Raw genomic sequence first — 41,129 nt, 5'->3', positions numbered from 1 at the left:
GCCTGCTAATCTAACGACTAACAGACTTTTTTTGGCGGTCCGGACGGGACTCGAACCCGCGACCCCATGCGTGACAGGCATGTATTCTAACCAACTGAACTACCGAACCAAATAAAATAAAAAGACAAAACATTATTCAAAAGAGGCGGTCCGGACGGGACTCGAACCCGCGACCCCATGCGTGACAGGCATGTATTCTAACCAACTGAACTACCGAACCTCTTCTTGGATAATCAATCTCTCTCGATTGCGGTGCAAAGGTAGATATTATTTTTAATTCTGCAATACTTTAAGCAAAAAAAATACACCAATATTTCAACCATACCTGATAGACAACAAATTAGAAAGCATATATTTTTAAGAAAATATCCACTAAACACATGCTTGCCACGCTTAGATACTTACTCGCGTATCTCTCCTTTATGCACAATCATTTTTACCAATGTCTGCATCGATTTATGTGTATCCGAAACCCATAACACCGAATCGTTCTGCGCATAAATACGAACAGGCAGTAAAAAAGAGTATCCTTTGATGGTCTTTATTTTTTTCACCCATTCACCTTGTTGGCTATCATATATATTGATAGCATCGTTATCACCGGTTGCATACCAACGTTCGTTACACAAAGCAAACGTCTTAGGTTTAAATTCGAGAGAAAGAGACAGTTCGTCCATATCGATGGAAGTTCCGTTTACCAAATCATCATTTACCAATGTCGGATCGAGTACACGTATTTTCTTTCCCTCATAATCTGTAAGCAGAATATTCCCTTCTGCATTGAACTGCATATAGTGAGGAGCAAAACCATTGTTACCCGGACTGTTATTTCCGGAAACTTGCCAATGACGGTTTATCTTCTGATAATTTTCTTGAGTAACATCCGACTCTTTATAAATACTGACCTTTCCGTTCTTGTCGCGTGCAAAGATAAGGCCATCTTTCACCGCAAGCGCTTGTGCCTGAAATACCGGACCACTCCATTGTCCATTTCCAATGCAAGTGACATAAGTCAGATCCGGTAGTTCGAACACATGAATGCGCGACTGCCGCTCAGCAACATATAATCGATTTCCTGCCGGAACAATAGCTTCGATCGAACTCCCGAAATTCTTTTCCTCATTGTCGAATTGCCATGATTTCACCACATCCAGCAATCGCCCCTCCTTTGTATTGAATACCAACAAACTGTTTCCTTCCTTTCCTATGTTAGCAATAAAAAGAGTATCTCCCAGATGTGCTACAGTATAAGGCGAGAAGTCCTCCAAGGCTTCCATTCCTAAAGTTTCCGCATTAACTAACTGTGCAGCCTCATAAGAATAATACCAATAACTATCATAATCGGGTGAATCCTCCTCCGGGTTCCCTATATCATCACTGCTACACCGAATGGTCAATATACCCAACAATACCAACCAGATATAAACATACATTTTCATATTCACTTTCATTTTTATGGGATCAACTTAGTTTAATTCATTCATAGGGATTGCATAGATACACGCTCCGCTCTTTGTACGGTCTATCATAAACAAGGTATTACGGCGAATACAGAATTTTTCCGGAACCTGCAAGGTGACATCTCCAACAACCGTGTAATCTTTCAAGATTTCGCCTGTCACCGGATCGACTTCGCAAAACTTCTCCTTGCCGTTTGAACTAACAAACAACCGACCTTCATAAAAATCCAAGGCATAAGGAATATTTGCATACGTCAACTGATCGACACGTTTAAATGTTACTCCTTCACGGATAGCATCAGGGGTAAAGATATCTATACGTTTGGAGGGATGAGTAGAATACAATAGTCCGCTCTGTTCATCTACTGCCATACCATAAGTACCGGCGGTTTCACCCAAATGTTCGGAACGGATATAGATACGTGGAGCCTTTTTCCCCGGTTCCAAAATTCGTTCTTCCACAATATCGATATAACGTTTATCATGAATCATAATCAGTCCCTTATAACATAGCACATCAAAAGCATGAACAGTCTGCGAAGGCCCTGTTCCCCAACTACCGGTACCGATACAAGTGATAAACTGATGGTCTGCCGCATCAAAAATCTCCGTTCGGCTCCCCTCATGAGTAACGTAAATCTTTCCGTTAGCACGTGTAACCCCATTCGGTCGACCTGCAAATTTTTCCTGGGTATCCTCCCAGGTCCATTCCTTGATACTTTCCAAATGCTTCTTACCACCGTTCGCTATACTGAATACTTCCAGGCTGTAGTTATTATCGGCATCATTCACGACATACAACGTATCACCATATGCAAACACATCTTTCGGACGGAAAGTAGCTGCCGTTGCTCCCGGTACATCTGAATAATCCAACTTGAAAGTAACAGGTTCTCCATCGTTTCCCTCAGAAGTATTCTCTTCGCGTAGCGGTGACAACCCACCATCGAGGGCATCCAGTTCCGGATCTTCAATAATATACTTAGAAGCTACATAGATATCGTCAAAATACCTGTTTTTACTCCGGCGGGTATGTAAGAAACGGCGAGAATAAACCGGTAGTTCTTTCTCCAGCGACAAATCTACATATACATTATTACACAAAGTAGGCCAGCCTGGTCCGGTTTGTTCGTATGTCATGTTTCCGGCATGGCCATATCCGACACAGTGTGCAAATTCGTGAAAGATAGTCTCCGTAATACTTTTATCGTCGGCATAATGCTCCAAATAACACACCTCATGCATACCGAAGGTAGTTCCTCCCCCCAGCCCCATGACTCCTGTCGTATATCCGAAAACCAGTCCTGCATGATTAAGCACTTTCGTCAACAAGGCGCTTTTGTCGATCTCCACCCTGTCATTGTTACTATGCAACGGTCCAAACTCATACAATGCTTTCTCGAACTTTTGCGAAGAGAACATATAACTCATGTTCAGCGCAATAGCTACAGCTTCACGTGTATGCGAAGCCTTCATTTTATATTTCCAACTAGCCTGAGTGTCGCTATATCTGCCAAAAGCGATACGCCATTTGCAACGAATAGATTGCAACCTGTCCCAATAAGGATCGTCAGACTCTACCGTGAAAGAAATGTTTTCTCCCGTCAGATACGGGTTTGCCATAATACGGATCTTTTTTCCGCTACGGGTATAAGCCGTCAAGTCTTGAGTGGCAAACGGAATACATACCCGAAGTTGCTGAAACGGCAACACCTTTTCGAGCGACATAAACATGAACTCTTCATCATATCCATCAATAGTCGCCCAGATGGTTACGTTTTTCAACGCTCTGGGGCTATAAAAGCGGAGTTGGAAATTGTGATCGTCGTCCAATTGAATCTGCAACGGCTGAGTGACATAGAAACTGCGCTGACTCGAATCGAAATAAATATCCGGCGATTCTTCATCGTTCAGCAAATAATACGTATTATCCTCATTATAGGCAGCTTCCGTCATCCTGACGGGCAATTCTTCAATTACAAGACCACCTTCATCGGGTAGGGATACTTCATCATCTTTACAGCCAACCAGCTGCAAAAGCATACCAGCCAACACAAACAGGCTAGCGGGAAATAATCTTTTCATCGTCTGTCTTTGTTTAGAATTAAATATAATACTCTTCCGAAAAAGGGTGCAAAATTAATTATTTTCGATGTGTTTTACCAGTATTCTTATTGCAAGGTAGTCAAAATTATACTTTCATTTCTTAAGTATTCTCTTCAGGTGGGTAACGTCTTGTATTAAATTCACCGTTTCAAATTTTCCTTTATAAAACACAGCCCAGTTATTGAAAACACAAGGCAAATCCTTCGCTTTTTGTAATGTATCCACCTGAATCAATGATAGTGGGACATCATTCATTTCACAATATTGTTTAACAATCCCAATTTTTTGATCGATATAAGGACACTGCATATCATAATAAATTGTCAGCTCTTTGCTTTCTATTTCCAGCTTTTTCGCATTTTGTGCAAACTTCGGCATTGTTCCGTCAAAAGAAAGTGCGAGCAATTCATATCCGTTATCGGTTGTATCGACTACCTCAAAGCCGAACTTCTTCGCAAATGACTGGTCGGAAAGCCAGGATTTTTGTTTTTCTGCCCCGAGCATACAGATACCGGATTTACCTTTTTCTTTGGCATCGGCTATACAATATTCCATCAATGATTTTCCATACCCCTTCCCTTTGCAACTACCCAAAGTCCATAAACAATAGAGGTAATAATAGTTATCCCCGATTATGGGAACCCAGGCTGTTTCCAAAGGAGCATATTCGATAAAAACCGTTGCCTTCGCATTTAACTTTCTAAAGACATGACCTTCATTCAGCCGGTCAGAAAGCCATTGACGCTTTGCCTCAACACCCAGATGTAGCTTTTTAGTGCGGATAATGCAGCATAAATGCTCATCGGCAAGATTTGCTGTTGTTATGTTTATAAAATCAGTATCCATGTGTATCTTCGTTTCAATAGTGTAAATGTAGTGAACTTATATGAATTCTGCAATTCACCTCAAAAAACAAGCAATTCGTCAATCTTATTTGAAACCCGCTTCCCCACCCCATAGCTTTGCTGATAAATTATTAAACGACAAAAATATAAAGACGAAAAAGATCATTCAGATACTGCTTTTAGGGTTACTAGCTTATCCTTTATATGCACAGCAAACAGAAATCAAAGTTTCCAGTAAAGTAACAGATGTCAATAATGAAACCTTGGAGGGAGTAACCAGCTTACCCTGCTTAAAAAGCAGGGAAGACAGTTTGCTATTTTCAGTAAATATATAACTAATTTTCAACAAGATAGTAAAAACTATTGCTTGACACCCGGGTCTTGATATCATCGACACCCGGGTGTAAGCATCGTCAAGATGGGGGTGTAAAATCAGGTGAGACGGGCATCCTGGCAACAAAAAGTCTGTATCCGAGTGAAGTTAAATCATAGTTTTGGTATAAAAAGCTAGTAGGCCGACTAATGATAAGGCACCGTATACAGCAGTAATGAACAGCTTTTATAGTCAAAAAAAAGACTAACCGTTAGTTAAAAATCTGTTAAAATAACAGTTAAATGATAGATAAGTGATAGTTAAAAGCATCTACTATCATACATTAATCAACTGGAAAACAATATCATACACTAGAAAATGATAGTATGATAGTACATTTAATGAATTAAACCTAATGTATAAACTTTCACCCGACATTTGCCTATAACGCAGTTTATTCATACAAAGTTAATAAAACTCACCTATTAAACACTCTCTACCTACCGATGTCTTTCGTCATAGCTCTACCACACTGACTAATGAACAACCACTACAAGGTAACTGTTATAAATGAAGACAAATAATTGTTTGTTGCAATCATAAATACTAGCAATATGGAAACTTTCAAAGATATCATACATGGAGATAAACCGGTTTTGGTTGACTTCTTTGCCACTTGGTGTGGTCCCTGTAAAGTAATGAGTCCGACTGTGGAAGCGTTAGGCAAGGAACTGGTCGGCCAGGCACGTATTCTGAAAATCGATGTCGATAAAAACGAGGCTGTCGCCAACCTGTACCGGATCCAGTCCGTTCCGACTTTAATCATTTTCAAAAAGGGTGAAATAGTCTGGCGTACTTCCGGAGTAATGGAAAAAGGGGTCCTTCTGGAACAAATCAAGAAGTTTATTGACTAAAATCTTTATTCCCGGAAACTCTTTCTATCTTTGTTCATAACAAACACATACGGTTATGAACAAAGAAGAATATAAAAAATATGCAGAGGAACATGAAGACTGGGCTCCCGGATGGGATGCTATCGACGAATGTTTCGAAAAACTTTATCCCGGACAAGAGCCGGAACATTTCGGCACCAACATCATTTCCAGAGCGATGATGGGTGGTGACGAGTATCTCGACGGATACAGTATCTACACCTCCCCCAACGGCTACAAACATCTTGTCACCTATGGCATGAGCGAATTATATTCCAACGAAGAAGCACTGGAAAACGAATTCAGTAAATGGGGATACGAGATGACCATAAAACTACCGGTCGAAACGAGTGAAGAATGTCAATGGGCCATCAGCATGATGAGTAACCTGGCTCGCTATACTTTTACCCAGGAACGTTGGTTCGAACCATTGCAATTCATAGCAGGTAACGGACAATCCATTAATTGGGATGTCGAATCAGCCATTACAGCCTTACTGATTGTAAATGACACAGAAGTCCCCGGTGTAAATACAATCCACGGAAAACTGGACTTTATGCAGCTGGTTGGTATCACAGAACAGGAATTACAAGCAATAAAAGCCGATCCGTCAAAAGCATCGGTATTAATAGAGTTAATGAGAAAGGATAATCCAATGCTCATTACAGATCTTACTCGTACTATAAATTACCTCTAAATATATGTACTAGCCAAAAAAAGGAATTCAATACTGAATCCCCTTTTTCATATAATAATATTATCTTATTATTTATTTTCCTTGTAAATGGCTGTTTGGAAAATCTGAGATTTGCCCCATGTTGCAGCTGTTGAATCTTTATTAAACTCTTTGATATAGTTAAATCTAATATTTAAGGTTTCATTTCCAGCTGCAGTTTCTCTTGACTGTAAAGTTTTGAAATAACTACTTGTGTTAAATACATAATTAAAAGCATTAGTGCCAGCAACTCCCTTTCCATCACCATTCTTCACAACACGTAAAAAGAAATCATAAACACGTTTTCCATCTACAGTTTGAGGTTCCTGATTATAATCCCACTGCAAAATATATCTATTGGGTTGATCTAAAGCCACTTTTTCATGACTCGAACCCATAAACAAATAATTATGATTGGTAAATGAATACTGAGTATAAGAATAATCCAATACCCCTACATTCAGAGCTGCAATTTCACCAGGTATAATATTAGCTGTATCAATGTAAGTCACAAATTCTCCCTTGTCTAATGGATTTGACGCTACTGCATTGGTTACCGTCAAATATTTTTTCGTCCCATTATTCGCTGGGTCATCAGTACTATAAGTGCTAGTAAAAAAAATACAATCACCATCTTTGTAATCTTTGAATGCAGGAGAATATACAGGGGTATAATCATCTATATAGGCAACATTCCCCATAGCATCCATAGATAATTCTATAACTCCAAAACCGTTTAAACTTCTCTCATTATTACCATCCAAACAAGAGGTCAACAAAATAGTTGCTGCGGCAACCACGCCTAAAGATTTTAGCTTCTTCATTTTCTGTCTTTTAATTTTTATGTTATTAGTATTTGTTTCTTATTAAAAGCCAAACCGGAAACCGGCCTGCAGATTTACATTAAATGGTTTTTCGGAACGGACAGTTTCGATCGAACTGCCATTATCGAAATAATAATCAGCCCCTACTTCCGCATAAAGACTTACAAAACGAAGCAAAGGATAGCTTACACCGGCACGGGCATTCACCGACCAGAACCATTCTTTCATACGAATATGATCAGCTTCCTTTTCATATAATTCATTATGCATGTATTTTTTCGTAACCAATTTACCCGCCACATTCACTTCTGTCATGACTCCCGCTGCCGCATAAACCTGGAAACGTTTCCATTCAGCTATTCTATATGTCAAAGACAACGGAATACCTATAAAATGAAGTTTCTGACTCGTTTTATTATGGTATGCATCGGATGTTTCCCACGAAGAAGACAATAACGAATAATTTAAACCGGTTACTAAAGCAAACCGGTTATTTAAAGAATAACTCACTGACATCCCCAAAGAAACCGGTGTCTTATGTTTTACATTTGTCTTTCGCGCTGAATTCTCAAAATTAGCAGAATTCAAAAACAATAACTCCTGATCCGTAAGCGATGTATTCTTCAAAGCATATGTATTCAGTGAATTACTTGTTCCGGCAGTTACACTTCCGCCTCCCATGCCAAATCCCCATCTGCGTGGAGATACTTCTTTATCTTTCTTACCGACAGGAGCCGCATCCGCTATCAACGAACGGGTATCATCAGCAGAACCCACTTCCGGATAATCCTGCGCAACTTCTTCTGTTTCAACAACAGCAGTATTATCCGGTAGTGTTATAACTTCTGCATTCTCCTCCATATCATCATCTGAAGAAATAACGGCAGGTTCATTTTCAGCAACCTTTACAGTCGCCTTATATGTTGCCTGCATCACCGGCTGTTGCACTGCTGCAACCGGTGATGCAGTAATTCTTTCCTCGACAGGCTGTACCTGAGTAACAGACGCTTCCGTCTCTTTTGCCAGTTCCGTCTCTATTTTCTTTGTTTCCTGTTCGATCTTTTCAGCCAAAGGAGTCGCTTCCTTCTCTGACTTGAATAAATAAACGCCACTTGTTATCATCAACAGCGAAACTACGGCTGCCGCAGCCCAGTAGCGTAATGTCCGGCGGAAAGGTACCGGCGCTTTTACCGGCAAACGATCGGCTATGGCCTCCCAGTCCCCCGGCATTGTATCCACCTCAAAATCCTGCAATTTCGAGCGGAACAAATCATCAAATGTATCTCTTTCCTTTTCCATTCTTTCCTCTTAATACAATGCGTTAATCCTCTTTTGTAACATCTGTTTGGCGCGCGTAAACTGTGAACGTGACGTACTCTCCGTTATATTCAACATGTCGCTGATCTCCTTATGCGAATACCCTTCAATTGCGAACAGGTTGAATACCGTACGGAAACCGGCAGGTAACTCCTGTACCAGCTGCATCAGTTCAGCCGCCGACATATTGGAGATAGCCGAAGCATCCGGTTGGATCAGCTCCGCCGTATTATCCAGATCAGTCGATTCGCGCAGCACATCTGATTTACGCAAATATTCCAATGCACAATTTACAAAGATCTTTCGCATCCACCCCTCGAATGAGCCAATTCCCGAATAGGAGTCCATACTGGTAAAAACTTTAACGAATCCATCCTGCAGCAAATCACGAGCAGTCTCCCTGTCGTTCACATAACGCAGACAAACTCCCATCATTTTGCGGGAATACCTCTCGTAAAGCTCTTTCTGAGCCAGCCTGTCTCCCTTCCTACAACCATTTATCAGTTGTGTCTCATCCATTCAGTGTGTGCCTTCTCACCTCTTACGAGGCCGTACAAATATTATGATGTTATTCTCGTGCAAAACGCTGCATGTTTTACGAACTTTTTTTCATAAAAGAGGCGGACACATAGATCCGCCCCCTACAGGTATGCTTTGCAAAGATAAGATGTTCTAACGAATTTCCGTGTTAACGGATATAGACTGCTTACTTTTTTTTCGCAGGATCGACAGGGCATCCGGCTCCATCGTCTACAGGCACAGCCTCCATCCCGATCTTTTTAAAGGCTGATGCCAGTTTGGTTTTCGAGGTTTTATCCGGTTTGTAAGTGACAACTACCGTACGGGTAGTCAGGTCACATTTCATATCGGTCACTCCTTTTTCGAATGAGATATTCTTTTCTACTTTTTTCTGGCAATTGGCACATTCCATCCCTTCAACGAAGAAAGTAACGGTGTCTTTTTTCTTTTTTGCATCCTGTGCATAAACCGTAGAAAGAGTAAAAACGGCACAAATCAATGCTACTACTAACTGTTTCATAATGTATCTGTATTAATTGGTAAATATTATCTGTTATTTAATCACGGCTGATGTTGAAACGCAGGCCGGCATATATCTTCCGTCCGTGAACCGGTCCCCAGACCATCGAACCGTCAAAATTGTCTCCCCGCGGATTTTCCGCATCTATGATCGGATGAGATTGCTTATAGTCAAACAAGTTCTCCGCGCCGACATAGACGGACCATCTGCGAAAATACTTTGTAATTTGCGCATTCACAACTGTATAAGCATTAAAATTAGGCTTCCACAGCGGATTTGTCGCATCCGGTGTCGGCATCCGGCCTCCTCCGTTGAACTGTCCGGTCAAATCGAACTGCCATTTCTTCAGCGGGGTTTGATAAGATGCGGTTGCCAATGCTTTATAATCACTTACCAACGGTTTCTTCAAGCGCTGTGTCACACCCTCTGCATTCCGGTAATCGGTTTTAGCATCCGTATAACGGTAGGCGGCAGTCAGTGTAAACCCACGGAAGAAAGGATAGGTCGCTTCCACCTGGAAACTGTTTGAATAGGATTTACCGTCCAGATTATAAAAACTGACGGCATGGGCATCGCTATCCATATCGACAACTACCTGCTTCAGGAAGTTGGTATAATACCATTCGCCGGTCAGCGTCAGTTCTTTTCCAAACAGAGGAATGTAGAATGACAAATTAACGCCAGTGTTCCAGGCTTCTTCCTGATCCAGATTATCCGCAATATTCATTTTACGGCTACTGGATAACAGGAAATTGTTTTCTGCAAGAATATTAGCCGTACGGAACCCCTTACCGGCAGAAGCACGGACATGAAACCAGTCGAACGGATTATATTTAATATGTACGCGAGGCGTAACAAAGAAATCGTACAAAGAACTGTAATCTGCCCTGATGCCGCCTAATAGTATAAGCTTATCATTCAGGTTGTAAGTATATTGTACATAGGCACCCGGAACAACTTCCGTACGGTCGAACACTTTACGCACATCATTCTGCAACAGGTTCTCGTTAAAACCATCGTAGTTCATGCTCAAACCGGTACTCAGGCTATGGGCCGGAGAAAATTCCTTTTCATAGAGCAGGCTCGCATAGACATTGTTCTGATATACATTATAAGGAGTACGGTCATACATGGACTTTTGTTCATGATAAGAACCGGACAGGATCAAGGCTACGCTCTCCACCTTTTCCTTATCAATGATATAAGCCTGTTTGGTATATAACTCCGCCCGGTTCGTATTCAACTGCACACGATACGGATCCGTAAAATCATGATGTTTGGTGGCCTGCCCTCCCGTACGGCTTTCGTGCAGATAACGAACTCCATACTGGGCTACATAGTTATCCAGTTTGTGATACCAGCGGTTCATCAGGTTGACCTGTTCTCTTAAAGGTGTATCCAGAAAACCGTCATCATTACCGTCATGCTGTTTCTTATCATTCGAATAATGCACTAATAAACCGGTCGAAACCTTATCATTGATATGCCAGGAAGCATCCGCATTTCCTTCGTACCGTCCGGCATCACTACCGAACAGGTTTACAGAAAAAATATCAGCCGTAGGCGGTTTCTTAAATTCAACATTGATCTGCCCGGCTAATGCCTCATATCCGTTCTTTACGGAAGAGGTTCCTTTGGAGACCTGGATACTTTCCATCCAGGCACCCGGAACATAATCCAAGCCGTATAAGGAAGCTGCTCCACGGAAATTCGGATAGTTTTCCGTCAGCATCTGCACATATGTTCCGGCCAATCCCAACAGCTTAATCTGGCGAGCTCCGGTTGCTGCATCGGCATAAGACACATCCACAGAAGGATTTGTCTCAAAACTTTCCGCCAGATTACAACAGGCAGCACGGCAAAGTTCATCATAGGTGATCTTCTGAGTTTGCAACACACTGGTACGCGAAGCGATTGTTCCTATTTTACGCTCGCTGATCACGACTTCCTCTAAGGCTACTTCGCCTTTCAGCTTTATAACCAGAGGTTCATCTGTATTCGTTACCGGCATGACAAACGTTTCATAACCGATATAACTTACAACCAGTTTGTTTGTACTTTTTCTTGTTTTCAGTTCAAATGCACCGTCTACATCGGTAGTCGTGCCTTGTTGGGTCCCTTCCCAATAAACATTCGCCCCGATGATCGGCTGGTTGTTATCATCAAACACATGCCCTTTTACTTCCTCCGCCTGGGCAAAAACTGCGCAGAAAGTCAATATTATAATAAGATAGAGTTGTTTCAACATGTCTTACATTTGAGTTATAATCATTAATTCAGAGGAAGCAGAGCTTCCTTTTGGGATCGCCAAAACCACCTGTTATATAGGTATCAGTCTCTTACACAACTATCTGTATCGGCCATCCTAAGAGAACGCGTTGCGTTCTTGTCAAGGCCTCAGCGGATGAACGTCCGCGAAGGGGAAAGATGGAGCGGTAGGAGCATCTGCTGTTTGAGCGAAGCGAGTTCAGATGCGACAGCGGAATCTTTCACCGAAGCAGTGAAGCCGGTGCAGCCTTGATCTTTTGACTACTTTTCCATCAAGGGAAAAGTAGATAAAGACCTGCTAAATCAAAAGTGCAGTCAATAAATTCAAATAAATACGGGGACAGACAATGGGTGGTCCATCCTGATTCTGTGCTATAAATTCTTTTATGGAAGGAACCGGCACGAGTGAGGCTAAGGAAGAGCCAAACGACAAGAGGTCGACCACTACCGGCTGTAATTCTACAATGGGGTTATTAAAACTGCTCCAGTCAAAACTGATGCGTTCCAGGTCACAACAGTCATCTTCACAGCAGCCGGAAGAACATACAGGTGCTTCTGCCGCCTCATCACAACAGCCATGACCATGCACTTCACAGCAATTATCATTCAATAAAACTGCAACACCTTCCGTACGGCAATCGCCACAACAGTAGGTAATAAAGTTCACTCCGGCCCCTCCATAAAAAATAAGAGACGCCAGAAAAACGATAAACAAATATGTTACAGCTTTTTTCATTCAGCACAAAGATAGTGCTTTCGTAAATCCGCTCCTAATCGTTAATATTATTTAGGAAATCTGGAAAGGTAATAATACGTTTCCGGAGACGGCTGGCTCTCTATATGATAGCGGGTAGAGGCCGAGACACTGAAACTATATCCTCTTTCTTCATTCGGGCCGACAGGCAGGTACAGAACCGTATCCCTTATCCCTGTCGCCAGCATACATTTGGCTGCTGCCGTATCGATCGAATCCGTCAATGAATAATAAACCGTATAGGTTAAATCCTCTTTTTCTTCCGACGGCTTCTGCCAGGACAATTTCAATTCATCCCCTTCCCGGTCCACACGAATTTCACCCGGAGCAACAGGGACACGGTCATTCAGCCAGGTCAGCGGAAATAGCTGAGCAGGATATTTATAATAATTATCTTTCAGTTCATTATACAGTCCTTTTGTATTATCCAGAACATTCTCACAACGGAAAAAAGTAGCACCGGCACCACCATAATAACGACTATAATCTATCTGGTCTGTGATATCATTTACCGTCCAGTCCGCCTCCGACTTATCCATCCGGTAAGCACCCAAACCAGGAACAACCAAACGTCCGTTACAATTTTCCACCCAGTTATCCACAAAGGGGAAAAAGTTATCATGCAGGTAATACATCATCGGAACAATCATATCCTGTTTTCCTTTCTCCATCCACATTTTAGGGTCCTGGAAAACACTTTCGTACGCCGTCCATCCGGCATTAGGAACCCGTTCGATACGGTTATATTTACCCAACGGCGAACTGCTGACCTGAACCCAGGGTTTTGCCAGTTTCACCCAGTCATAAATACGGTATACCATTTTATTGATATTCTCACGCCGCCAATCCGCCAGACGGGTAGACTTGCCATACTTCTGATGAACCGCTTTATCCGGAAACGTCTTTGCCTGCTCCGGATAACGGATATAATCGAACTGGATACCATCGATATCATATCCGTTTACCAATTCTTTCACCAGCGACAAAATATAATCGGCAGTCTCCGGCACCCCCGGATCAAGATACCATTCGCCATTATGACGCTTGCACAGTTTGGGTTTGCGCTTCACAACGGACAGTTTTCCCTGTTCCTTCACAGCCTTATCCATACCAACAGGAAATGTCACAAACCAGGCATGGCATTCCATCCCCCGTTTGTGACATTCTTCTATTGCAAATGCCAGCGGATCATATCCGGGCATCGTTCCGTATTTTCCTGAGAAAGTTTTGGAAGCAGGCTCAATAGACGAACGATAAATAACGTCACCCCTCAGACGAACCTGCAAAAACACTGTATTGAAATTAGCATCAGCCAACTTATCCAGCATAGAACATAATTCCTGTTGCTGTGCTTTTCTCCCCGCTTCCGTTGTAGCCGGCTTCTTCGGCCAATCGAGACCATAGATGGTAGTCAGCCAAACCGCACGGATTTCGTGCTTAGGAGATTCAACCGCTCCAATCGCTTGAAGCAGGAAAAAGACCAGAAATAACAGGCAATACTTTCTCATTTCCACTTATTTATTGAGTGGCGCAAAGGTACTACTTTTTCGTTATTTTCCAATTTCGGACAAGTAGCGCTCTGCTTCTATAGCGGCCTGGCAACCAGTTCCGGCAGCCGTAATCGCCTGGCGGTAATGCGGATCAGCCACATCGCCCGCAGCAAAAACTCCCGGAACTTTCGTACGTGGCGTACCGGGTACGGTTTTGATATATCCTACTTCATCCGTATCGATCCACGGTTTGAAAATATCGGAATTCGGCTTATGTCCGATAGCCAGGAAGAAACCGTCAATAGCGATATCCACCTTTTCTTCATCCGATTCGCCCATGCGTTTTACCAGATGGGCACCTTCCACCCCGTTCTCACCAAACAGACCAATTGTATTATGTTCAAATAATACCATAATATTCGGCATGTTAAATACACGTTCCTGCATAACCTTCGAAGCACGCAGAAAAGGCTTACGGACAATCAGATAAACCTGTTTGGCCAGTCCGGCCAGATAGATAGCCTCTTCACAAGCCGTATCACCGCCACCGACAACAGCTACCACTTTCTTGCGATAGAAGAAACCATCACAGGTAGCACAAGCAGATACACCCATTCCAGCATATTTATTCTCATCCGGAATACCCAGGTATTTAGCAGTTGCTCCGGTTGCAATAATTACCGTTTCCGCTTCAATAACCTTTTCCCCGTCAATTGTAATTTTGTATGGAGCAGCCGAAAGATCCGTTTCCGTCGCGATACCAAAACGAATATCTGCACCAAAACGAAGCGCCTGCTGTTTCAAGTCTTCCATCAGTTCCGGACCAGTGATTCCTTCGGGATATCCCGGAAAATTTTCAACTTCTGTTGTTGTAGTAAGCTGGCCGCCCGGTTGAATACCTTCATACAATACCGGAGACAAGTTAGCACGGGAAGCATAGATTGCTGCTGTATATCCTGCAGGACCGGAACCTATTATAAGGCAACGAACCTTTTCATTTATTGAATCGCTCATACTTTTTATGTTAATTGAATATTGATAATTGGCTGTTATTTCATCGCTTCTATTTTACCTGAGGTCTATCACCTCTGCATCCGGATATTCGCTTTCTTTAAAAACAAAAAAGTCATCCGGTTGGTTTATCCCTGTCTTCAATTGGCTAATATGAATCGTGTTGCTGACTCCGTTCTTCGCTTCGATCCTGATCGATGCAGGGAAATTGGAAAACTTCTCGATTTGCAACACGACTTTGATAATATCGCCTTTTTTCTTCGGTGTCAGTTCGATATCATAAGCCGTTTTTCCATTCAACGCAGTGCTTTCCCCGATATACTTAGGAGTAAACTCTTTCTTATATACACGTAACAACAAAGCCGGATTGGTAAATTGCAATTCCTCTCCGCTCGGCGTACTCACATTCACTTCGTCATTCCGTTCCACATAAGTCCACTGGGTAGTCCCGTCGAACCAGGTTATCATATCAGGAGTGACCAACGTAAATTTATCGCCTTTCATATTGATCGTCCCTTCAAAACTTTCCGATACTTTCTGTACATCCGAACGGGTATTCAGTTCAAAAGAGGCTGTTATACCATTCGAGTTTTCGTAGGCAGAAGCCGCTTTATCGAGGATAGATACCGGATTCTGAGCCTGGCTTATCACTCTTGTTCCAAAAAGAAGGCACAACAGAAATCCCACAAACGCGATTCCCCGCCATATTCTTATTTTTCTCTCTCTTTCCATAAACTACATTTACTAAAGGACATATTATTTCAGAGAATTCAGTAACTGTTCCAGATTATACTCATCCTGGATCAGGACCTGACGGGCCTTACTACCCTCAAACGGTCCGACGATTCCGGCAGCCTCCAACTGGTCCATCAAACGACCGGCACGGTTATAACCGATGGCAAACTTACGCTGGATCAGAGATGTTGAACCTTGCTGCTGAATCACAATCAGACGGGCAGCTTCATCAAACAACGGATCACGGTCTGACAGATCCACTGATCCCGGAGCCTTGTCTTCACCACCTTCACCTACATATTCAGGCAACAGGAAAGCAGTCGGATAACCGGCCTGACCGGAGATAAAATTGACGATCTGTTCCACTTCCGGAGTATCGACAAACGCACATTGCACACGATTTGTATCGCCTCCCTGTGAGAACAGCAAGTCACCACGACCAATCAACTGATTGGCACCCGGTGCATCCAGAATCGTACGCGAATCGACCATCTGCATCACACGGAATGCCATACGGGCCGGGAAGTTTGCCTTGATAATACCGGTAATGATATTGGTAGACGGACGCTGCGTTGCAATGATCATATGGATACCGACGGCACGTGCTTTCTGGGCAATACGGGCGATCGGTGTTTCAATCTCCTTACCGGCCTGCATGATCAAATCACCGAACTCGTCGATGATCACCACGATAAACGGCATAAATTTATGCCCCTTCTCCGGATTCAGATGACGTGAAATAAATTTGGCATTATATTCCTTGATATTACGCACATGCGCTTTCATAAGCAATTCATAACGGTCATCCATTTCCTTACAAACGGAGTTCAGCGTCATAATAACTTTTGTACAGTCCGTAATTACCGCTTTGTCCGCATCCGGCAATTTCGCCAGATAATGACGTTCCAGATCGGAATAGATACCGAACTCTACCATCTTCGGGTCGACCATGACAAACTTCAGTTCCGACGGATGCTTCCTGTACAATAAAGAAGTGATCACGGCATTCAACCCGACGGACTTACCTTGTCCGGTAGCACCGGCCACCAGCAAGTGAGGCATCTTACAAAGGTCGAACATAAAGATTTCATTCGTAATCGTCTTACCCAGCACAACCGGCAGGTCATATTTCGATTCCTGGAATTTACGTGAAGCAACGACCGACTGCATAGATACAATCTGCGGATCCTTATTCGGCACCTCGATACCGATCGTACCTTTACCCGGCATCGGGGCTATGATACGGATACCCAAAGCCGACAGGTTCAGGGCAATATCGTCTTCCAGATTCTTAATTTTTGAAATACGAACTCCGGTATCGGGTATCACTTCATATAAAGTAATAGTCGGACCGACGGTTGCTTTGATAGAGGCAATGCTGATACCGAAACTTTCCAGCGTCTGCTTGATACGTTTCTGGTTAGCCATCTGCTCATCCATATCGACCTGATGGTCGCTCACATCATATTTTTTCAACAATTCGATTGGTGGATTACGGAAGCCGGACAAGTCCAGTTTCGGATCGTACTCACCTAATGAAGAAGCATCATACACTTCATCGTCTCCTGCCGGGACTTCCACCGTAAAGCGAGGATCTCCGGGAAGATCTTCCGGCTCATCAGGCTGATTTTCCGCATTCGGAGCATCATACACTTCTTCTTCCTGCGGCACTGTCACTTCAAAAGCATCATCATGGGAGATCGTTGAATAAACCTCTGTCTTCTTCCGGCTCTCTTCCTTGCGGGCTGTTTCTATTTCTTTTTCAGTATCGAAAACAAATTCTTCTGTTTCCGGCCGTTCGTCCGGCTGTTCTGTCACTACCGGGTCTGTTACCTCATCCTCATCATCTTCATGGATATCCTCTTCTTCCAATACTTCTTTTTTCTCCCTCTTCAAACGGTTCTTCAACCATCCGAAAGAAAGGACACTTTGCAGAAACGGTATCGTCCGTTTGCTGGAGAATATGGCGATGATCAGAAACACCCCCGCCAATAACAGTATCGTTCCGGGAATACCAACATTCGTGATCATCACCTCCGACAGGTAATACCCATGCTGTCCTCCCAGATAAATAAATGTATCTTCATATCCGCTGATAAAGACAAAGGCAAAAAACATAGATCCCCAAATCAGCATGGCTGCACAAAACAAAAACCGTTTCAACAGCGATACCCGGCGCAGGTTCATCAATTTAGCTCCTACCGACCCCAGGAAAAACAGGATCATAAAAGAAGATATCCCAAACCACCGGTTCATCAGCAGATCTGCCAGGACAGCTCCCCGCACTCCCGTCCAGTTCTCAACGGACCCTCTGTTGGTCAGCAAGTCTGCCAACGGAACGTTTTCTATCTTACTCTGATCGGCCCCTCCCGTAAAGAAGAAAGAGATAAGAGCTAATCCTATATAAATGGTGATAATTGCTATTACCAATCCTGTAATGAAACGGGTACGCTCATTAGTGAAAAACATTTTCATCATTGCGAACTTACCCGGTTCATTATTATTATTTTGTTTTGTTGTAGTTGCTTTCTTTGCCATATAAATCCTCGTTAAATGATATCTGAAAAAACAGTCCAGATATTTTTATAACTTGCAAATATACATGATTATCTCCAAACTACCACGCAAAAATTCTAATATTCCCTATCAGTTCCTGGAAATCAATCAGCATTACGTTTCCCAAACAAAGTAACTTCTCCCATACCAGCACGTCCTTCCGATACACTATGAATTGTAACCCGAAAACACTTCACTTTTCTACAATTCAATTCTATCGGTTTAAACTCCCAACCGGTACACTCCTGCTCATAGACCAAACTCCAATTATTTCCATCAGATGACACTTCAACTGTATGTCCGTACAAAGAACTATCCTTTTGAAAAAGAATACGACTTGCCTTTATATCGACAGGTTCATCAAACGAAAAAGTCACAACCTGAGGTAGACTATCCGTATCCGCAATCCACCAACTACGATCATCTCCATCTACGAGATTTACTACAGGATAAGAAACATGAGAGCTGGTCGCTGTAACCTCTCGAGGAATTATCACAGGAAGATTTAGCAACATCCTTTCTTTTATATTCATCTTTTCCACTACGCCATCTTCTTCTTTCCCTTTAAAAGAAGCGTGAATACCGTCCGGCACGAATAGACCGTCATAAGGGATACTTTTTATGCCTGCTATCCCTTCCTGCAGATCTTTCGCTTCAGCCTTAACTATTATCTCTCCGGGATATTTGCCAGTCCGGACAAAAACAAAACCAATACCACCTTCTACCCGTTGACGACTAATACCTACCCGTTCAATACCATCACCTATGATCTCTCCCTGTCCACGTATTGACAAAGTAATCAAATCTGCAGCGTTATTCACTAATGTCCCGTTTTCATCACAAACCTTTATATAAACTGGTATCATATCACTTCCATCCGCCACCGGCATCACATTTTTATGATTAAAAAAGACTTCCAGATGGTGTGGTTTCCCAGGGGTACGTACCACATGTGTGGCTACAATTTTGCCAGCAGATAAACCTTCAGCCATTAATTCTCCTTGTTCATATCTATCCGGATAAAAAACAAAATCCGGACTTCCTCCTTTTTTTACTATATTAGGACGGAATGAGGTTCGCTCCAACCGAGTTTGTGTTCCTATAAGCCGTTTATTCTGATAGAGTTTTACTTCATCACAATTAGAAAATACAGTGATTGGGGATAAAGCCCCTCCTGTCTCCGAAGGCATATTATAGGAAGCGATAAACACCATCGGCCCTTCATATAAACCAGCTTGACTTATATTTTTATCACGCATGCTCTGCATCATATAATAACTGAACTTTGGGGCACGATTTATATCCACAACGCCACAATACATTGTCGTTTCCTGGCTTCCGCGATTATAATCATTATAACTCCATAGGAAATGTCCTCCTAAACGTTCATTAGCATCCAACATACACCAATCAAAATAACCTCTTCCTTCCAGCTGTTCATAACGAGTATTACATTGTTCAAGCAATTCTCTCCCATTCTCTGTTATGCTCACACGAGGTTTCTCTCCGGCTCCGTCTCCCCATTCTCGAGTTAGTAACGGCTTAATTACAACTTGATCCTCCGTATAATTGCTCATTACATTACCGTCTTTCGGGAAACGGGCTACTTGTTTATAGAACACATCATAACAATCCACCAGATCCGTATGACCGAAATAATCTCCAGCCGTATACATTTGATCACCGGGATATTCTTCATGTGCTATCCCATAAAGTATCTTAGCAATTTCCTTCGGATAACGCGTTTCATTTAAAGCTGTCTCCCATAAAACAACCGAAGTGTGATTCCTGTCACGCCTGATCATTCTACGACAAACCTCATAAACCCGGTTTATGAAAGTTGTATCATTATTAAAATACTGCCAACCCGGTATACATTCTACAACCAACAGTCCATATTTATCACAAGCGTCAAGAAAAGCCGGATCATGTGGATAGTGGGCTGCACGTACCGCATTATAACCACCCTGTTTCATATTAATTACTTCTCTTTCCTGTATTGAATTCGAAGCGGCATCCCCTACATAGGGATAAGCCTGATGCCGGTTTGCACCACGCATATACAATTTTTCTCCATTTATAAGAAAGCCATCTTCTGTCGTATATTGTATAGAACGTATCCCAATTTGCCGGGTGACCTTATCCACCGTTTTATCGTCAACTATCACTTCTGTTCTCAATTCATACAAACAAGGACAATAAGGATACCAAAGAGAAGGATTATCAACTGACAAATCTTGCTCCAAGTGAATACTTGCACCAGCTTTTAATGAAAAGAGATGCCGTTGACAAACAATTTCCTTATTATCCGAATCGATCAAACGAGTGAGAAGATATCCTTTTCTGGGAATATTGTACCGATTCCTGACATGAGTCTTTATATGTATCTTTGCCTTTTCTCTACTCACCTCGGGATACGTGACAAAAACTCCTCCTCCGGCTATTTCATTCTCTTCCAGAGGATCCGTAACATAAAGCTTATCTGAAATTATCATTTCCACATCCCGGTATATGCCGCTGTAATAATAAAAGTCCAGATCGCTCTGTGGTTTTCCCGGCGGAGTCAACGGATCATATTCTGCGGAGACCCGTACTGCCAAGACATTATTTCCATCAAAGTTGACCTTTCCCGTGATATCTGCAATAAAGCCAATATATCCACCATGATTTTCAGTTATTTCATACCCGTTCAGATAGACTTTGCATGAAGTCATCACACCTTCGAATGCTATACGAATATTTTTATCTCTATATTCAGGATCGAGAGTAAAATAACGACGATACCAACCTATCCCATCATAAATCACATCTCCACCACAATGTTTCCTCTCCAGTTGCATAATATGCGGAATTGAAACCGGCATCCAACAGGAATCATCAGCCGTAATAGATTCACCGTTTTCAATATCACCCCGAAAAAAAGCCCAGTCAGTATTCATTGAAAGGTTTATCCGTGAAACATTCCCTGCATACACTTCCGCAAAAAACATACAAAAGAAAATGATCCCACTTAAAAACTTATTTATATACTTTTTCACGCTCTTCATAAAATATTATTGTTTAGGCATCAAGGCTATTTCACCAACCAACAAAGATCTACCGTCAAGGCCTGTAAGCGTAATACCGATATTACCTAACAAGGTTTCTCCCGGATTCAACTTAAATGTAACCCATTTCCCTTCACGCGGAATATGATCGACAATTGTTTCTCTTCCATTGAAAAAAACAGTTCCTTTTCTAACCTTATTATCAGGATTACAGAGGAATAATTTAATTACACCATCAAAATCAAATGGCAATTTCAAGTCCAATTCAATCTTCTTTCCCTGCCATGCCGAAAATGATTTATCTACTATTATATTATCGCAATGAACACGATAACCATATTTATCTGTTTCATAAAATGTAGAAGCATCCTTTTCAAGTGCCCATTCCGTTACTCCGTTTTGCTCCCAACGGCCTCCGGCCTTTACATAGAGATACGCCTTTTCAAATTCACCAGAGGCTAAATAAGATGTGTTTATATCATACAATTCACGTTTCATCCAATCATAATCAATAATGTCACTTGGTTGAAAACCAGAGGAAGCGACATATCGTAGCAAGCTGTTCTTCAAAGTCCGCGCTGCCGGTCTCTTCTCCAACGAATCCACCAAATTATACCCACATATTAAAATACGTCCTCCTTCTTTACTTACAAATTCCATGATGGAACCTAATTTACGATTAAAATGAAAATCATGAATCGGTTGTACAATAGGACGTATAGTGGACGGAAATCCTTCTAAATCAAAACCACGTCCACCCTGACAAATCTCAAACCACTGAAAATCCAAATAGTTGTCGGTCGGAAAATTATTGAATGCCGGATGTGTGTTTCGAATAACCGCTCCGTTCGTGAACCCTTCATTTCCCTGATCTCCCGCCTGCCAGAAAGTAGGTTTCCAATGAGCATATCCGGCATTTTTATTACCTCCCAACCGATGTGCCCACAAAACAACATTCTTTCCAGCTTTAAGATAATCAATAGCTTCTGTAACAGAAGTTGTTTCTTTCACTGAATTATCTTTTAAATCCTTCTGTTCGGTGAATACCCATAAATTCCAGTTATTCTTATACTCCGTATCACGTATTGAGACCTCCAGAACCAGTTTCTGTGAACGATCTATTTTATTCAATGGTACTGATAAAAATCCTATTTTATTCAATACCGCATTTTTAATATCATAATGATCGAAAGTCCCTTTATCCCATACATAACCATTATCATTCCTTAATTGCCAATCGATCCTTGCATCTTCTATATCTTTATTGGCAAAATGAAAAACTTCTATTCCAACTTTCAATGTATCGACTGACATATATATATAAGATGGTACTCGCATAAGCGGAACTGTCGTATTACACCAATTTCTAACCTTTTTAGGTGTAACAATCCCTTTGTTATCATAAAATGAATCCAACCAGCCGACCAAAGCCACTCCTTGTCCCGGAAAATCCTGAATACTTAACAATTGAAAACCTCCACAATAAGGAGTTCTCAATAAAGATTCCACATTCTCCTTATACAAAGTAAGAGATTGGAGTCCGGAAGATTGTGTAAATTCTTTATTTTGCTCATATACACCATGCTTCAAGGCTAGTTTTTTATATGATTCCATCGATCGCGCTCTCAAATTTCCTGTATATTTATTTACTTCATTCCAGTCAGGATAAAACACCCATTGCCCGACTTCATGTTGAATAGATGGTAACGGAGAGGCATCTCCATACCACCTGGAATAATCCCAATCCGTGGATAATCGTCCTTCATTAATAAAAAGTAACGGATAAGGAGATGAAAGATCCCCTTGAAAATTGATATCCGAATTCGCTGTAACAGGTCGTCTGACCGATGCTGTATAAAAATGCCGCGGATCATGTTCTTTAACGTCCTTTATCCAGGGGTCCAACTTATTACGATCAAATCCCCCCAGTTCATTCCCCATTGCCAGCATGACCAAAGAGGGATGATTTCCATAAGAATCAGCTATCCTCCTTAACTCCGCATGTAAAAAAGGTTCCACCTTTTCGATATCCAATTCTTTACCCATCCATCCATCCCGCCAAAATATTTCACTCAATATATATAAGCCGAGTTCATCTGCTGCTTCAAAAGCAGCTTTAGGGGGAGTCCATGAATGAAAACGGACATGGTTTAAACCAAAATCTTTATAGGACCGAAGAATATGAAGCCAACTCTTTTTGTCTGTGGCCGGGTATCCTGTCAATGGAAAAACGGCACAATCCAGATTTCCTCTCAAGTAACGTTCCAAACCATTAACCGTTATATAATCCTCTGTTTTTCCAATCGAACGAAATCCGAATATAACAGGTTCATAAACATCATTTCCCAATTTACTCATCAAAGAACAGTTCAGTTCGTATAAAGAAGGAGAAAACTCATCCCAAAGTTTTACATCAGAGACTTTAAGAGATTCAACGATCCTGTTTCTTCCGGAAGTTATCCGACAATTCGACTCCATTGTATTAACCACCTTGCCAGTTTTCCTGTCCCTTAATTCAAAACACAGTTTTGCTTTCTGTTCCTTTTGGGATCGATTCAAAACTGAAATTTCAATATCTAATTGTCCCGTATCATCCGGAAAAGTACGTATCTGGCTGATTTGTACATCCGGATGTGACGACATGATCATTTCTCCGATTATTCCGTTCCAGATAATTTGTGTCTGTTCGCCATAACTATGTCCCCATTCATTTCCTATCGGATAGATTTCCCGATTATCAATACATAGAGTTAACCTATAAGTACCAGGAGATAACTTACCTAAAAAATAATAGTGAGGTGTCAATAACGATTCCTGCGCATCAATATATTGATCATTTAACCACAACTTACTTTTCCACATTATCCGCTCGAAACAAAGGGATACATTTTTATTTTTCCAGTTTTCAGGTATGCTTATATCCATCTGGTACCATGCTTTCCCTATATATTTATGCAACCGGGACAGTTTTCCTGTCTCAATAACTTCTGGACCATAACCACCTTCATCCGTAATACCCGGCAGTTTTATACTATTGATTAATGTTTTTGTATACCATAATTCTTCTTCGCCAATGTCAGCCGAATCCAGTTCAAACCGCCAATCTCCGGCTAACGATATCCGTCCGGTAGTTTGGGGCATTAAAAACTGATGTAAAGAAAAAAGTAGAAAAATACAACAGATTATTTTTTTCATTATAGTGATCTTTTATAAAAGTCAAGGCAAAACAGACAATCAGTTTTGCCTTGATTAGTTATACCGGATATTTTATCAGTACCCCGGATTTTGTTTTATCTCAGAAGCTGCATCAATCGTTGTTTGCGGAATTGGCCACAGGTAATGCTTGGCTGGATCAAAAATCCGAACTTCCGTCTTGATCCGTTCCTTTGTTAAAGCCAATTTACCAGTTACAGGATCCACTGTTCCTAAACGACATCCGTAAACCTGCCCAGGCATCACCTCCTCACCGATTTTCCAGCGACAAACATCAAACCAGCGTAATCCTTCCAAAGCCAATTCTACCCGACGTTCACGTCTCACGAGTTCTCTCATTTTGGCTTGAGTTATATAAACAGTTTTATCTACTTCACACATACCGGCACGACTGCGAAGTTCATTAAGTACATCATAAACAGAAGCATCAATTTCCCCTAACTCTACTTTACATTCTGCATACATTAATAAGACTTCCGCATAACGCATTACAATAGCATTCATTGCCGTATTCCACATATCTGCATAATCACTCAAATCATCCACATATTTACGAACCAGATAACCTGTTTTTGAACGTCCGTAAGGAGCATAATAATCCCCATTGGGATCGTTCTGATCTATCGGATCATAGTATTTTCCCTCGTACAGGTCACCCGGACATAAAATACTGGCACTAAGTCGAGGATCACGATTCTGATAAGGTTGGTCAGGATCATAAAGAGGAGATTCTTCTATTGTTTTTCCGTCTATACATTCATATATATCCACCAAACTTTGTGTCGGATTGATAGAGCACCACCCCCCGCAACTGGCAGGAGGCAATATTCCCAATGTCCCATTAGAATATAAATTTTCAACATACTGAACATCCATGATTATCTCCTGATTATTCTTGTTCGAAATTCGAAACAAGCCTCTGTAATTAGGAAACAAGGAATATCCCAGTTTCATAATTTCTTCACATGCTTTCAGGCAATCTGCATATTGATTATTGTACAACAACATCCTCGCTTTCAATGTCAATGCTGCTCCACGAGTAACACGCCCCACATCATTTCCTGTATATTTAATTTCCAGTTGAGGTGTTATCTCGGTAAGTTCGTCCAAAATAAACTGAATAACTTCTTCTTTCGGATTACGCGGTTTATTCGCATCTGTTATAGGTAAAACTTCTTTTACTAAAGGAACATCACCATAAAACAGAACTTTCCAAAAGTAATCCCATGCACGCAAAAATCGGACTTCCGCAGTCAGTCTGGCTCTCAATGCATCATCCATTTCTGGACGATGAATATTTTCCAGAAAATTATTGTAACGGACCATTTTGCTATATCCAAAATAATCTGTTCCCGGATCAGAAGGAGTTGCATACCCAGAAGCCTGAACCGACCATCCTTCCCAAGGGAACGGATCATGTGCATTATCGGAAGCACAATCTAAAGATATCACTTCTGTCATTGAAAACCACCCGTCGTAGCATCCCATAGCCGCAGCTACAGCATCTTTTTCCGTATTCCAAAATCCTTCGTTTGAAGGCTGATCCAATGGATTTCTTTCCAAAAAATCACTGCTGCACGCTGATAAAAACAGCGCACCCATTATCGAATAAATTATATTTCTCATTTTTTCATCTTATTAAATTAGAAAACAATATTTACACCAAACGTATGCGCTCTTAACAGAGGATTGGAACCGCCGTCAGTATATGTTCTTTCCGGATCAAATCCTTTTGGATATTTTGTAATGGTAAGCATATTTTGACCACTATAATAAAACCGTACTTTTTCTATATTAAGGATATTCAACCATTCTTTTGGTATTGTATACCCAATCTGGAGATTTTTCAATCGCAAATAAGAAGCATTTCTCATCCAAAATGACGAATTATAATATACACTACTGTTCTGCGACCAGGAAGACAACGGTCTTGGAAATTTTCCGTCAGGATTGGTCTCTGCATCCCATGCATCTCGATACAGAGAAGAGGGCTTTGATTTATCTCCCATTAATTCACCGACTGCCCATGAATGAAGAAATCCTTTTACATCGGCAGCACCTTGGAAGAATACCGATGCATCCAGATTTTTCCATGTAGCAGACAAATTTAAACCAAATATCCATTTAGGAGTACTACATCCTAGATAAACACGGTCTTCTGCATCTATAACGCCATCCTCTTTTACATCTCTATACTTAAAATCACCCGGACCGGCATTTGCTCTATTTATCACAGCATTATTCTTGACTTCTTCCTCATTTTGGAAAATACCGTCTACAATAAATCCACCATAGGAATCAATAGAATACCCCTCCTGCAGGAATTTATATCCGTTCCAAATGCGTGCACCGTTATTTTTTAAATCAACGATTTCATTTTTATTATAAGCAGTGTTCGCTGTAACATCCACAGTCCAATCTTTATGTGCATATTTGTATCCTAATTGAAGTTCAACCCCTGTATTATGAACCTCTCCTGCATTTTGATAAGGAGCTGATAATCCGTAAAGCGGACTAACCGGTAATTTCATTAATATATCATATGTCTTTTTCTTATAAGCATCAACTGACAAAACAAACTGATTGGATAAGAAAGCAACATCCAATCCCAAATTGATCGTTTCCGTTGTCTCCCATTTGATGTTCTTATTTGCTCCATCTACAGGAGCAACCCCCTGATAAACAGAACCACCCAAAGCATAGTTCTTCTGTGCAAGAACCGATTGATAAGGATAATTGGATATCGCCTGGTTTCCTAATCTACCCCAGCCTCCACGAAGTTTCAAATCAGACAAAATACCTCGGGTTCCTTCCATAAACGATTCATTAATAATTCTCCAAGCTGCAGAGAAAGAAGGGAAATTACCCCATCGTGTACTTTGAGCAATGCGGGAAGTTCCGTCCCTTCTGATATTGAGCTCCAATAAATATCTGTTATCGTAAATATAGCTTAAACGACCAAAGAAAGAACGGAGAGCTATTTCATAGGCAGAACCAGAAGCTTGTTGTCCATCCGGAGAACCGGCATTCAATTCCCATAAGTCATTATTCAGGAAATTGATCCGATATCCTTTTGTCCAGTCATAACGAGTGTACTCCTGTTCGAATCCTCCCATAATACCTATATCATGAGACCCAAAAGTCTTATTATAATTAATTAATGTTTGCAAATTGACACGTAATTGATTATTACGTTCATCCGTTTGACTATTAGGACCAATATACATACTAGGAGAACCTGTTTTCCAATTATAGAACTGCTGATCTTTTTTAAAACATTCCGCTACATTCGCTTTGTATTCAAATCCAACATTTTCCTGAAGTTTTAATCCTTTAACCGGTTCATAAGTAATATTTCCTACAGCACGACTCGAGTACCATTTTTCGTTATTTATATTATTAATATCCAAATTGGATATCGGATTACCATCGGAATTATAACCATAATAGCCATTTGAATATTTATAAGGGACAAAGGGAGCTATTGTATTTATCATAGTGAATAAAGAGCCTGTCGACCCTGTTTTTGCAGAAATAGGTTCTTTCATATCCCCATACATAAAAGACAAATTTACACCGGCTGTAATCACATTGCTTATTTTCGAATTCACATTACCTCTTACTGTATAACGATCATATTCAGAATTCTTAACGATACCATCCTGTCCTAAATAACCTACCGAAAACATATAGGACGTTCCACCATTTCCTCCGCTTATTTCTGCTCTATGATTTTGCATAAACCCTGTCTTATAAAACAAATCATGCCAATCCGTATCCGGATAATTATCCGGATCAGATCCATTTTTGAACAGAGCGATCTCTTCCGTTGTATATCTCGGAGCTTTACCTTCATAAATCAAAGCTTTATTATACAACTCTGCATATTCCGCAGAAGACAGATATTCCGGTAAACTAATTGCATTCTGCCATCCAACATATCCGTCATATTTTAAACGGGGAGCTCTTTCCGTTCCTTTTTTGGTGGTAATAAGAATTACACCATTAGCAGCACGTGATCCGTAAATAGCAGCAGATGAAGCATCTTTCAGGACAGATAGACTTTCAATATCATTCGGATCAATGTCACTGATACCGCTTACAGGCATTCCATCCACAACATACATAGGATTCGAATTATTTAATGTTCCAGTTCCACGAACACGCAATGTGGGGTTATCACGCCCTGGTTGTCCTGTATCAGAAGTTACCGACACTCCTGGCAACAAACCTTGAATAGCATTGGATATATTAGTCACAGGTCTGTTTCCGATCGATTCAGAATTAACTGCAGCTACAGCCCCAATTACATTTACCTTTTTCTGTACACCATAACCAACTACAACTACCTCATCAAGAGTTTGTAAATCTTCCTTCAGATAAATATTGATTGTATTATCTTTAGGAGTTACAGATTGTGCCAAATAACCGATAAAGGTAATTTCCAAAGAACTATTTTTTCCTATGGTAAGAGAGAATTTACCATCAATATCTGTGACTGTTCCATTGTGAGTACCTTTTTCTATTACATTCGCTCCAATGACAGGTTCTCCATTCTGGTCATAAACTGTTCCTTGCAATTGTTTTTTATCCTGTTGGGATTTCTTTATTTCCAAACTCGACAAGATTATGTAATTATTCACAAACTCATATTTCAAGTTATGTCCGGCTAAAGCTTCCTCCAAATATTCGGATACTTTTGCTTTCTTTTTCGTTAATGATAATTCAAAGTTTGAACGAAGACCGCTTGTACTATAGATTACCAGATAATCAGTCTGTTTTTCAATTTCTTTAAAAAGCTCTTCTATCGAAATTTTGTTTGAGTTCAATTCGATAACAGCATTTTGCGCTTCTGTATTCACTGCGAACAATTGACAAGCACAAACAAAAAGAATAAAAAAGGATATTTTCATAATTCTGAATGCCTTTTGGATATTTTTTAGACATAAGAAATGTATTAACAAAGGATTTATTTTCATATCTTTGTTTTGTTAAGTAAATACTATTTTTTTGATCACGAATGGGTTTGCTTTTCGCTAAATCGGTAGATACGCCAATATCTGCCGATTTTTTTTAATTTGTCATGGGCTCATACATATTACATTTAAAGGTTAATACTTCTTTTTACTTACTCAGAACGATCTGATTCAACTCGTCATCTTTTTTAATATTAAATTTATGTATCCGCTGGATCAACCGGAGTATTTCCAGCACGCCATCCCTTTGACGGAATTTTCCAACATATTCATAATTTAATATTTCCGGGTCTTTCACTATTATTTTTACATCATAATATAATTCGAGTTTCTTTATGATGCTTCCTAACTTTTGCCTTTTAAATGTATAAATACCTTGGCGCCACAACAATTCATCCGGATCCTTCGTCGACAGTTCCAGCCGTTTCCCTTTCTGAACCAGATACTGTTCCGGAGAAAGTACAACTCCTTCCGACTCTAAAGACGGGAAATAAGCCTTCACAGACCCTTGCTGAAGATAAACACCGGTATAGTCACTCCCCGGATAACAGAACACATTGAACTGAGTACCCAAAGCCTTTACATCGATCGTTCCGGTAGAAACAATAAAAGGTACTTTTTCGTTTTTAGCCACATCAAAAAATCCTTCCCCCGATAAAAAAACCTTCCGCTCCTTTTCAAAAAAAGAAGGATAAGATAATTTCGAACCGGCATTCAGCCACACTTTCGTTCCGTCAGGCAACGTCAGTTCCGCACGCTGTCCGGCCGGGACAAGCAGTTCCTGCTGAAAAGCGATCAATTCTTTCTGTTCTGCCAGATTCCCCGAAAAATAATAAGAGGCCAGCATCCATGCAGAAACAAAAGCAATTACAATGATCGCAGCATACCGGCTGAAAGAGATCAGCATTACTTTTCGTTTTTGAGCATTAACCAGCTTTCTGAAACAGGCATAATTTATCCGGCCCTGCTCCTTGTCCATCCGTTCGGGAGTCAATTCGAGCAAGCTATGTAAATGTTGATAATCTATTATCCGGGATTTCAGCACAGGGTCTTTGTAGGCTTCTTTCAGAAGCTGATCCTGTTCTTCTTTTAATAAATTTCCCTGACAATATTTTATTATTCTTTCATCCATCGTGTACGATTCTTTATATAGTAAACGAACAGGAAAAATAATCCCCCTAAACAAAATCAATTTTTTTTCTGTTTATCTCAATTTTCCCAGGAAGATAAAAGGAACAAGAGTAGAGGTAAGTGGTTTTTCAGTTCCTCCCTCAACTTCTTATAGGCTATAGTCATTTGGCTTTCAATGGTTTTCACAGAGACATTCAATTCTTCTGCTATTTCTTTCTGCTTTTTCCCTTCTATTTTACTCATTACAAAAATTTCCCGGCACCGTTCGGGTAACGTATCAAGTGCTTTCTCTATGATGTCTTTTATATTGTCTTCAGAAAGGCCTTCTATATTGAAAGCCTCCAATGAATCAAATTTCATACGGAAAGACAGATCGAACTCCTCCTGCATTTTAACAGCAGCTTCCTGTTCCATCAACCTCCGCCGTAAATAATCGATACATTTATTTTTCACAGAGGTAAATAAATAGGTAACCAGGTTTATATGGAAACCCAGTTCCTCCCTCTTTTGATAGAACTCCAGAAAAACATCCTGTGCGATATTTTCAGCCTCCTCATCAGAAAGGACATAGTCGCGTGCAAAATATTTGACACGCGAATACCATGTTATGTAAAAATTCTCGAAATCCATCAATCAGTTTAATATCTCACAATAACTCCTTTATTGTAAACAAAATTAAACAAAAACGTTGGATATGCAATACTGTACTTCTTTTTTAAAACTTATATCCAACAGTTATAAACGCTGATAAATTTTTAAGAGCATAATCTTCAAATTCTATTATATCCATTGGCTCGGAAAAACTGCTAACTCCATCATGTACTTTGACCAGTCCCAATTGTCCTTCCAAGTCCACCACAATTCTCCGGTACTCATAGGCTATACCCAGTCCAACTCCGGCATCAAAGCGTTTGCATCCCATATTCCCATCGGTCATACCACCAAAGGTATTGAGTTTATATTCTTTATGAACATTGTGGAATCCTGTAGTACCCGGAATCGGTAACCATACATCGATCGACGTTTTGCCTCCTACTCCATAAGCCATATAAGGCCCTCCCGAGAAAACCAGGTTAGATGTCTTCGTAAGATGCAACCGGGCTGACAACATTATGGGCAATTCAAGATAAAGCATATTCACCTTAGCCTTTCCCAGATCTTTTCCATCTTCTTTAGATCCCTTTGAAACAAAATTCAAAGAAGGTTGTAACGCCCAGGTTTTATTAAAACCATATTCCATACCAACGCCCACCTTATAAGCGAATTTAGTATTTTCCTCCGTGTTCTTCCCCCACATGCTCGCAATCCCCGCCCCTGCTTTTACCCGGAAAGTTACCGGGGGTTGAGCATACGCTTTAGCACTCAGGAAAATAAAAACAACACATATTCTTAAAACATATTTCATATTCTGTCCAAACTAATCTTTGCAACTCATCCTTTACATACTTTTCATCAACTAGCATGAATGTACATCCAGTTATCCCATTATTATTGTTTTTCGTAATCTATCAGAAATGAAAACGTATTCCAGCATCCAAATGCAAACGAAATATTCCCGAATGTTCTCCATCCTTATAGTCTATATTATCCTGTTTAGGAAGAGAACTCCCAATATACCCTAAATTCGCTCCGATTCCGATATGATCAGACAAATAATATTCTGCTCCGACCAGGAAGTTATACCCAAATCCCGATAGCGATTCACTAACTCCTTTTGCCGATTCACGATATTTAAAATAACCGATGCCGAACTTTTCTTCTATTCCCCAACGACCCACTTTTTGTTTCATCACGAACTGAGGAGCAATATAAGCAAGCCCTACATTCACATCCACATGGGAATAACTGTAAGATGACTTATATCCCGAATACATCAGACCGGCACCAAAACCACTCCTTGACACCCAGTCATAACCGACTTGCCAATCCATCCCTTTCCTGGGATGACCAGACGCTCCGTTGGGAAGATAAAATTTATTCGTCATAAAGGCATAACCGATATTGGCATAGATCGTACTATGATGAAACGAACTTTTAGAAACACCTGCATTATTATCACGACCGGAAGGCAAAACTAACGGAGCAATTTCTGCTTCCAGATTGGTCGCATCATCTATCCACAGCATATTGCCTGCTATTTGGTGGCAACTGCTTCCTAAAAGAGAAGGCTCCCGGTGATCGGTCAGGGCTAACGCATTCCCTCCGCTTTTGGAGGTTGTCTGTTTTGCCAGTGCAACAACCTGGTCATAATTACATTTGGTTGAAGCTCCACTATCAACCACCTTTACAGTCCCTATCAACTCAGCCGATTCCGGCACTGTTTGTCCCACTCCATATAAAAGAACCTCCTCTGCCGTCACACGCGGAGAATAGCTCCTCTCAATATGGGTGATTACTTTGGGAGCGCAACTACCTAAACAGATAGGTAGAAATAAAATCAAAAATAAGTTTGTTATTTTCATTGTTTACAAATTTTATATTTCTAATACAAAATAGACAAATACTCTATCTCTCTTAAAGGAAAAAGATATAATCATTTTACATATATCATAAATACATTACTCCTTAACACCCCTGAAAGATATTTTCGTTTAAATCCAGCACTAAACGATGGTCTAAACAAATAACACAAATAAAATGCATTTTCACCTTTCACAAAATATTTTGAATTAACATATACTTTACAATTCATTCTATATATTGCATTAGGTAACAAATTTTCAGTTATTCTTAAATCAGTTGTATCATTTATAATATATGATTTATCACATTCTATACCAAAAAAATCTTGTCGATAATTTTTTTCCAAAACAAATCGTGCTTTTGGATAAAATAAATACTCTTCATTTGTCACATTTTCAAACAAAACATTTAGTTGGATAGAATCACCATAGCAAACAGTATCGACTTTCATCGAAATTTTTAAACTCAAACATTCTTCAATTTTTTGTGAATAGTTCTGAAAGCAATTAAGTATTAAGACCATTATTACAACTAGAAATTTCACCATATAATTGAAATTTTACACATCATATACCATTGATTATCAACAGACAAAATAGGATTATTATCAAATTTACACCCAGTTTCTTAGCAAGGATACATAAATAACCAGTTGTCTCATTGTATAATTAGAACAAAGCATCTGAATAGTAATAAACAATATAACAAATAATATTTTCACACTAAATTCTCATTAATCCCATAGTATATATTCACGAAAATACCATTGATTATTTTTAATATTCTTTTTAGCCACCAATGTATAAACGCTTTTCATCTTCGTTGTATCCGATTTTGCAGGAGTAAACTTAAGTTGTTTACAAAGATCCAATATCTGCTTTTTATATTCATCCTTCATTAATTTTCCATCTTTCAATATAGAACAACAATAAGGTATACCATCTTCATTAATTAACAACAATATAAAGAGATCTTGATATTCATATTTAGACATATAAATTTGTTCACATATTAGTTTAAGATAACTTTTTGAGTCTTTTTTTATCATTGGAGCTTCTGACCAATATGTTACTAATTTATTTTCTGTACTCCTTCCATACAGAGATTCAAATCCATCTAAACAATCAATAGTATCATCTCGTATAATATTTTTATCTATAGTTTGTGATAATGAACAAACTGTAGATAAAAATATCAGTAGTATTATAATGCAATATTTCACCATCTTCTAGGAACTTTATATATAAAATGCCACCATTTCTTACTATAAAAAGATTCTAAATTGAATGTATTAAACTGATAATACGATATTTGAGAAAATGAATTAATAGTTATTCTAGGATATAACCCAATATTTTTATATTGATGCGTAAACCCCATCGCTTCTTCTGGAGCATAATAAAATTCTTTATATCCAGCAGGTAAATCTTTACTATCTTGGGATAATAATTTTTTACCAGACAAAAGACGTTCTCTATGATACATTTCTTTATAATATGTTCCTTTTAGATTGTCAAATGAATCAAAAGCTCCATCGCCATATCTTATTGTTTTGGATATTGGGTCAGTAGAACCATACGCACCCGCATTACTTTCAACATAAGAAGGTCCACTAATATTAGGATCATATTCCCCTTCAAACCCAAAATAATCAAGCGCATCCTGTTGCCAAATACCTCCTTCTGCCGTATATTTCCCTGCAGAAAAATCTTTAAACACACTTTGATTTGACTTGAATCCTTTTCCTTTAAACATATTCTTCATATTATCAGATGTTAATGTAGCAAAAGAAGCACCAGAGACACATCCCCATAATAAACCTTTTCCTACACTTGTACCCCACAAAGCAGCATCTAAACTTCCGACTAATGCACCTTGGGCAGCTCCAAGACCTACATTTGCAGCAAAACTCATTCCAGCTCCACCTATTGGCGCCATTAGCCCACCTACACCTCCTGTTATGGCACCTTTCCAAGCTCCATTCCAGAAATTCTGTCCTTGTATTGCACTTTTTACACCTCCACCAACTGCTCCTACCGCTGCACCTACAATCATTGCATCCAAAAAGATCCCAAAGCCGGGTATCAAAGCTGTAAAAAGAAACTCTCCCGTTGGATCTTTATACGACAACGGATTATTCAACGCATACGCATACCCATTATAAGACTGCGTAAAATCCGGTACCTGAACGACCGGATCCGGGCTTAAGAAACGTCCCAATACCGGATCATACAAACGGGCATTCATATTAATCAGACCGAACATCTCCAAATGCTCATGGCCAGTAAAGCCACGATCAAACTTCATCTCCGGCAGATTTGTATATTTACTCCAGTCAGAGACATCACGCCTGCGTCCCCAAGCATTAAAATTCAGACGTTGCACTTCAACACCTGATGCATTAGTTATCAACCATGGAGAACCCAAATGGTCATTATGATAATAATACATACCAGCATCGGAGGTTCCCTCCGTATAAACGGCTGCTATTTCTCCTCCGGCATAAATATAGTAATTTTTACGAGTTGTTGAACCTTTCTGTATCTCTTCATAAGGACCAGAATAATATTTAGTAAATACAGTCGAATTATTTTCTACATATTGACTTTTTATACGACTATTCTCGCCATTATAGATTATCGTATATTTTTTGTCGGATTCTTTTATTTCTATAGGAAGACGCACACTGTTATATTTAACCGACAAATTGGTATTCGTCAATCCCATACTCTTACTGGGAGACACATTCCTGACTGCATGAGGATGATTTGCATCATATTCATACGTCCCGGCATCCCATTTATAGGTAATATTACCATTAGCGTCATATTCAACTCCGTCAACCAACCGATTCATATTATCATAGGTAAAATCATCTCCCTGCAATTTAATCAAATCTTTTCTGTTTCTGATATTTCCACGCGAATCGTTATTCTGGTAACCTATGTTTAATAAAGGTGTAGTCCCTTTTAAGGCACGAATTGATGTAGGTACACCTATCGTATTATAAGTATAACTACCCTGCATACCATTTCCTAAATTTACAGACAAAACCTGCCCTTTGGCATTTTCATCACTTTTCAGCCAGACTGTCGTAGCACTCGGTTGCCAGATTATTTTATAAAGGTCACCATTGGTATATTCATATTTTATTGACTTCGAGTTTGGGTAAGTCATCGTTTCCAGTTGTCCTTTGGTATTATAACTGTACAAAAATTGGAAAGATTTGTTCTCTACCGTTTCTGTTTTCGATTCCAATCGTCCATAATCACCATACGTGTATGCAGTTTTAACACCACCATACACCACCGAACCAACCTGTCCTTTATACTTCGAATCATAAGTATAGGAAAACGATTCCTCATCCCCCCTTTTATAGGTCTTTAGCAAGCCATTATTATCATACACATATTCTTCTGTTTCGCCTCTGGCATCCGTCTGCATCTTCAAATTACCCCATCCGTCATATGTATAAGATATTATTCCGGCATTCGGATCTTTCAATTCGGTACGGCGCCCCAATAAATCATAACTGATAGTAGAAAAAACAGAACCACAAACCACTTTCACCGGATCACCCGACGGACCATAAGTATAAGTGATCTTACCACCCGGATCCGTTACAGACTTTAACCTCCCGGCTGTATCCGTCTCCCGGACAGTCGTATATCCCTTAGTTCCATCATTGATTGTTGTCTGATTTCCTGAATAACTATATGTTATTGTTCCCAAAGGAGTCACTAATTTACTTATTCTGCCATAATTATCATATTGACTGGTATGATATTGAATTGCAGACGAAGTGCTTCCCGAAAAATAGGGCTCAGACATTTTTATAGCACGTCCCAAAGCGTCATACTCCGTCACTGTAAGAACCTCCTTGTCTGAGAAATTCTTATAACCGGATTGAATCTCACGCCCTAAAGCATCATACCAGTTTTTAACGACCTGACCGTCACCAGCCGTTTGTGTTCGAAGAATTACAGATTTTGAAGGATTACCATTCGTCCATGTCCAACTCGTTAAAACATTATTTCCCGGTGAAGAGCTGGACGTCTGCGTCTTGATTTTTCCGAAACCATCATAAGTGTAAGTCAACTTATCACCGTTAATATCCGTATGAGAAGACATCAAGCCTGATACTGGTTCATAAATAAAAGACTCGACTTGTCCTAATACATCCGTATGAGTATCTACAAAACGCCCATTTACATATTTATAAGATTCCACACGGGAGGTATTACCTACCGTTTTAGTTTTTGTTGCGACATTCCCATATTCATCATATGTATAAGTGACCACCGATTTATAAGCAGTCTGATTAGGCTCAACCGTTTGCGTATGCAACAACCCTGTTGTGCTGTAATAACTATAATCGACCGTATTTGTTTGCGAACTGCTATTAACCGTACTGACACTCACACTTCGTGTTAATAATCCTATAAGCCAGTCTGCTGTATTATTACTATATGTATTTGTTACTTTTTGTACATCTCCATTACCATACGTTGCAGTCTGAGTCAACAAATTTCCATAATCATCATAAGAATAATTTGTTGTTACTGTTTGAATAACCTTATTTGCAGTCGGTTCATAAGTTTGTTCCGTCACTGATGTCGGTTGATATACAAATGTCCCGTATGCATTTGAAGGCTTCGTTAAAGTATTCGTATAGTTTGTTTGTGTCAATTTTCGGTTCGTCGGCGTGTAGATTTTTTCTATGCTTTTAACAGCCGCTTGATAATAAGTATCTGAAAAACTCTGTGTAATCGTCGTTTTAACAGAAGTACTTAAATCATTCATTATTGTCTTTGTAAACCCCAGAAAGCCACGTCCCCGTTTAAATACTTTTGCATTCTCATAAGTATATGCAATACTGTTCGTTCCCCCGATACCATTACTTATACTAACCTCCGAAACCAGTTTGAAGGGAGCAGTAAAAGACAAGCTATCATATCCGAAAACAGTTGCACTCCCTCCTACGGGCGGAGTTTTTGTATATATGGAAGTATCCGGCATTTTTTTATAGGAAATAGACGTCACATTCCCATGAGAATCTGTTGCTGATTTCAGTAAATTAGAAAACTCGGCATTCGGCATATACAATTGATACCCTTTCCATGAATTAGGTGCGGACGTTACTAAAAAGCCTAATTTACCATCGCCTCTGGTATCCAACGGGAAAAAGTTCCATTTATCGGACCCGTATGTACTCACGCTGGAATATTCCTTAAAATTGCGCCCGTTATCATATCCTATAAAACATTTGAGAGCACTTAAATTTTCCGAAGATTTATCAACGGCAAAAAAATCATCATTTCCGTCACCATTCAAATCACATACATAAATATCTTTAGAATAAGTATTAAATTTCTTAGGAAAAGAATAACTTTTAAATCCGGAACCGGTAGATAACAACGTTTGCCATTCACTCCATTCCATATCGTTCCAACCTGTCAGTAATAAATCGATTTTCCTATCTCCATTAAAATCGCCAAAACTTATTTTATGCTTTTTATTCGGGAATGTTCCGGTCCGGCTTCTATACAATGAACCGGCTCCGTTATTTTCCATATAGTCGTAACCATCGTCACGAAAATTAATCACTTCAGCCAAACCATCGCCATTAAAATCCCATACTTCCACCTGATCCCAATTCATCTCTGAAAGAATAGTACCCGTTTTAATTGTATTAAACGCAGTCAATGTCCCGCCAGAATAGCCGGACATACAAATTTTATAATCCACAGAGCCATTCTTCTCCTTATAATACACAAACAAATCCATAGCACCATCCCCATTAAAGTCCGCTACACGAACTCCATGAGGGCGTGACTCAGTTGTAATAGCAGATACCGGCCCTGCCGTAAATCCATTACCTGTACCATAATAAACAAAATAATTATAGTAAGTAACAGATGCCCTATTTTCAGATGTCTGATTTATTAACGTATCTGCCAATGAAGCTGAAGACAGATCGTTCCCGTTAAGAGATTTTGCTACAGTCTCCCGGCACGCCAGGAAATCTGTAATACCATCTCCATTGTAATCACCGGGAACCGGCTCCTTATATCTTTCAGGAAGAGTTCCACTCCCCGAATAAGTGAGCTTATTTCCATCAGTATCCGCCAAAAACAATCTCCAGCCTGTCCAATTGGCATCTTCCATCGGCGTTGCTAAAAGATCTGTTCTACCGTCACCATTATAATCCCCCAAAGATATATAGGCTTTATTGATGTAGTTCATGGCATTTGACGATTGATCGTATACAACCTGTTTATGCTTAAAATCAGTATTTTTATACCAATTGAATACTATCGGTTTTAGAGTTTCATTATTCTGACCGGTAACTGTAATTTTTGACAAAAGATAAGTAAAATCATTTCCGTCATAATTATAAGTCATGGTATATCTACGATAAAGCTCTGCTCCATAATAAATTCCGATTTCACTTAACAGTTTAGTTTCCTCAAATTCACTTCCTGCTATATAGTTCAAGTTAACATCATGATTTCGACTCGTATAAGCAAACTTCACAGAACAATAAGGAGCACGGTTAGCACTTCCCATATAGCCTGTATAATCAATCTGTTTTAAACGAATTTCTCCGTTGTCATCATTTTTTTCGTATGTATACGTATAATAATTCCCTATACGATCTTTTACTTTATTGAGCATCCAGAATGCCACCTGATCTTTATGAGCTCCCTGAGCATATAATTTAGAATCAGATGTATTACCGTATTCCATAATCAAACCCTCTTTTGTCTTTACCTCAAAATAGGCTGAAGAAGTATTCGGTGATACGATTTTTATTTGAGAGTAAGGATTCATTTCCGTTCGGTATTGATTCGTCGAGGCATTATACATCAAACGATTACCATCCAACATATATTTATCTGTATTATCAAACTTTATATCACTGATATAACCATTATGAAAAACAGTTGTATTGGCACGCGTAATAGAAGATATAGCAGACAGTGAAAAACCCTTTCCCATAACACCATCTCCAGAAAAGCTGTTATAAACAATGGAAATGTCCGGTTTTAATCCAGCCGTTCCAGGAGGTAGATCAACCGGTATATTATATGTCGCATTTCCAACCGGACCAATATCGAATGAACCGGATAAGTTCGATGTATTCTGAGCTAACCCTTCCCAAGAGACAAAGATTAGTAATATATATAAAACGTATTTAGCCATAATATATGTCGAAATAATTAAAGGTTTGAATCCACTACATTTACTTGTCGCATAATCCGATTTCCAGATTCATCATAAAAAAACTCAAATATCAGTCGAGTCGGTTCTACTTTTATATTCAATGTTCCCCCCAAATTTGTTTCAAATAGTCCATTTAACGTTACATACCCTGGAGCTATAAGAGTTAAATTGCCACTCTTCGTTACCGTTACATTCCGTACGGCAAGAGTATCACAACCTAAAACAGAGACAACAGAAGCTACAGTCTTGTTTTCATACAAATTAACACAAGAAGAGGCATAAGCTACTGAAGAACGATCAATTTGTTCAACTCTCAAACTATCTTGTCCTGTTTTATATATACTATCCTTCGATTCTTTCCCCCCTTCTTTTAAGTCTCTGGCAAATACAATATCCACAAAACAAAATAAGAAGAAGGCTGACATACATAATTTCACATATATCATAAATGTATATTTTATTTTCATAGGAAAATCAATTAACAAATTTCTTCAATGTATCCGCTTTCTGTCCATCCACATACAAGGCATAAACGAACGTTCCATAACCAATCTCTGAAGGATTGATATCCACAATATCATTGGCAATAGTCAGTGTAATTTTCTTTACCACCCTTCCAGAGATATCGAACACCTGCAAATACGCATTACTAAAAGTAGACGGCAACGTATAAGAAACAGATGCACCGGCTCTATTATATAATTTTG

At 39.9% G+C, this 41,129-nt stretch carries 29 protein-coding genes and 2 tRNA genes (1 of these 31 cut by a window edge); 3 read left to right on the top strand and 28 right to left on the bottom strand.

The annotated features are described in order from the left end of the window. Positions 1–32: 32 nt before the first annotated feature. From DWW91_RS05525 to DWW91_RS05505, 5 genes are all read right to left on the bottom strand, one after another. A tRNA-Asp gene (locus DWW91_RS05525) sits at positions 33–109 on the bottom strand. Positions 110–146: 37 nt separating this feature from the next. After that, a tRNA-Asp gene (locus DWW91_RS05520) sits at positions 147–220 on the bottom strand. 181 nt (positions 221–401) lie between these two features. Beyond that, positions 402–1,439 carry a quinoprotein amine dehydrogenase gene (locus DWW91_RS05515; RefSeq protein ID WP_122327235.1) on the bottom strand — a complete coding sequence of 346 codons (1,038 nt, stop codon included), beginning with the start codon at positions 1,437–1,439 and terminating at the stop codon, positions 402–404. A gap of 27 nt (positions 1,440–1,466) precedes the next feature. Further along, complete coding sequence (locus DWW91_RS05510; protein WP_122327189.1) at positions 1,467–3,545, bottom strand: hypothetical protein; 2,079 nt, start codon at positions 3,543–3,545, stop codon at positions 1,467–1,469. 114 nt (positions 3,546–3,659) lie between these two features. After that, on the bottom strand, positions 3,660–4,412 hold the full coding sequence (locus DWW91_RS05505; protein WP_122327188.1) for a GNAT family N-acetyltransferase: 753 nt from the start codon (positions 4,410–4,412) through the stop codon (positions 3,660–3,662). Between the two features lie 40 nt (positions 4,413–4,452). Between DWW91_RS05505 and DWW91_RS05500 the strand changes: the two genes are divergently transcribed. The 3 genes from DWW91_RS05500 to DWW91_RS05490 all read left to right on the top strand — a co-directional run bounded on the left by DWW91_RS05500 (position 4,453) and on the right by DWW91_RS05490 (position 6,353). After that, positions 4,453–4,746: a hypothetical protein gene (locus DWW91_RS05500; protein WP_010802319.1), complete on the top strand. Its 294-nt coding sequence runs from the start codon at positions 4,453–4,455 to the stop codon at positions 4,744–4,746. Between the two features lie 592 nt (positions 4,747–5,338). Continuing rightward, on the top strand, positions 5,339–5,638 hold the full coding sequence (gene trxA / locus DWW91_RS05495) for a thioredoxin (RefSeq protein ID WP_010802318.1): 300 nt from the start codon (positions 5,339–5,341) through the stop codon (positions 5,636–5,638). 55 nt (positions 5,639–5,693) lie between these two features. After that, positions 5,694–6,353: a suppressor of fused domain protein gene (locus DWW91_RS05490; protein ID WP_122327187.1), complete on the top strand. Its 660-nt coding sequence runs from the start codon at positions 5,694–5,696 to the stop codon at positions 6,351–6,353. A 68-nt stretch (positions 6,354–6,421) separates the two neighbouring features. Here DWW91_RS05490 and DWW91_RS05485 read toward each other — a convergent pair whose 3' ends face one another. From DWW91_RS05485 to DWW91_RS05375, 23 genes are all read right to left on the bottom strand, one after another. Next, on the bottom strand, positions 6,422–7,195 hold the full coding sequence (locus tag DWW91_RS05485) for a hypothetical protein (protein WP_046145160.1): 774 nt from the start codon (positions 7,193–7,195) through the stop codon (positions 6,422–6,424). Positions 7,196–7,237: 42 nt separating this feature from the next. Beyond that, on the bottom strand, positions 7,238–8,494 hold the full coding sequence (locus tag DWW91_RS05480; RefSeq protein ID WP_010802316.1) for a porin family protein: 1,257 nt from the start codon (positions 8,492–8,494) through the stop codon (positions 7,238–7,240). 9 nt (positions 8,495–8,503) lie between these two features. Next, entirely contained in the window at positions 8,504–9,031 is a 528-nt protein-coding gene (locus tag DWW91_RS05475; RefSeq protein WP_007657421.1) for an RNA polymerase sigma factor, read from the bottom strand. 187 nt (positions 9,032–9,218) lie between these two features. Further along, complete coding sequence (locus DWW91_RS05470) at positions 9,219–9,551, bottom strand: cation transporter (protein WP_007657419.1); 333 nt, start codon at positions 9,549–9,551, stop codon at positions 9,219–9,221. Between the two features lie 37 nt (positions 9,552–9,588). Then, positions 9,589–11,799: a TonB-dependent receptor gene (locus tag DWW91_RS05465; RefSeq protein ID WP_046145163.1), complete on the bottom strand. Its 2,211-nt coding sequence runs from the start codon at positions 11,797–11,799 to the stop codon at positions 9,589–9,591. A 318-nt stretch (positions 11,800–12,117) separates the two neighbouring features. Next, positions 12,118–12,555 carry a hypothetical protein gene (locus DWW91_RS05460; RefSeq protein ID WP_007657415.1) on the bottom strand — a complete coding sequence of 146 codons (438 nt, stop codon included), beginning with the start codon at positions 12,553–12,555 and terminating at the stop codon, positions 12,118–12,120. A gap of 47 nt (positions 12,556–12,602) precedes the next feature. After that, positions 12,603–14,081 carry a glycoside hydrolase family 10 protein gene (locus tag DWW91_RS05455; protein WP_122327186.1) on the bottom strand — a complete coding sequence of 493 codons (1,479 nt, stop codon included), beginning with the start codon at positions 14,079–14,081 and terminating at the stop codon, positions 12,603–12,605. A gap of 42 nt (positions 14,082–14,123) precedes the next feature. Next, positions 14,124–15,077 carry a thioredoxin-disulfide reductase gene (gene trxB, locus DWW91_RS05450; protein WP_122327185.1) on the bottom strand — a complete coding sequence of 318 codons (954 nt, stop codon included), beginning with the start codon at positions 15,075–15,077 and terminating at the stop codon, positions 14,124–14,126. 54 nt (positions 15,078–15,131) lie between these two features. Beyond that, the gene (locus DWW91_RS05445) at positions 15,132–15,806 is read right to left on the bottom strand and encodes a LolA-like putative outer membrane lipoprotein chaperone (protein WP_122327184.1); all 675 of its coding nucleotides are present in this window, start codon (positions 15,804–15,806) and stop codon (positions 15,132–15,134) included. 24 nt (positions 15,807–15,830) lie between these two features. Beyond that, positions 15,831–18,347, bottom strand: a complete 2,517-nt coding sequence (locus DWW91_RS05440) for a DNA translocase FtsK (protein ID WP_122327183.1) — start codon at positions 18,345–18,347, stop codon at positions 15,831–15,833. 122 nt (positions 18,348–18,469) lie between these two features. Beyond that, positions 18,470–21,412, bottom strand: coding sequence for a glycoside hydrolase family 2 TIM barrel-domain containing protein (locus tag DWW91_RS05435; RefSeq protein WP_052716636.1), 2,943 nt, complete (start codon positions 21,410–21,412; stop codon positions 18,470–18,472). Between the two features lie 6 nt (positions 21,413–21,418). Next, the gene (locus DWW91_RS05430) at positions 21,419–24,553 is read right to left on the bottom strand and encodes a sugar-binding domain-containing protein (protein WP_046145169.1); all 3,135 of its coding nucleotides are present in this window, start codon (positions 24,551–24,553) and stop codon (positions 21,419–21,421) included. Positions 24,554–24,682: 129 nt separating this feature from the next. Next, positions 24,683–26,251 (bottom strand): RagB/SusD family nutrient uptake outer membrane protein, encoded by a 1,569-nt coding sequence (locus DWW91_RS05425; RefSeq protein WP_046145170.1) that lies wholly within the window; start codon positions 26,249–26,251, stop codon positions 24,683–24,685. A gap of 17 nt (positions 26,252–26,268) precedes the next feature. Next, positions 26,269–29,604, bottom strand: coding sequence for a TonB-dependent receptor (locus DWW91_RS05420; protein WP_233584417.1), 3,336 nt, complete (start codon positions 29,602–29,604; stop codon positions 26,269–26,271). A 145-nt stretch (positions 29,605–29,749) separates the two neighbouring features. Further along, entirely contained in the window at positions 29,750–30,733 is a 984-nt protein-coding gene (locus tag DWW91_RS05415; protein ID WP_048314809.1) for a FecR family protein, read from the bottom strand. A 77-nt stretch (positions 30,734–30,810) separates the two neighbouring features. After that, the gene (locus DWW91_RS05410) at positions 30,811–31,362 is read right to left on the bottom strand and encodes an RNA polymerase sigma-70 factor (protein WP_122327182.1); all 552 of its coding nucleotides are present in this window, start codon (positions 31,360–31,362) and stop codon (positions 30,811–30,813) included. An 85-nt stretch (positions 31,363–31,447) separates the two neighbouring features. After that, positions 31,448–32,137 carry a porin family protein gene (locus DWW91_RS05405; protein ID WP_122327181.1) on the bottom strand — a complete coding sequence of 230 codons (690 nt, stop codon included), beginning with the start codon at positions 32,135–32,137 and terminating at the stop codon, positions 31,448–31,450. Positions 32,138–32,240: 103 nt separating this feature from the next. Continuing rightward, the gene (locus DWW91_RS05400; RefSeq protein ID WP_122327180.1) at positions 32,241–33,194 is read right to left on the bottom strand and encodes an outer membrane beta-barrel protein; all 954 of its coding nucleotides are present in this window, start codon (positions 33,192–33,194) and stop codon (positions 32,241–32,243) included. Positions 33,195–33,265: 71 nt separating this feature from the next. Then, on the bottom strand, positions 33,266–33,646 hold the full coding sequence (locus DWW91_RS05395) for a hypothetical protein (protein ID WP_147426531.1): 381 nt from the start codon (positions 33,644–33,646) through the stop codon (positions 33,266–33,268). Positions 33,647–33,928: 282 nt separating this feature from the next. Continuing rightward, the gene (locus tag DWW91_RS05390) at positions 33,929–34,420 is read right to left on the bottom strand and encodes a hypothetical protein (RefSeq protein ID WP_122327178.1); all 492 of its coding nucleotides are present in this window, start codon (positions 34,418–34,420) and stop codon (positions 33,929–33,931) included. Then, positions 34,414–40,401, bottom strand: coding sequence for an FG-GAP-like repeat-containing protein (locus DWW91_RS05385; RefSeq protein ID WP_122327177.1), 5,988 nt, complete (start codon positions 40,399–40,401; stop codon positions 34,414–34,416). Before DWW91_RS05385 ends, DWW91_RS05390 begins: the two co-directional genes overlap by 7 nt. Before the next feature lie 17 nt (positions 40,402–40,418). Further along, entirely contained in the window at positions 40,419–40,889 is a 471-nt protein-coding gene (locus DWW91_RS05380) for a hypothetical protein (protein ID WP_128135273.1), read from the bottom strand. A 7-nt stretch (positions 40,890–40,896) separates the two neighbouring features. Continuing rightward, positions 40,897–41,129: the end of a tail fiber domain-containing protein gene (locus tag DWW91_RS05375; RefSeq protein ID WP_233584415.1), read on the bottom strand. 931 nt of this gene lie beyond the right edge of the window; only the last 233 of its 1,164 coding nucleotides appear in the window; its start codon lies beyond the right edge, outside the window — the gene reads right to left on this strand; it ends in the stop codon at positions 40,897–40,899.

The organism is Parabacteroides sp. AF17-3 (assembly GCF_003635445.1).
GTDB classification, from domain to species: domain Bacteria; phylum Bacteroidota; class Bacteroidia; order Bacteroidales; family Tannerellaceae; genus Parabacteroides; species Parabacteroides goldsteinii.
Note: the sequence above shows the minus strand (reverse complement) of the source record. Positions and strands in the feature narration are given on the sequence as shown.

Coding starts and splice junctions, on each gene's coding strand:
- DWW91_RS05515 (WP_122327235.1), bottom strand. CDS start 1,439: ATGAAAATGTATGTTTATATCTGGTTGGTATTGTTGGGTATATTGACC.
- DWW91_RS05510 (WP_122327189.1), bottom strand. CDS start 3,545: ATGAAAAGATTATTTCCCGCTAGCCTGTTTGTGTTGGCTGGTATGCTT.
- DWW91_RS05505 (WP_122327188.1), bottom strand. CDS start 4,412: ATGGATACTGATTTTATAAACATAACAACAGCAAATCTTGCCGATGAG.
- DWW91_RS05500 (WP_010802319.1), top strand. CDS start 4,453: ATGAATTCTGCAATTCACCTCAAAAAACAAGCAATTCGTCAATCTTAT.
- trxA (WP_010802318.1), top strand. CDS start 5,339: ATGGAAACTTTCAAAGATATCATACATGGAGATAAACCGGTTTTGGTT.
- DWW91_RS05490 (WP_122327187.1), top strand. CDS start 5,694: ATGAACAAAGAAGAATATAAAAAATATGCAGAGGAACATGAAGACTGG.
- DWW91_RS05485 (WP_046145160.1), bottom strand. CDS start 7,195: ATGAAGAAGCTAAAATCTTTAGGCGTGGTTGCCGCAGCAACTATTTTG.
- DWW91_RS05480 (WP_010802316.1), bottom strand. CDS start 8,494: ATGGAAAAGGAAAGAGATACATTTGATGATTTGTTCCGCTCGAAATTG.
- DWW91_RS05475 (WP_007657421.1), bottom strand. CDS start 9,031: ATGGATGAGACACAACTGATAAATGGTTGTAGGAAGGGAGACAGGCTG.
- DWW91_RS05470 (WP_007657419.1), bottom strand. CDS start 9,551: ATGAAACAGTTAGTAGTAGCATTGATTTGTGCCGTTTTTACTCTTTCT.
- DWW91_RS05465 (WP_046145163.1), bottom strand. CDS start 11,799: ATGTTGAAACAACTCTATCTTATTATAATATTGACTTTCTGCGCAGTT.
- DWW91_RS05460 (WP_007657415.1), bottom strand. CDS start 12,555: ATGAAAAAAGCTGTAACATATTTGTTTATCGTTTTTCTGGCGTCTCTT.
- DWW91_RS05455 (WP_122327186.1), bottom strand. CDS start 14,081: ATGAGAAAGTATTGCCTGTTATTTCTGGTCTTTTTCCTGCTTCAAGCG.
- trxB (WP_122327185.1), bottom strand. CDS start 15,077: ATGAGCGATTCAATAAATGAAAAGGTTCGTTGCCTTATAATAGGTTCC.
- DWW91_RS05445 (WP_122327184.1), bottom strand. CDS start 15,806: ATGGAAAGAGAGAGAAAAATAAGAATATGGCGGGGAATCGCGTTTGTG.
- DWW91_RS05440 (WP_122327183.1), bottom strand. CDS start 18,347: ATGGCAAAGAAAGCAACTACAACAAAACAAAATAATAATAATGAACCG.
- DWW91_RS05435 (WP_052716636.1), bottom strand. CDS start 21,412: ATGAAGAGCGTGAAAAAGTATATAAATAAGTTTTTAAGTGGGATCATT.
- DWW91_RS05430 (WP_046145169.1), bottom strand. CDS start 24,553: ATGCCCCAAACTACCGGACGGATATCGTTAGCCGGAGATTGGCGGTTT.
- DWW91_RS05425 (WP_046145170.1), bottom strand. CDS start 26,251: ATGAGAAATATAATTTATTCGATAATGGGTGCGCTGTTTTTATCAGCG.
- DWW91_RS05420 (WP_233584417.1), bottom strand. CDS start 29,604: ATGAAAATAAATCCTTTGTTAATACATTTCTTATGTCTAAAAAATATC.
- DWW91_RS05415 (WP_048314809.1), bottom strand. CDS start 30,733: ATGGATGAAAGAATAATAAAATATTGTCAGGGAAATTTATTAAAAGAA.
- DWW91_RS05410 (WP_122327182.1), bottom strand. CDS start 31,362: ATGGATTTCGAGAATTTTTACATAACATGGTATTCGCGTGTCAAATAT.
- DWW91_RS05405 (WP_122327181.1), bottom strand. CDS start 32,137: ATGAAATATGTTTTAAGAATATGTGTTGTTTTTATTTTCCTGAGTGCT.
- DWW91_RS05400 (WP_122327180.1), bottom strand. CDS start 33,194: ATGAAAATAACAAACTTATTTTTGATTTTATTTCTACCTATCTGTTTA.
- DWW91_RS05395 (WP_147426531.1), bottom strand. CDS start 33,646: ATGAAAGTCGATACTGTTTGCTATGGTGATTCTATCCAACTAAATGTT.
- DWW91_RS05390 (WP_122327178.1), bottom strand. CDS start 34,420: ATGGTGAAATATTGCATTATAATACTACTGATATTTTTATCTACAGTT.
- DWW91_RS05385 (WP_122327177.1), bottom strand. CDS start 40,401: ATGGCTAAATACGTTTTATATATATTACTAATCTTTGTCTCTTGGGAA.
- DWW91_RS05380 (WP_128135273.1), bottom strand. CDS start 40,889: ATGAAAATAAAATATACATTTATGATATATGTGAAATTATGTATGTCA.